General features: G+C 73.3%; 52 protein-coding genes and 3 pseudogenes (1 of these 55 running past the window's edge). 28 read left to right on the top strand and 27 right to left on the bottom strand.

What is annotated here, in order from left to right; genetic code table 11:
• The 3 genes from ACZ4W9_RS12120 to groL all read left to right on the top strand — a co-directional run.
• A protein-coding gene (locus tag ACZ4W9_RS12120; RefSeq protein WP_467935020.1) for a MoaD/ThiS family protein crosses the window boundary here: on the top strand, positions 1-36 show its 3' end. 240 nt of this gene lie to the left of the window's left edge; 36 of the gene's 276 nt are visible here — the last part of the coding sequence; its start codon lies off the left edge, out of view; it ends in the stop codon at positions 34-36.
• 431 nt (positions 37-467) lie between these two features.
• Positions 468-671, top strand: a complete 204-nt coding sequence (locus ACZ4W9_RS12115) for a cold-shock protein (protein ID WP_004986573.1) — start codon at positions 468-470, stop codon at positions 669-671.
• A gap of 332 nt (positions 672-1,003) precedes the next feature.
• Positions 1,004-2,626 (top strand): chaperonin GroEL, encoded by a 1,623-nt coding sequence (gene groL / locus ACZ4W9_RS12110; RefSeq protein WP_362189398.1) that lies wholly within the window; start codon positions 1,004-1,006, stop codon positions 2,624-2,626.
• Positions 2,627-2,771: 145 nt separating this feature from the next.
• Here the strand turns inward: groL and ACZ4W9_RS12105 are convergent, their stop codons facing one another.
• Genes ACZ4W9_RS12105 through ACZ4W9_RS12090 form a run of 4 tightly spaced genes read right to left on the bottom strand, consistent with a single transcriptional unit; the run spans position 2,772 to position 7,316 of the window.
• Positions 2,772-4,316 (bottom strand): polysaccharide deacetylase family protein, encoded by a 1,545-nt coding sequence (locus ACZ4W9_RS12105; protein ID WP_467935019.1) that lies wholly within the window; start codon positions 4,314-4,316, stop codon positions 2,772-2,774.
• Positions 4,313-4,471, bottom strand: a complete 159-nt coding sequence (locus ACZ4W9_RS12100) for a hypothetical protein (protein ID WP_467935018.1) — start codon at positions 4,469-4,471, stop codon at positions 4,313-4,315. The genes ACZ4W9_RS12105 and ACZ4W9_RS12100 overlap by 4 nt, the downstream gene beginning before the upstream one ends.
• Positions 4,468-5,946 (bottom strand): glycosyltransferase family 2 protein, encoded by a 1,479-nt coding sequence (locus ACZ4W9_RS12095; RefSeq protein WP_467935016.1) that lies wholly within the window; start codon positions 5,944-5,946, stop codon positions 4,468-4,470. Before ACZ4W9_RS12095 ends, ACZ4W9_RS12100 begins: the two co-directional genes overlap by 4 nt.
• The gene (locus ACZ4W9_RS12090) at positions 5,943-7,316 is read right to left on the bottom strand and encodes a nucleotide sugar dehydrogenase (protein WP_467935015.1); all 1,374 of its coding nucleotides are present in this window, start codon (positions 7,314-7,316) and stop codon (positions 5,943-5,945) included. The genes ACZ4W9_RS12095 and ACZ4W9_RS12090 overlap by 4 nt, the downstream gene beginning before the upstream one ends.
• Positions 7,317-7,538: 222 nt before the next feature.
• Here ACZ4W9_RS12090 and ACZ4W9_RS12085 point away from each other — a divergent pair, with 222 nt between their 5' ends.
• The gene (locus ACZ4W9_RS12085) at positions 7,539-8,666 is read left to right on the top strand and encodes an NADH:flavin oxidoreductase (protein WP_467935014.1); all 1,128 of its coding nucleotides are present in this window, start codon (positions 7,539-7,541) and stop codon (positions 8,664-8,666) included.
• A 7-nt stretch (positions 8,667-8,673) separates the two neighbouring features.
• Here ACZ4W9_RS12085 and ACZ4W9_RS12080 read toward each other — a convergent pair whose 3' ends face one another.
• Positions 8,674-9,246 (bottom strand): hypothetical protein, encoded by a 573-nt coding sequence (locus tag ACZ4W9_RS12080; protein WP_467935013.1) that lies wholly within the window; start codon positions 9,244-9,246, stop codon positions 8,674-8,676.
• 89 nt (positions 9,247-9,335) lie between these two features.
• Here ACZ4W9_RS12080 and ACZ4W9_RS12075 point away from each other — a divergent pair, with 89 nt between their 5' ends.
• The gene (locus tag ACZ4W9_RS12075; RefSeq protein WP_467935011.1) at positions 9,336-10,019 is read left to right on the top strand and encodes a class I SAM-dependent methyltransferase; all 684 of its coding nucleotides are present in this window, start codon (positions 9,336-9,338) and stop codon (positions 10,017-10,019) included.
• 44 nt (positions 10,020-10,063) lie between these two features.
• Here the strand turns inward: ACZ4W9_RS12075 and murQ are convergent, their stop codons facing one another.
• Both murQ and ACZ4W9_RS12065 read right to left on the bottom strand, forming a co-directional pair.
• Positions 10,064-10,987 (bottom strand): N-acetylmuramic acid 6-phosphate etherase, encoded by a 924-nt coding sequence (gene murQ / locus ACZ4W9_RS12070; protein WP_467935010.1) that lies wholly within the window; start codon positions 10,985-10,987, stop codon positions 10,064-10,066.
• A gap of 46 nt (positions 10,988-11,033) precedes the next feature.
• A complete protein-coding gene (locus ACZ4W9_RS12065; protein ID WP_467935009.1) occupies positions 11,034-11,939 on the bottom strand; it encodes a MurR/RpiR family transcriptional regulator in 906 nt (301 codons plus the stop codon).
• A gap of 57 nt (positions 11,940-11,996) precedes the next feature.
• On the opposite strand from ACZ4W9_RS12065, the gene ACZ4W9_RS12060 reads away from it, so the two are divergent.
• Both ACZ4W9_RS12060 and ACZ4W9_RS12055 read left to right on the top strand, forming a co-directional pair.
• Positions 11,997-12,380: a hypothetical protein gene (locus ACZ4W9_RS12060; RefSeq protein ID WP_318202803.1), complete on the top strand. Its 384-nt coding sequence runs from the start codon at positions 11,997-11,999 to the stop codon at positions 12,378-12,380.
• A complete protein-coding gene (locus ACZ4W9_RS12055; protein ID WP_467935007.1) occupies positions 12,377-12,652 on the top strand; it encodes a DUF4031 domain-containing protein in 276 nt (91 codons plus the stop codon). Before ACZ4W9_RS12060 ends, ACZ4W9_RS12055 begins: the two co-directional genes overlap by 4 nt.
• A 20-nt stretch (positions 12,653-12,672) precedes the next feature.
• Here ACZ4W9_RS12055 and ACZ4W9_RS12050 read toward each other — a convergent pair whose 3' ends face one another.
• A complete protein-coding gene (locus ACZ4W9_RS12050) occupies positions 12,673-13,776 on the bottom strand; it encodes a GNAT family N-acetyltransferase (protein WP_467935006.1) in 1,104 nt (367 codons plus the stop codon).
• Between the two features lie 26 nt (positions 13,777-13,802).
• The gene (locus ACZ4W9_RS12045; protein WP_467935005.1) at positions 13,803-14,447 is read right to left on the bottom strand and encodes an HD domain-containing protein; all 645 of its coding nucleotides are present in this window, start codon (positions 14,445-14,447) and stop codon (positions 13,803-13,805) included.
• Positions 14,448-14,591: 144 nt separating this feature from the next.
• Here ACZ4W9_RS12045 and ACZ4W9_RS12040 point away from each other — a divergent pair, with 144 nt between their 5' ends.
• Positions 14,592-15,284, top strand: a complete 693-nt coding sequence (locus ACZ4W9_RS12040; protein WP_467935004.1) for a copper homeostasis protein CutC — start codon at positions 14,592-14,594, stop codon at positions 15,282-15,284.
• On the opposite strand, the gene ACZ4W9_RS12035 is transcribed toward ACZ4W9_RS12040, so the two are convergent.
• Together ACZ4W9_RS12035 and ACZ4W9_RS12030 are read right to left on the bottom strand one after the other, a co-directional pair.
• A complete protein-coding gene (locus ACZ4W9_RS12035) occupies positions 15,281-16,003 on the bottom strand; it encodes an LppU/SCO3897 family protein (RefSeq protein ID WP_467935002.1) in 723 nt (240 codons plus the stop codon). The genes ACZ4W9_RS12040 and ACZ4W9_RS12035 overlap by 4 nt on opposite strands.
• Before the next feature lie 42 nt (positions 16,004-16,045).
• Positions 16,046-18,094: a HelD family protein gene (locus tag ACZ4W9_RS12030; protein ID WP_467935001.1), complete on the bottom strand. Its 2,049-nt coding sequence runs from the start codon at positions 18,092-18,094 to the stop codon at positions 16,046-16,048.
• A 232-nt stretch (positions 18,095-18,326) separates the two neighbouring features.
• On the opposite strand from ACZ4W9_RS12030, the gene ACZ4W9_RS12025 reads away from it, so the two are divergent.
• Positions 18,327-18,509, top strand: coding sequence for a hypothetical protein (locus ACZ4W9_RS12025; RefSeq protein WP_467935000.1), 183 nt, complete (start codon positions 18,327-18,329; stop codon positions 18,507-18,509).
• Between the two features lie 18 nt (positions 18,510-18,527).
• On the top strand, positions 18,528-19,703 hold the full coding sequence (locus ACZ4W9_RS12020; protein WP_467934998.1) for a glycosyltransferase 87 family protein: 1,176 nt from the start codon (positions 18,528-18,530) through the stop codon (positions 19,701-19,703).
• Here the strand turns inward: ACZ4W9_RS12020 and ACZ4W9_RS12015 are convergent.
• Complete coding sequence (locus tag ACZ4W9_RS12015) at positions 19,655-21,304, bottom strand: DNA repair helicase XPB (protein ID WP_467934997.1); 1,650 nt, start codon at positions 21,302-21,304, stop codon at positions 19,655-19,657. The genes ACZ4W9_RS12020 and ACZ4W9_RS12015 overlap by 49 nt on opposite strands.
• Before the next feature lie 138 nt (positions 21,305-21,442).
• Here ACZ4W9_RS12015 and ACZ4W9_RS12010 point away from each other — a divergent pair, with 138 nt between their 5' ends.
• Positions 21,443-21,982: a hypothetical protein gene (locus tag ACZ4W9_RS12010; RefSeq protein WP_467934996.1), complete on the top strand. Its 540-nt coding sequence runs from the start codon at positions 21,443-21,445 to the stop codon at positions 21,980-21,982.
• A gap of 34 nt (positions 21,983-22,016) precedes the next feature.
• On the opposite strand, the gene ACZ4W9_RS12005 is transcribed toward ACZ4W9_RS12010, so the two are convergent.
• Positions 22,017-24,626, bottom strand: a complete 2,610-nt coding sequence (locus tag ACZ4W9_RS12005) for a helicase-associated domain-containing protein (RefSeq protein ID WP_467934994.1) — start codon at positions 24,624-24,626, stop codon at positions 22,017-22,019.
• A gap of 99 nt (positions 24,627-24,725) precedes the next feature.
• On the opposite strand from ACZ4W9_RS12005, the gene ACZ4W9_RS12000 reads away from it, so the two are divergent.
• Both ACZ4W9_RS12000 and ACZ4W9_RS11995 read left to right on the top strand, forming a co-directional pair.
• On the top strand, positions 24,726-25,769 hold the full coding sequence (locus ACZ4W9_RS12000) for a hypothetical protein (RefSeq protein WP_467934993.1): 1,044 nt from the start codon (positions 24,726-24,728) through the stop codon (positions 25,767-25,769).
• A gap of 153 nt (positions 25,770-25,922) precedes the next feature.
• Positions 25,923-26,567 (top strand): HAD family hydrolase, encoded by a 645-nt coding sequence (locus tag ACZ4W9_RS11995; protein WP_467934992.1) that lies wholly within the window; start codon positions 25,923-25,925, stop codon positions 26,565-26,567.
• Here the strand turns inward: ACZ4W9_RS11995 and ACZ4W9_RS11990 are convergent.
• Positions 26,531-26,794: a hypothetical protein gene (locus ACZ4W9_RS11990; RefSeq protein WP_467934990.1), complete on the bottom strand. Its 264-nt coding sequence runs from the start codon at positions 26,792-26,794 to the stop codon at positions 26,531-26,533. The two genes, ACZ4W9_RS11995 and ACZ4W9_RS11990, sit on opposite strands and share 37 nt — an antisense overlap.
• A 164-nt stretch (positions 26,795-26,958) precedes the next feature.
• Here ACZ4W9_RS11990 and ACZ4W9_RS11985 point away from each other — a divergent pair, with 164 nt between their 5' ends.
• On the top strand, positions 26,959-27,342 hold the full coding sequence (locus tag ACZ4W9_RS11985) for a cold-shock protein (RefSeq protein WP_467934989.1): 384 nt from the start codon (positions 26,959-26,961) through the stop codon (positions 27,340-27,342).
• 41 nt (positions 27,343-27,383) lie between these two features.
• Here the strand turns inward: ACZ4W9_RS11985 and ACZ4W9_RS11980 are convergent, their stop codons facing one another.
• The 4 genes from ACZ4W9_RS11980 to ACZ4W9_RS11965 form a co-directional block, all read right to left on the bottom strand.
• Positions 27,384-28,244, bottom strand: a complete 861-nt coding sequence (locus ACZ4W9_RS11980; protein WP_467934988.1) for a 1,4-dihydroxy-6-naphthoate synthase — start codon at positions 28,242-28,244, stop codon at positions 27,384-27,386.
• On the bottom strand, positions 28,231-28,986 hold the full coding sequence (locus tag ACZ4W9_RS11975; protein WP_467934987.1) for a futalosine hydrolase: 756 nt from the start codon (positions 28,984-28,986) through the stop codon (positions 28,231-28,233). Before ACZ4W9_RS11975 ends, ACZ4W9_RS11980 begins: the two co-directional genes overlap by 14 nt.
• Positions 28,953-29,432 carry a DUF2771 domain-containing protein gene (locus tag ACZ4W9_RS11970; protein WP_467934985.1) on the bottom strand — a complete coding sequence of 160 codons (480 nt, stop codon included), beginning with the start codon at positions 29,430-29,432 and terminating at the stop codon, positions 28,953-28,955. Before ACZ4W9_RS11970 ends, ACZ4W9_RS11975 begins: the two co-directional genes overlap by 34 nt.
• Before the next feature lie 62 nt (positions 29,433-29,494).
• The gene (locus ACZ4W9_RS11965) at positions 29,495-30,883 is read right to left on the bottom strand and encodes an MFS transporter (RefSeq protein ID WP_467934984.1); all 1,389 of its coding nucleotides are present in this window, start codon (positions 30,881-30,883) and stop codon (positions 29,495-29,497) included.
• A gap of 282 nt (positions 30,884-31,165) precedes the next feature.
• Here ACZ4W9_RS11965 and ACZ4W9_RS11960 point away from each other — a divergent pair, with 282 nt between their 5' ends.
• Both ACZ4W9_RS11960 and ACZ4W9_RS11955 read left to right on the top strand, forming a co-directional pair.
• Complete coding sequence (locus ACZ4W9_RS11960; RefSeq protein WP_467934983.1) at positions 31,166-32,092, top strand: DUF3027 domain-containing protein; 927 nt, start codon at positions 31,166-31,168, stop codon at positions 32,090-32,092.
• Between the two features lie 29 nt (positions 32,093-32,121).
• Positions 32,122-32,570, top strand: a pseudogene (locus tag ACZ4W9_RS11955) (GNAT family N-acetyltransferase).
• A gap of 6 nt (positions 32,571-32,576) precedes the next feature.
• On the opposite strand, the pseudogene ACZ4W9_RS11950 reads toward ACZ4W9_RS11955, so the two are convergent.
• Positions 32,577-32,945, bottom strand: a pseudogene (locus ACZ4W9_RS11950) (ATP-binding protein); the annotation flags it as partial.
• A 255-nt stretch (positions 32,946-33,200) separates the two neighbouring features.
• On the opposite strand from ACZ4W9_RS11950, the gene ACZ4W9_RS11945 reads away from it, so the two are divergent.
• The 4 genes from ACZ4W9_RS11945 (at position 33,201) to ACZ4W9_RS11930 (ending at position 39,156) form a co-directional block, all read left to right on the top strand.
• Entirely contained in the window at positions 33,201-36,329 is a 3,129-nt protein-coding gene (locus ACZ4W9_RS11945) for a sacsin N-terminal ATP-binding-like domain-containing protein (RefSeq protein WP_467934982.1), read from the top strand.
• 146 nt (positions 36,330-36,475) lie between these two features.
• Positions 36,476-37,237 (top strand): calcium-binding protein, encoded by a 762-nt coding sequence (locus tag ACZ4W9_RS11940; protein WP_467934980.1) that lies wholly within the window; start codon positions 36,476-36,478, stop codon positions 37,235-37,237.
• 39 nt (positions 37,238-37,276) lie between these two features.
• Positions 37,277-38,158, top strand: a complete 882-nt coding sequence (locus ACZ4W9_RS11935; protein WP_467934978.1) for a hypothetical protein — start codon at positions 37,277-37,279, stop codon at positions 38,156-38,158.
• A gap of 215 nt (positions 38,159-38,373) precedes the next feature.
• A complete protein-coding gene (locus ACZ4W9_RS11930; protein WP_467934977.1) occupies positions 38,374-39,156 on the top strand; it encodes a hypothetical protein in 783 nt (260 codons plus the stop codon).
• 43 nt (positions 39,157-39,199) lie between these two features.
• Here the strand turns inward: ACZ4W9_RS11930 and ACZ4W9_RS11925 are convergent, their stop codons facing one another.
• Together ACZ4W9_RS11925 and ACZ4W9_RS11920 are read right to left on the bottom strand one after the other, a co-directional pair.
• Positions 39,200-41,596 carry an HAD-IC family P-type ATPase gene (locus tag ACZ4W9_RS11925; protein WP_467934976.1) on the bottom strand — a complete coding sequence of 799 codons (2,397 nt, stop codon included), beginning with the start codon at positions 41,594-41,596 and terminating at the stop codon, positions 39,200-39,202.
• 110 nt (positions 41,597-41,706) lie between these two features.
• Positions 41,707-41,973, bottom strand: a complete 267-nt coding sequence (locus tag ACZ4W9_RS11920; protein ID WP_467934974.1) for a DUF2530 domain-containing protein — start codon at positions 41,971-41,973, stop codon at positions 41,707-41,709.
• Between the two features lie 150 nt (positions 41,974-42,123).
• Here ACZ4W9_RS11920 and ACZ4W9_RS11915 point away from each other — a divergent pair, with 150 nt between their 5' ends.
• From ACZ4W9_RS11915 to ACZ4W9_RS11905, 3 genes are all read left to right on the top strand, one after another.
• On the top strand, positions 42,124-43,575 hold the full coding sequence (locus ACZ4W9_RS11915) for an NCS2 family permease (protein ID WP_467934973.1): 1,452 nt from the start codon (positions 42,124-42,126) through the stop codon (positions 43,573-43,575).
• A gap of 146 nt (positions 43,576-43,721) precedes the next feature.
• The gene (locus ACZ4W9_RS11910) at positions 43,722-44,159 is read left to right on the top strand and encodes a MarR family winged helix-turn-helix transcriptional regulator (RefSeq protein ID WP_362189498.1); all 438 of its coding nucleotides are present in this window, start codon (positions 43,722-43,724) and stop codon (positions 44,157-44,159) included.
• A 45-nt stretch (positions 44,160-44,204) separates the two neighbouring features.
• The gene (locus ACZ4W9_RS11905) at positions 44,205-45,554 is read left to right on the top strand and encodes an MFS transporter (RefSeq protein ID WP_467934972.1); all 1,350 of its coding nucleotides are present in this window, start codon (positions 44,205-44,207) and stop codon (positions 45,552-45,554) included.
• Positions 45,555-45,603: 49 nt separating this feature from the next.
• Here the strand turns inward: ACZ4W9_RS11905 and ACZ4W9_RS11900 are convergent.
• Positions 45,604-46,119, bottom strand: a pseudogene (locus tag ACZ4W9_RS11900) (GNAT family N-acetyltransferase); the annotation flags it as partial.
• Between the two features lie 40 nt (positions 46,120-46,159).
• On the opposite strand from ACZ4W9_RS11900, the gene thpR reads away from it, so the two are divergent.
• Positions 46,160-46,732: an RNA 2',3'-cyclic phosphodiesterase gene (gene thpR / locus ACZ4W9_RS11895; protein ID WP_467934970.1), complete on the top strand. Its 573-nt coding sequence runs from the start codon at positions 46,160-46,162 to the stop codon at positions 46,730-46,732.
• 183 nt (positions 46,733-46,915) lie between these two features.
• Here thpR and ACZ4W9_RS11890 read toward each other — a convergent pair whose 3' ends face one another.
• From ACZ4W9_RS11890 to ACZ4W9_RS11880, 3 genes are all read right to left on the bottom strand, one after another.
• The gene (locus ACZ4W9_RS11890) at positions 46,916-47,911 is read right to left on the bottom strand and encodes an aldo/keto reductase (protein ID WP_467934969.1); all 996 of its coding nucleotides are present in this window, start codon (positions 47,909-47,911) and stop codon (positions 46,916-46,918) included.
• A gap of 115 nt (positions 47,912-48,026) precedes the next feature.
• Complete coding sequence (locus ACZ4W9_RS11885) at positions 48,027-48,614, bottom strand: Uma2 family endonuclease (RefSeq protein WP_467934967.1); 588 nt, start codon at positions 48,612-48,614, stop codon at positions 48,027-48,029.
• Between the two features lie 96 nt (positions 48,615-48,710).
• Positions 48,711-49,385 carry a GDSL-type esterase/lipase family protein gene (locus ACZ4W9_RS11880; protein WP_467934966.1) on the bottom strand — a complete coding sequence of 225 codons (675 nt, stop codon included), beginning with the start codon at positions 49,383-49,385 and terminating at the stop codon, positions 48,711-48,713.
• A 99-nt stretch (positions 49,386-49,484) separates the two neighbouring features.
• Here ACZ4W9_RS11880 and ACZ4W9_RS11875 point away from each other — a divergent pair, with 99 nt between their 5' ends.
• Positions 49,485-50,462, top strand: a complete 978-nt coding sequence (locus ACZ4W9_RS11875) for a WD40 repeat domain-containing protein (RefSeq protein ID WP_467934964.1) — start codon at positions 49,485-49,487, stop codon at positions 50,460-50,462.
• A 219-nt stretch (positions 50,463-50,681) separates the two neighbouring features.
• Positions 50,682-52,211, top strand: a complete 1,530-nt coding sequence (locus ACZ4W9_RS11870) for a cellulase family glycosylhydrolase (RefSeq protein WP_467934963.1) — start codon at positions 50,682-50,684, stop codon at positions 52,209-52,211.
• 37 nt (positions 52,212-52,248) lie between these two features.
• On the opposite strand, the gene ACZ4W9_RS11865 is transcribed toward ACZ4W9_RS11870, so the two are convergent.
• Both ACZ4W9_RS11865 and ACZ4W9_RS11860 read right to left on the bottom strand, forming a co-directional pair.
• On the bottom strand, positions 52,249-52,719 hold the full coding sequence (locus ACZ4W9_RS11865) for a hypothetical protein (protein WP_467934962.1): 471 nt from the start codon (positions 52,717-52,719) through the stop codon (positions 52,249-52,251).
• 82 nt (positions 52,720-52,801) lie between these two features.
• Positions 52,802-53,035, bottom strand: a complete 234-nt coding sequence (locus tag ACZ4W9_RS11860; RefSeq protein ID WP_467934960.1) for a DUF397 domain-containing protein — start codon at positions 53,033-53,035, stop codon at positions 52,802-52,804.
• 191 nt (positions 53,036-53,226) lie between these two features.
• On the opposite strand from ACZ4W9_RS11860, the gene ACZ4W9_RS11855 reads away from it, so the two are divergent.
• Positions 53,227-53,994, top strand: a complete 768-nt coding sequence (locus tag ACZ4W9_RS11855; RefSeq protein ID WP_467934958.1) for a DUF6879 family protein — start codon at positions 53,227-53,229, stop codon at positions 53,992-53,994.
• Positions 53,995-54,012: 18 nt separating this feature from the next.
• The gene (locus ACZ4W9_RS11850; protein ID WP_467934957.1) at positions 54,013-54,861 is read left to right on the top strand and encodes a helix-turn-helix domain-containing protein; all 849 of its coding nucleotides are present in this window, start codon (positions 54,013-54,015) and stop codon (positions 54,859-54,861) included.
• The last annotated feature ends 302 nt before the right edge of the window (positions 54,862-55,163 follow it).

Raw genomic sequence — 55,163 nt, 5'->3', positions numbered from 1 at the left:
GGGATCTCGATCATCCCCGCGGTCGCCGGCGGCTGAGCCTTTCCCGCGGCGCGACCGGTCACCGACCGTCCACTCGATTGCCCCCTCCGTAAGAGAAACGGAGGGGGCAATTCTGCGTGATTGAACGCGGTAGAGTTGGGGAACACGGTCGCGGCCGGATGGTCGCGAGCCCTGGATTCATGCCGCGAGCCCGATAAGAAGTAGCCAAGTTGTGCGGGTTCTGCGCGGCTTTTGTGGCTTTTATGGGGCCCGACTTGCCCTGAAGTCGGGTGGATTCTCGCCATATTCCGGACCCCTGACGTCCAGAATTCTCGTCCGATTGACCTGTTGCAGACGGCAGTGGGACAGATACATTCAGCCGCGGTCGACGCGTTCCGGCGCACGCCCCCGACCAGTTGGGGGGTGAGGTCTGACCCGGGTCCGCGAAGTGTGGATCTGTGCAAGGGCCAGTAATAGGGGAGTTAGGCATGGCTCAGGGCACCGTCAAGTGGTTCAACGCGGAGAAGGGGTACGGCTTCATCGCGGTCGACGGTGGTGCGGACGTCTTCGTCCACTACAGCGCGATTCAGATGGACGGCTACCGCACCCTGGAAGAGGGCCAGCGGGTCGAGTTCGAGATCTCGCAGGGCCAGAAGGGTCCGCAGGCCGACATGGTTCGCGTCACCGCCTGAATGTTTTCGCGTGAAGGGCCCGCACCCCGCAGAGGGTGCGGGCCCTTCGCCGTGCCCCGCGCCCTGCCCTCGCCGCGCCGCTCGCCCGGCCCCGGTTCCCACGTTCGCGGGCGGCTGACGGACGCTTCCCACCCGGCCGGGCGCTTGCACTCGACCATGCCGAGTGCTAATCATTGCGTTAGCACTCTGAAGGTGAGAGTGACAGTGAAGGACCGGGTCGGTGAGGCCCGCAGGCCGGGTGGGGCAAGGAACCACGAGGCCGGCGAGCCGTCCGTCGCGGGCGCGGGCGCGGTCCGAAGGAATCACCCCCAGTCCTGGAGGGACCACTTCACATGGCCAAGATCATCGCGTTCGACGAGGAGGCGCGGCGCGGCCTCGAGCGCGGCATGAACCAGCTCGCGGACGCCGTGAAGGTGACGCTCGGCCCCAAGGGCCGCAACGTCGTCCTCGAGAAGAAGTGGGGCGCGCCCACGATCACCAACGATGGTGTCTCCATCGCCAAGGAGATCGAGCTCGAGGACCCGTACGAGAAGATCGGCGCCGAGCTGGTCAAGGAAGTCGCCAAGAAGACGGACGACGTCGCCGGCGACGGTACGACCACCGCGACCGTGCTCGCCCAGGCCCTGGTCAAGGAGGGCCTGCGCAACGTCGCCGCCGGTGCCAACCCGATGGCTCTGAAGCGCGGCATCGAGAAGGCCGTCGAGGCCGTCTCCGCCGCCCTGCTGGAGCAGGCGAAGGACGTCGAGACCAAGGAGCAGATCGCCTCCACCGCGTCCATCTCCGCCGCCGACACCCAGATCGGCGAGCTGATCGCCGAGGCCATGGACAAGGTCGGCAAGGAAGGCGTCATCACCGTCGAGGAGAGCAACACCTTCGGCCTGGAGCTCGAGCTCACCGAGGGCATGCGCTTCGACAAGGGCTACATCTCCGCCTACTTCGCGACCGACATGGAGCGCATGGAGGCGGTCCTCGAGGACCCGTACATCCTCATCGCCAACTCCAAGATCTCCGCGGTCAAGGACCTGCTCCCGCTGCTGGAGAAGGTCATGCAGTCGGGCAAGCCGCTGCTGATCATCGCCGAGGACGTCGAGGGCGAGGCCCTGTCGACCCTGGTCGTCAACAAGATCCGCGGCACCTTCAAGTCCGTCGCCGTCAAGGCCCCGGGCTTCGGCGACCGCCGCAAGGCCATGCTCGGCGACATCGCCATCCTCACGGGCGGCGAGGTCATCTCCGAGGAGGTCGGCCTCAAGCTGGAGAACGCGACCCTGGACCTCCTGGGCCGCGCCCGCAAGGTCGTCATCACCAAGGACGAGACCACCATCGTCGACGGTGCCGGCTCCTCCGACCAGGTCAACGGCCGGGTCAACCAGATCCGCGCCGAGATCGAGAACAGCGACTCGGACTACGACCGCGAGAAGCTCCAGGAGCGCCTGGCCAAGCTCGCGGGCGGCGTGGCCGTCATCAAGGCCGGTGCCGCCACCGAGGTGGAGCTCAAGGAGCGCAAGCACCGCATCGAGGACGCCGTCCGCAACGCGAAGGCCGCCGTCGAGGAGGGCATCGTCGCCGGTGGTGGCGTGGCCCTGCTGCAGGCCTCGCAGGTCTTCGAGAAGCTGGAGCTCGAGGGTGACGAGGCGACCGGCGCCAACGCCGTGCGCATCGCCCTGGAGGCCCCGCTGAAGCAGATCGCCGTGAACGCCGGCCTCGAGGGCGGTGTCGTGGTGGAGAAGGTGCGCAACCTGACCCCGGGCCACGGCCTGAACGCCGCGACCGGCGAGTACGTCGACCTGGTCGCCGAGGGCATCATCGACCCGGCGAAGGTGACGCGCTCCGCGCTGCAGAACGCCGCGTCGATCGCCGCGCTGTTCCTCACCACCGAGGCCGTCATCGCCGACAAGCCGGAGAAGGCCGCGGCCCCGGCCGGCGGCGGCATGCCGGGCGGTGACATGGACTTCTGATCGACCCGAGGGTTGATCACCTGTCCTACGACCGAGGGCGGTACCCCCAGCTTCTGGCCGGGGGTACCGCCCTCGGGCGTTGCCGCCGGGCGTCGCGGGAAGGCCGCCCGTCGCCGGGGCGGCCTTCCGGTGGCGAGGAGGTTGTTCAGGGGGCGATGCGGAGGGCCGTGAAGCGGGGCCAGGCCGTCCTGGCCGCCTCGTTGCGGACCGCCAGGGACACGCCTCCGCTGGTGCGGGCCGGGTCGGGGGTCTCCGTGGGCCGGGCGACCACCGTGTGGCCGCCGTCCACGGTGACGCGGACCCCGCCCGGGGAGACCTCCAGGGTCAGCCGGTGTCGCGCCGCCCGGGTGAGTTTGCCGGTGGTGACGCGTGCGGTGCCGCCGGCCGGGCGTTCGGTCACCCGCAGGCCCGCCTCCGAGACGGTGACCGAGACGGGGTCCAGGCTGTAGCGGCCGACCTCGATCGACGCGCTGGTCCCGGTGCCGCTCAGCCGGCCGACGGTGGCGGTCACCCGGTAGGTGTTCCAGTCCGCCGTGCCCAGGGGCAGGTGGACGGCCGACACATACCTGCCCTCCGCCACCCCCGCGCCGGTCAGCGCCGCGAGGCCGGTGCCGGACGGGCTGCCCGGGAACCACCACTGCCCGGGGTCGCGCAGCGGCTCGGACATCTCGGCGGGCGAGCGGGTGACCCGCTCGTTCAGCCGCTTCACGAAGGCGGCCGTGGACATCGTCCGCATCACCTCCAGGCGTTCCACCTGGCGCGCGGCGGCCGCGCGGGGCCCGGCCGGCAGGGGGCGCGGGGAGACGTTGGTCAGCGAGGCGGTGAAGCGTTCCCGCAGCAGGCGTTCCAGCACGGAGGTGTTCCGGGCGGCGAGGTTGGTCGGCCCGGACGTCTCGGAGAACGGGTAGGCGAACAGCCGGGGCGTCGGCAGGCGGTGGCCGGAGAACACCCGCAGCGACTCGTCCAGGTCGCCGCGCACCCGGGTGCGGTACTCGTTCTCCGTCTCCAGCCGCTTCTCCTTCGGCAGCCAGAGCCGGTTGGCGAGCACCGAGCCCGGGTGCCCGGCGGCGTCGATGGCCGCCCGCTCGTGGCTGAGGTGCGTGTGGTCCTGGAAGTCCCAGCGCCCGGACGCCTTCATCCGGTCGATCTCGGCCCAGGACAGGTAGTAGGGGCGGTGGGTGCCGACGGTGCCGGTGATCAGGAAGGACGCCGCGCGCATCTTGTGCCTGGCGAGGATCCGGTCGGCGTGTGTCCACAGGCCCCGGGTGCCGTCGTCGAAGGTGAGGTAGACGGTGCGCGGCGCCGGTGACGTGCCCGTGGTCAGGTAGCGGGTGAACTCCTCGGTGGTCAGGGAGCGGTAGCCCGCCGCCTCCAGCTCGGCCAGCTGGGCGTCCAGCTGCCGCGGGGTGAGGGTGTAGTCGTTGGCCGGCTCCGGGCTGATGTCGTGGTAGGCGAGCACGACCGGTGCGCCGGCGCGGGTCCTGACGATCTCCCCGCCCGCCCCGTCCGCCTCGACGACGGGCGGTTCGGCCTGGGTGGACACCGCGCGCCGGGCGCCGTCGTAGCTCCACGCGCCGACGAACGGTGTCGCCACCACGACGGCGGCGAGGGCGCTCAGGGTGCCGCGTACCGCGTGGCGGCGCAGACGGCGGCCGGTCCCGGCCGTACGGGGTCCGCCGCCCCGGGTCACAGGGAGCCTCCCCGGGTGAGGACGACGTAGTAGAGGGCGAGCACGGCGGCGGCGGAGAGTACGGCGGCGGCCAGCCGGAAGAGGTGGCCGATTCCTCTGCGGACCCGGCCTCGCCGGGGCGGGTGCGGCGTTGACGGTGTGACGGTCGTGCTCATGCGGGAGTCCTCGTCCAGATTCCACGGCGGAGGGTGAGAGCGGCGTAGGGCAGCAGCCACGCCAGGACGCAGCAGGAGAGCAGGCTCATCAGGGGCCGGTAGCGCCAGCGCCGGTCGCCCGGGTTGTCGATCCGGAAGGCCAGGCCCCAGATGCTGCCCTTGAGCAGCATCCCGGCCACGTAGAGCGCGGTGAGCCCGGCCGTCCAGCGCAGCGGGGCCCACACCAGGTGCAGGAAGACCAGGGCGGGGGCGGCCAGTACCCACAGGGCGTGGCCGTAGTACAGCAGGGCCGGGACCGGGCCCCGGCGCCACATGAAGCCGCCGGTGAAGAACAGGTTGCGGATGAAGCTCTTCTTCCAGCGGACCTGCTGGTGGAGGAAGGGGCGCCAGTGCGCGGGCACGTTGGTCCACACCCGGGCGGACCGGGTGTAGCCCACGAGCCAGCGCCGTTCGGGGTGGTCCTGCCCGGCGACGAACGGCGAGTCGGCGTGCCGTTGTTTGAGGGCGCGCCCGCGCCAGGCCTGGCCCAGCACGTACCCGGTCAGCTGCCGGTCGGTGGCGAACCGGAACGGGGCGCCCGCGAACCGGTCCTCCGCCCAGGCGGGCAGGTAGTTGTAGACGGCCTCACGGCGGAACGCGGCGAGCGGCCCGGAGACGCAGCTGACCGCGCCGTAGGCCGCCTCGGCCGCCTTGGCGATCCGGAACTGTCCCTCGTACCAGACGTCCTGGACGCGGGTCAGCGGGCTGCTGTGCGGGTTGAGGGCGCGGCAGTGGCCGCTGAGGGCGCCCAGGTCCGGGTGGCGGACCATGGCCGTCACGCAGTGCCGGACCGCGTCCGGGGCGAGGACGCAGTCGGAGTCGGTGAACATGAGGATGTCGCCGTCGGCCAGTGCGCAGGCCCGTACCAGGGCCGCCTTCTTGCCGATGTTGCGGTCGAGCCGGATGACGGTGATGCCGAGTTCGTCCGCGAGGCGGTCGAGGACCGCGCCGGTGCCGTCCCGGGAGCCGTCGTCGACGACCACGATCTGGGTGTCGGGGTAGTCGGAGGCGGCCATGGAGCGCACGCACGCCTCGACGTTGCCGACCTCGTCCTTGACCGCGAGCAGAAAGCTGACCCGGGGGCGCTCCGGCAGCGGCGGGAAGGACTCGTGGTCCGGCGCCCGGCGGCGCAGGGTGCGCACCGCCGGGTCGTCGTACTGGGTGTAGGCGAGGTAGAGCAGGCCGACGGTGCCGGTCAGCACGGCCAGGCCGTAGCAGGTGACCAGGCTCGGCTCGTACGGCAGCCGGACCGAGCGCCGGGCGATCAGCAGCAGGACCGGGACCAGCGCGAGCAGCCCGAGCAGTCGTACGAGGGCGGCCCGCTCGCGCGGGTCCATCCGCTCCAGGGCCCCGCCCAGGCGGGTCCGCAGCCGGTGGCGGAGGGGGGAACCGGCCGCGGCGGACGCCGTGGGCAGGGTGCCGGGTACGGCGCTCACCGGACCGCGGCGGGGGCGGCGGAGCGGATGCGGTGCCGGGTGTCCAGCACCCGCGGCACCGCGTCCAGCCAGCCGAGATCGGTGCCGGGGTGCACGGTGTGCACGATCACCAGGTCCCAGGCCTCCTCGTGGGGGTCCGTCACGGAGCGCAGCTCCCGGCCGTCCACGGCCAGGCACGGCACGTGGCCGTCGCTGTAGCGGGCGTCGGCGCCGCGCTCGGCGAGCAGCCCGAGCAGCCGGAGCGCGGGGCTCTCGCGGACATCGGACACGCCCGGCTTGTAGGCCGTCCCGAGAACCAGGACGCGGGCGCCGTCGAGCGGGCGGCCGTCGGCGCGCAGCAGGTCGGCGGCCTGTCCGGCGATCCGCGCGGGGCGCTCGCGCAGGGCGGTCATGGCGCAGCTCAGCACGGGGGCGGCCGGCCCGCCGGGCGGCAGCTGGTGCAGCAGGTAGTACGGGTCGCAGGGGATGCAGTGGCCGCCGGCCCCGGGGCCCGGGTAGAACGGCATGAAGCCGTACGGCTTGGTGGCGGCGGCGTCGATGACCTCGAGGGGCGCGAGGCCGAGGTGCGCGCAGGCCTCCGACAGTTCGTTGGCGAGGGCGATGTTCACCGCGCGGAAGATGTTCTCCCAGAGCTTGGCCATCTCGGCGGTCTCCGGGTCGGACACCTCGTGGACGCGCGAGGCGGTGGCCCGCAGCACGAAGGCGGCGGCCCGCGCGCCGACCGGTCCGGCGCCGCCGACGATCCGCGGGGTGGTCTGCGGGGTGTGGCGCTCGTTTCCGGGGTCGATGCGCTCGGGGGCGAAGGCGACGAGGACGTCCCGCTCGGCCGTCAGACCGCGCTCGGCGAGCGGGGTCAGCAGCAGTTCCCGGGTGGTGCCGACGTGGCTGGTGGAGGTCAGCACGATCAGCTGGCCCGGTACGGCCCGCTCGACCACGGTGGCGCAGGCGGCGCGCAGGGCGCGCAGGTCGGGCCGGTGGTCCTCGGTGACCGGGGTGGGGACGCACACGATCACGGCGTCCGCGCGGGGGAGGGTGCCGGCGTCCGCGGTGAGCAGGAAGTCCCCGGTGTCCTGGGCGCAGGCCAGGGCGGCGTGCTGGGCCGGGAGCAGGTCCACGTCGCCGCTGCGGATGTCGGCCAGCCGCTGTGCGCTGATGTCGACGCCGAGGACGGTGGCGCCGGAGTCCAGCAGGCCGAGGGCGGTGGGCAGGCCGACGTAGCCGAGGCCGACGACCGCGACGGTGAGTCCTTGGAGGGGGGCGGGGTCGTTCTCGCCGGCCGCGTCGAGGCGGTCGGTCCAGCGCGTGACCCCGGGTCCGGCGACGGGCGCCCAGGTCACTCCGCTGCTCGTGTTGTGTTGCGTGATAGTCACGCTGTGTTATTTAAGGCTCGCGGCTCGGACTTCCGGGCGGCGCGACAGGGGAGCGGAGGCATTTCACCCGGTTGCCGGTGGGGGCGGCGGGTGTGGCCGGGCTCACAGGCCCGTGCGGGCCGGACGGGGAATGAGGCGCCGGGGTACCGACATTGCTTAAGGTGCTGCAACAATGCGCACGCACATACCAGCCGGTAAGCCCGTCATCTGCCAGGAGCCCCCATGACCGCAACCACGCCCGCCGTCTCCCGTGCGGCCCGCGTCCTGTCCCGCCCCGTCCGGCTGAACGGCCTCACCGTCCCCAACCGGATCGTGATGGCGCCGATGACCCGGATGTTCTCCCCGGGCGGCGTCCCCGGCGACGACGTGCGCTCGTACTACGCCCGCCGCGCCGCCGCCGGCGTCGGCCTCATCGTCACCGAGGGCACCTACGTGGGCCACGAGTCGGCCGGCGAGAGCGACCGCGTCCCGCGGTTCCACGGCGAGGAGCAGCTCGCGGGCTGGGCGAAGGTCGCCGCGGACGTGCACGCGGCGGGCGGCACCATCGTCCCGCAGCTGTGGCACATCGGCATGGTCCGCAAGCAGGGCCAGGCGCCCTACCCGGACGCCCCCGCCCTCGGCCCCTCCGGCCTGGCCGCCGCGGGCGCCGAGCCCACCGGTACGGCGATGACGCAGAAGGACATCGACGACGTCGTCGGCGCCTTCGCCCGGGCCGCGGCCGACGCCGAGCGCATCGGCTTCGACGGCGTGGAGATCCACGGCGCCCACGGCTACCTGCTGGACCAGTTCCTGTGGGCGGGCACCAACCGGCGCACCGACGCCTACGGCGGCGACCCGGTCGCCCGCACCCGGTTCGCGGCGGAGATCGTCGCCGCGGTCCGCGAGGCGGTCTCGCCCGGGTTCCCGGTCGTCTTCCGCTACTCGCAGTGGAAGCAGCAGGACTACACCGCCCGCCTCGCCGAGACCCCCGGCGAGCTGGAGGCCGTCCTCACCCCGCTCGCCGAGGCCGGTGTCGACGTCTTCCACGCCTCCACCCGCCGCTACTGGCAGCCCGAGTTCGACGGCTCCGACCTGAACCTGGCCGGCTGGACCAAGAAGATCACCGGCAAGCAGGTCATCACGGTCGGCTCGGTCGGCCTCGACGGCGACTTCATCAACGCCTTCCAGGGCGAGGGCTCCCCGGTCAAGGGCATCGACAACCTCCTCGACCGGCTGGAGGCCGACGAGTTCGACCTCGTCGCCGTCGGCCGCGCGCTGCTCCAGGACCCCGAGTGGGCGGCCAAGGTCCTCGCCGACCGCTTCGACGAGCTGAAGCCGTACGACGCCTCGGCGGCCAGGACCCTCAGCTGAGGCGCCGCTAGAGATTGCCCATCGGCTCGATGTCGACCCGCAGCGGGGTGCCCCACACCCGGAGCACCTCGTAATCGGTGAACTCGTGCACGAGCCGGTACGCCATGGCGGGCCGGGAACCGCGCCGCTGAGCCGCGAGATAGGCCTCCGCCTCGTGCCGGTCCCGGCGGGGCGTGCCGCACAGCTGCCACTCCTGGCCGTTCCACAGCTCCGGCAGCCACCGCTGCTGGGGCTGCGGCCGGTCCCCGCGCACGCCGTACCGGGAGGGCGCGGTGGGGGCGGGTTCCGCCGGGCGGTGGCGGGCGCCCTGGTACTCCGAGCGGCGGGCGGCCCGGCGCCGGGTCTCGCACAGCAGGCACAGGTCGGGGGCGCTCTCGTCGACGGGCCCCTGCGGGTGCTCCGGACACCGGGTGGCGGGCGCGCCCGTGGCGACGCTGTCCTCCAGCAGGTCCAGGGCGCGCCGCAGGTCGTCCTTGATCTCGTGCAGCCGGGCGTCCGGGGTGTCGGCGGTCAGGGCCTCGCCGTGCTCCCCGAGCAGCCTGAGAGCCCGTCCGAGGGCGGTGAGCTGGGCGTGGTTCATATCGGTCGGTCGCCTCCTCCCCTCCATGGTGCCCCGGCCCGCCCCGCACCGTCCCCGGGCCCGGCGGACGCGTGGTGGAGTGGGGAGCCATGACGACGCCCCGTACGGCCCGCCTCCTCGGTGCCCTGCACCGCTTCAACGCGGCCCACCCCTGGGACCACAACGCCCGCTACCACCCCTGGCTGCTGCGGCGGTTGCCGCGCCGCTTCGGCACCGCGCTGGACGTCGGCTGCGGCAGCGGGGAGCTGGCGCGGCTGCTCGCCGGGCGTGCCCGCACGGTGCACGCCCTCGACGCCGACGCCGAAATCCTGGCCCGGGCCCGGGAGTCGACACCCGGTACGGCACCCGTCATCTACCTCCTCGCCGACGCCTCCCGCCAACTGCCCGACGGGCCCTACGACGTGATCACCTGCGTCGCCGTGCTCCACCACCTCCCGCTCGCCGAGACCCTCACCCGCCTGAAGGACCGGCTCGCGCCCGGCGGCACGCTGGTCGTCGTCGGCTGCGCGCGGGCGTCCGGCCCCCTGGACCACGCGCTCGGACTGGCCGCCACGGCGCTCAACCCGCTCATCGGCTGGGCGAAGAACCACGGCCGCCCGGCCCCGCGACGGCCCGACCCGATGACGGCCCCCACCCGGGACCCACGGGAGACGTACGCCGAGGTCACCCGCGCCGCCCGCCGCCTCCTGCCCGGCGCCCGCCCGCGCCGCCGCCTGTTCTGGCGCTACACGCTGGTGTGGCGGGCCCCGGCGCCAGGGGCACGGCGGGGCTGACCGGAGGCGCCGGTGGGACGGGGAGGCGGCAGGCTGGGGGGCGGTCAGGTCGGGGTGTGGGTCAGGGCGGCTCGCAGGTGGCCGCCCGACTCCTCCAGCAGGCGGGCGGCCGTGGGGCCGTCGACGCCGGCCAGGAGGGCCAGGATCGCGTGCTTCACCTCGCCGCCGGTCTCCGTGAGGGCCTTGTCGATCTCGGCGTCGCCCGCGCCCGTGGCCAGTGCGACGATCCGGTGCGAGCGGGCCCGCAGCTTGGCGTTGGAGGCGCGCACGTCGACCATCAGGTTCCCGTACGTCTTGCCGAGCCGGATCATCGTGATCGTCGACAGCATGTTCAGCACCAGCTTCTGGGCCGTGCCCGCCTTCAGCCGGGTGGAGCCGGTGATCAGCTCGGGACCCACGACCACCTCGATACGGTGCTCGGCGGCGGCACCCAGCGCGCTGTGCTCGTTGCAGGCCAGGCCGATGGTCAGCGCGCCGGCCGCGCGGGCGTGCTCCACGGCGCCGATGGCGTACGGGGTGCGGCCGGAGGCGGAGACCCCGACCACGCTGTCCTCCGGGGTGATCTTCAGCGCGTCCAGGTCCCGGCGGGCCAGCTCCCCGGAGTCCTCCGCGCCCTCCACGGAGGTGACCATCGCCGCGGGGCCGCCCGCGATCAGCCCCACGACCCGGTCCGGGTCGGTGTTGAAGGTGGGCGGGCACTCGGAGGCGTCCAGCACCCCCAGCCGTCCGGCGGTGCCGGCCCCGGCGTAGACGAGCCGGCCGCCGCGGGCCATCCGCTCGGCCACGGCGTCGACGGCGGCGGCGATCCGCGGCAACTGCCCCGCCACGGCGCCGGGCACGCCCGCGTCCTCGCCGTTCATCAGCCGGGCGATCTCCAGGGTGGGCAACTGGTCGATGCCGGCCAGCTCGGGCCGGAAGGCCTCGGTGGTCAGGGAGGCCAGCTGACTGCGCAGGTCGTGAGAGGTCATAAGGGGGGTGGCTCTCTCCGGTAGGGGGACGTGCTGTCCCTACGGTCTATCGCGAAGCGCTCCGGTGCCGGTGCGCCAGCGCCTCGTAGGACGCGGCCAGCGCCGGTGCCGCCGTCTCGTACGCCCGCTGCGCCACCCCGACGAACAGGCAGTCCACCACCAGCAACTGGCTCGTCCGGGAGGACATCGCGGCGGGCCTCAGCTCCGTCTCCCGCGAGGTCGACGTGGTCAGCACGAGGTCGGCGTACTGGGTGACCGGCGAGTCCGGCCGCCCGGTGACGGCCACCGTCGTCGCCCCGTGCTCGAAGGCGGCCCGCAGCGGCTCGATGACGTCCCCCGTCGACCCGGAGTGCGTGATCGCGATCGCCACATCACCCGAACGAAGCTGCACGGCGTTGGTCACCGCCAGATGCGGGTCGCTGTGCGCGTGGGCTATGAGGCCTATGCGCAGCAGCTTCTGGGTGAGGTCCTGGGCGACCAGCCCGGACGCCCCCACGCCGTACACATCCGTGCGCCGGGCCGCGACCAGCGCGGTGACGGCCGCGCCGAGCTGCCCGGTGTCGAGTCCGGCGGCCGTGTCGGCGAGGGTCTGCTGCTCCTCGTAGGCCAGCTTGGCCACGACGTCGTCCAGGGAGTCGTCCACCGCGATGTCGGTGGTGATCGCGGGCGCGCGGCCGGACTGCTGCTGGGCGGCGAGTCCGGCGAGCGCGAGCCGCAGGTCCCGGTAGCCGGGGTAGCCCAGCAGCCGGGCGGTGCGCACGACGGTGGCCTCGCTGGTGCCGGTCAGTTCGGCGAGGCCGGTGACCGTCAGGGCGGCGCAGCCGGCCGGGTCGTTCGCGACGGCCTCGGCGACCCGCTGCATGGACCGGGTCATGGAGGGGGCGAGGGTGCGCACCTTCGCGGCGAGCGAGCCGCCCGGGCTCCCGAAAATTTCCTTCACGTCCTGGGTCACGCATTGAAAGATATTTTCGGTTCGGTGTCCCGGTCAAGAGTGCGCACAATGGGGTGCATGGACCCCATCAGCCCCCTGGAACAGGCGTTGCACGCGGCCCGCGCCCTGGTACTCGCGGACCTGGTCGCGCGCGACGTCGCGGAGGCGGACGTGGTCTCCCTGGTCGAGGAGTCCATCGCCCAGCGGCGCTGGTGGGTCGAGCAGTGGCCGGACGGCGCCGCCTTCGTCGCCGGTCTGGTCGCCCAGGACGTGCAGGACGCGCTGCTGGAGCGGTACGGCCGCTGGCCGCTGTGCCCGGTGTGCGGCTCCGGCGACCCGCACGCGCTGGACGTGGAACCGGAACTGGGTCCCGACCCGCACTGGGTGTGCCACAAGGCGGGCGTGCGGGTCGCGTCGGTGGGTTCGCTCGGCACGGCCGCCGGCGGAACGGTCTCCTCGTGACCCTGTACGTCGACCCGCCCGACTGGCCCGGCCACGGCCGCATGTGGTCGCACCTGGTCAGCGACGTGTCGTACGACGAACTGCACACCTTCGCCGCCCGGCTGAGCCTGCCGCGGCGGGCCTTCGACGGCGACCACTACGACCTGCCGGCGAACCGGTACGCGGACGCGGTGGCCGCCGGGGCGGTGGAGGTCGGCAGCCGGGAAGTGGTCCGGCTGCTGCGGGAGTCGGGCCTGCGCCGGCCCAAGGGGCCGCGGGCGCGGCGCGGTTAGCGCCGCGCCCGCGGGGACGTTCAGGCGCGGCGCAGGTACAGCCCGAGCCCGGTCTCCATGCCGTGTTCGTCGTGGGCCGCGCGTTCCTCCTCCACGGCCGCCCGGGTGAAGCCCGCGCGGGTCGCGACCTGCCGGGAGGCGGTGTTGCCGTGCTCGATGGTCAGCAGCACCAGGCCGACGTCCTCGCGGGCCAGCGCCCACTCGGTCAGCGCGCGCAGCGCTTCCGTCGCGTAACCCTGGCCGCGGGCCTCCTCGACGAGGTCGTAGCCGATCTCCACCCGGCCCTCCTCGTCCGGGGCGCCGTGGAAGCCGATGCCGCCGAGCGCACGCCCGTCCTCGTCCCGGACGAGGGCGAAGACCCCGAACTCGGGGCGGTGCACGCCCGCTTCGTACGCCTTCACCAGATAGCCGGCGGCCTCCCGGGTGCCCGCGTACGGCTCGCCGCCGAGCCAGTCGAAGCCGCCGTCGCCGCCGAGGCGCAGATCGTGGGCGACGGCCGGGCGGAGGCCGGTCAGGGTGATCCGCTCGGCGGGGACGACCAGATTGTTGCGCCAGCGCCACCCGGTGACCGGGGCGCGGCCGGACAGCTCGCCGCGGCCGGTGGCCCACAGCAGGGTCGGCCAGGGCGCGGTGCCCGGCTGGACGTGAGGGAACAGCCAGGTCAGGACGGACTCGGCGAGGTCCGCGGGGGGCTCGTAGGGCAGGCCGAGGCCCTGGGTCATGTCATGGGTGTGCAGCAGCGTCTCGGCGATGCCCATGGCCGCGAAGCCCTCGCGGTCGGCGCTGCCGTACGGGTAGGAGTGGTAGGCGCGCACCCCGGGCGGTGCGGTGCGGACGGCCGCCGTCAGCAGGCCGCCGGTCGCCTCGATGATCTGGAGCAGGTCCGCGTTGCCGGTGCCCTCGTCGGGCTTCAGCTCGTAGGGGACGTAGGCGTCCCGGGCGCGGGCGACCAGGTTGGAGGCGTAGGCGACGAGGTCGTCGGCGAGGTGCACGGCGGTGGTGCGGCAGTCCCACTCCAGCCGACCGGCCGTGACGGCCGTCCAGTCGCGGTCCACCGCCGGGCGCAGGGCCGCGAGGCAGCCCGCGACGGCCTCGGTCACGTCGTCGCCGTTTATCGTTCGCATGGCCGCACCCTAGGCGGCCGTCCCCCTCAGGTCGACAGCATTTCCAGCTCGCCGGCGAGGTTGTGGCGGGCGGTCGCCTCCCAGTGCTCCCGGCCGTACGGGGTGCGGAACAGGGCGGGCAGGGCGAGGAGTTGGCGCAGGACCGCCGAGCGTCCGGCGCGGAAGGCGTCGTTCGGGACGAAGTGGTACTCCTCGCGGATCCGGGCGGTGTAGACGGAGTACGCCGACGGGGGCGCGGCCAGGATCGCGAGGTCGGCGTCGCACAGCACCTGGCCGTCGGGGTCGTCGTCGGCCGGGTCGTGGCCGACGGTGAGCCGGACCAGCCGGGCCACCTCGGAGGTCTTCGGCCCGGGCAGACCGGCCTCCGGCAGGGCGCGCTCGGCCAGCCGCGCGGACCGTTCCTCGTTCTCGGACCGCTCGGGGAGGTAGACGGCGTCGTGGAACCAGGCGGCGAGCCGGACCACGTCCGGGTCGGCGGCGTACCGCTCCAGGACGTCGACGTGGTCGAGTACGGCGGTGAGGTGCGCCACGGTGTGGTACCGGCGCTGCGGCTCCTGCCAGCGGCCGAGCAGGTTGTCGGCGTACGGGGCGGGGTCGGGGCCGCCGCCGGGGGCGCGGGCTGCCTCCAGGGCGCGGGCGAAGCGGAGACGCAGGGCGTCGAGGTCGGCCATGCCCCCATTGTCCCGTGCCGGGCCTCCCCGGCCCCCCCGTTCGCACGGCCGTCCCCGTTCTTACGGCTGGCGCTCGGGGACCGGCATACTCTTGAATTGGACTAGACCTGTAGTCGCCCGACGAATGCCGATGAATGGGGTGCCATGAGCAAGCGTGCAGTCCTGGAGGTGATCGCCCTCGACGTCGAGGACGCGGTCGCCGCCCAGGCCGGAGGCGCGGACCGGCTGGAGCTGGTCACCGATATGGCGGCCGACGGGCTCACCCCCGCGCCCGCCACCGTCGCCGCGATCCGCGCCGCCGTCGACATCGACCTGCGCGTGATGCTCCGCGTCGCGGACGGGTTCGCGGCCGGGGACGTGGACCGGCTGACCGGCCTGGCCGGCGAGCTGCGGGAGGCCGGCGCCGACCAGTTCGTGCTCGGTTTCCTCGACGGGGACGGCGGCGCCGACCTCGCCGCCGTGGAGCGGGTCGTGGACGCGCTCGACGGCTGCCCGTGGACCTTCCACCGGGCGATCGACCGGGCCGCCGACCGGGACGCCCTGCGCAAGCAGCTCGCCGACCTGCCAGGCCTGGACACCTACCTCACCGCGGGCGCCGCCTCCGGCGTGGACGACGGCCTGCCCACCCTGCTCGCCGAGGCCGCGCGGGGCGGCGGCCCCGGCTACGAGCAGCGGATCATGGTCGGCGGCGGGCTGCGCCTCGACCATGTGTCCCGGCTCCGCGAGGGCGGGATCGAGGCGTTCCACATCGGCGGCGCGGCCCGCCCGGCCGGCTGGGACGGCCCGGTCTCGGCGGACGTGGTCGGCCGGTGGCGCACCGCGCTGGACAGACCCTAGCCCCGCGCCCGCACCGGGTGCAGGCACAGCGGGGTCGCGCCGTCCGCGCTGTACTGGAGGTGGGCGTAGTAGTCGCCGTCCGCGCAGTACCCGTTGTGCTGGTCGGTGATCAGGTACTGGGCGTCCGGCGAGTCGCAGGGCACGTTCCTGAGGTCCTGGTGGGGCCACTCCCGGTCGTTGTGCGCGCACGCCCCGACCGACAGCGGCTCGGTGTTCTTCCGGGGCTGGAAGCGCACCCCGGACGGCTCGTCGGAGCCACCGGTCGCGATCAGGACGGGTACGGCGATCACCAGCGCCGCCAGGACGGCGAGCGGGAGCAGCCCGGCCGGCCGCCGCAGCAGCGGGCGGCCGGGGTCCAGCGGCGGGCGCCAGGCGGCCGTGGCCGGCGCCGGCAGCCGCCGGATCCGGGCCAGCGCACCGAGGTTGAGCAGCAGGGTGACCGGCGTGACGAGCACCGACAGCGGCCCCCACCAGCCCCGCACCAGGGTGTCCCGCTGCGTCTGCCGGAACACCGCCAGCGCGCAGGGGCGGCACAGCGTCCCCCGCCACCGCGTGAACCGCATCACCACCACCAGGCCCTGGTGCCCGCGCACCGTCACCGGCGCGGCGGGCAGCGCCCCGCACACCTCGCACCCCGGCCCGGAGGCGGGCGGATACGGCGCCCCGGGCTGCTGGTACGGGTACGCGGGATACGGCGAGTGCGGATGCGGCGTGCTCAACGGGGGCCTCTCCAGGGGGACATGCCGGAACGGCTCAGCACCCTACTCGGCGAGCTGCGCGGGCAGCGGCGCGGCGTGGGTCACGATCAGGCCCGACACCGCCCGGGTCAGCGCCACGTACAGCCGCCGCAGGCCGGTTCGTTCGTCCGGCTCGCCGTCCACCACGGCCCGCGGCTCGTCCAGCACCACGTAGTCGTACTCCAGGCCCTTGGCGAGCGAGGCCGCGACGAGGGTCAGCCGTCTCTCGCGGGTGGTCTCCTCGCCGGGCGCCAGGTACGGGATGCCGGCCGCCTGAAGGGCCTCGGCGGCGATCAGGCCCGTCGAACCCTCGTTGCGCAGCAGCCGCTCGCAGGCGTCGACCACATCGGCCGTCCCGGTGGCCGGACGGACCTCGAAGAACCCGGGGTTCTCCCGGACCGAGGCGACCGGGGCGAGGCCGGGCGCGATGTGCGGCAGCAGCCGGGAGGCGTACGCGATGACGTCCGTCGGGACGCGGAAACCGGCCGTCAGCTCCTCCACCACCCCCTCCGGCTTGCCCAGGTGCTCCAGCGCCTGCGCCCAGCCGCGGGTCGCCCACGGGGTCGTGCCCTGCGCCAGGTCGCCCAGCACGGTGGCGCTGCCGGTGGTGCAGCGGCGGCCGACGGCCCGGTACTGCATGGGGGACAGGTCCTGCGCCTCGTCCAGCACGACGTGCCCCAGCGAGTGGGTGCGCTGGACCAGATCGGCCGCCTCGTCGATCAGCACGGCGTCCGCCGCCGACCACCTGGCCGTCTTCACGCTCCGCGCGGGCCTCGCCCACAGGATCGTCTTCTGCTCGTCCTCGTCCAGGATCCCCGCCGCGTGCTCGGCGAGGAAGGCCGCGTCCGACAGCAGCCGCAGCACCAGCTTCGCCGGGTCCACGGCCGGCCAGATCGCCTTCACGGCCGCCTTCACCGCGCTGCTGCGGGCCACCGCGTCCTGCACCCGGTCGTCCGGGGCCTCCCCGGCCTGTTCCATCCGCACCAGCACGGCGTGCGCGATCCGCTGCGGCAGTGCCTCCCTGGCCGCGCCGTAGCGGATGTCCCGGGCCAGCAACTCGGCGGTGATCTCCTCCAGTTCGTACGCCGGCACCCGCCAGCGCCGCGAGCCGCGCACGACCACCACCGGCTCGGCGGGCGTGGTCACGTGCGCGTACAGGGCCCGTCGCAGCACCCGCGCCATCCGGGCGTCGCCCTTGACGATCGCGGCGGCGGCCTCGTCCGTGCCGCGCACCTCGACGTGGGCGACCAGGTCGTCCACCGTCGCCTGCCGCACGGACAGCTCGCCGAGCGCGGGCAGCACCTGCTCGATGTAGTGCAGGAAGGACCGGTTCGGCCCGATGACCAGGGTGCCGGTGCGGGCCAGCCGCTCCCGGTGGGCGTACAGCAGATACGCCACCCGGTGCAGGCCGACGGCCGTCTTCCCGGTGCCCGGGCCGCCCTGCACGCAGACCGTGCCGGACAGCCCGGACCGGACGATCTCGTCCTGCTCCGGCTGGATGGTGGCGACGATGTCCCGCATCGGACCCACGCGCGGCCGCTCGATCTCCCGCTGGAGCAGCTTGCTGGTGGTGGCGGCCTCCGCCGGGTCGGACAGGTGTTCGTCCTCGTACGCGGTCAGCTCGCCGCCGGTGTAGCCGAAGCGCCGGCGCAGCCCGACGTCCATGGGGCTCTTCCTGGACGCCCGGTAGAACGGCTGCGACACCGGGGCACGCCAGTCGATGACCATGGGGTCGCCGTCGGCGTCGTGCACGTGCCGCCGCCCGATGTAGAACCGCTCGCCCCGCGCGCCCTCGGCCTGCTCGGCGCCCGGGGCGCGCAGGTAGTCCAGGCGTCCGAAGAACAGCGGGGTGCCGCTGAGGTCGGCCAGCGCCTTGACGCGCTCGTCGATCTGGTGGGCGAGGACCTCGGCGTTGACCCAGTTCGCGGTGACGTCGCGGATGTCGAGGGCCTCCACGTCCTCGCGCATGGCGCGCAGGGCGGCACGGGACGCGGCGAGGTGGGCGCGCTCCCGGGCCAGCGGATCGTCGAGCGGATGGTGCGGGGCGTGCGGGTCGTGGGCGGGCGTGGACAAGGGGGTGCCTCCGGTGGGCCTGCTGCGTGGGCGTGGGCTACGACGATGCCGTCCGGTTTCCGGCCGGACGACGGCTCTCCGAGGGGAGGCGGGCAAGGGCGGAGATTTTAGGGGAGGGGCCGGTGTGGGGGCCAATGATTTTCCGTCTCCACCCGGGGGTGGACGCGTCGCCTTCCCGGACCGGCTCCGCGGACCGATGCGGGCGAGGGGTGCGGAGTTCCACCATGGAGACATGAGCGCAGCATTCATCCACCCGGTTCCCGCCCGGCCCCCGTCGGGCGCCACGGCCCTCGACGGCATCCACCACCACCGGCTGGGCAACGCCCTCCGCGCGGTGAGGGTGTTCCTGGAGGCGGCCTTCGGCGTCGTCATCCTCGGTGAGTACGGCGAGGAAGCGGGCATAAGCCGCAAATAGCAACATAAGGTCGCGTCCGTGTGCAAACGGACGGTGATGCCCCGCCTGCCCCTCCTCCCTGCCCTGCTCCTCCTCGCCCTCTCCCTCGCCTCGTTCGCCACGCTGTGCGCCCTGCGCGGCGCACCCATGGCCGACCTCCTCGTCTACCGCGCGGAGGGCGCGGCCGTGGCCCGCGGCACCGATCTGTACGGCTTCACCGTCACCGAGTGGCGGCTCCCCGCGACGTATCCGCCCTTCGCGGCGATCCTGTTCGTCCCGGCGGCCTGGCTGCCCGTCCCCGTCCTGAAGGCGGCCTTCCTCGCGGGCAACGTGCTCCTGCTCGCGGCCCTCGTCGTCCTGTCCGCCCGCCTGGCCCGGCGCGCCCCGGCCCCGCCCCTGGTGTGCGCCGCCACCGCCCTCGCCCTCTGGCTCGAACCGGTCTTCCAGACGCTGCTGTTCGGCCAGGTCAACCTGGCCGTCGCCTGCCTGACCCTGTGGGACCTGACCCGGCCCCCGGGCGCCCGCTGGGCGGGAGCGGCCCTCGGGGTCGCGGCCGGTATCAAGCTCACCCCGGCCGTGTTCCTGGTCTGGCTGGTGCTGCGCGGCCGGATCCGGGAGGCGGCGACGGCCCTCGCGGCCTTCGCGGGGACGGTGGCGCTCGGCGCCGTCCTGCTGCCCTCGGCGACCGTCCCCTTCTGGGGCCGGCGGCTGTGGCAGACCGGCCGGGTCGGCAAGGCGTGGATCGTGGACAACCAGTCCCTCCAGGGACTGATCGCGCGGCTGCTCGGCGAACCCGCGCCCGGCCCCGGCTGGGTGCTGCCGGCGCTGGTCACCGGCGGCGTGGGCCTGTGGCTGGCGGGCCGCGCCCGCCACGAGCGGCACGGGATCCTGCTCACCGGGCTCACGGCCCTGCTGGTCTGCCCGATCAGCTGGTCCCACCATTGGGTGTGGTGCGTGCCGCTGCTCGCGGTCCTGCTCGGTGACGGCCGCCGCCGGGCGGCGGCCGTCACCGCGGCGGTCTTCACCGCCCGCACCCTGTGGCTCGTCCCGCACGCGGGCGACCGGGACCTGCACCTGCCGTGGTGGCAGCAGCCGGCGGCGTCGCCGTACCCGCTGCTGGCGCTCGTCCTGCTGGCGGCGGCGGTGGCGGTGCGCCGCCGGGCGCGTCAGGCCGCGCCCTCCGCCAGGATCTCGTCGGCGTCCACGATCCGGTAGGCGTAGCCCTGCTCGGCCAGGAACCGCTGCCGGTGCGCGGCGAAGTCCTGGTCGATGGTGTCGCGGGCGACCACCGAGTAGAAGTGCGCCTGGTGGCCGTCGGCCTTGGGGCGCAGCACCCGGCCGAGCCGCTGGGCCTCCTCCTGCCGGGAGCCGAAGGTCCCCGACACCTGGATGGCGACCGTGGCCTCCGGCAGGTCGATGGAGAAGTTCGCGACCTTCGAGACCACCAGCACGCTGATCTCGCCCTCGCGGAAGGCGTCGAAGAGCTTCTCGCGCTGGGCGTTGGAGGTCTCCCCCTTGATGACGGGAGCGTTCAGGTGCTCACCCAGCTCGTCCAGCTGGTCGATGTACTGGCCGATGACCAGGATCTGCTGCCCCGCGAACCGGCGGACGATCGCCTCGGTGACCTTCCGCTTGGTCGCGGTGGTCGCGCAGAAGCGGTACTTCTCCTCCGCCTCGGCCGTCGCGTACGCCAGCCGCTCGGAGTCCGTCAGGTTCACCCGGACCTCGACACAGTCGGCGGGCGCGATGTAGCCCTGCGCCTCGATCTCCTTCCACGGCGCGTCGAACCGCTTCGGCCCGATGAGCGAGAAGACGTCCGACTCCCGGCCGTCCTCGCGCACGAGGGTGGCCGTCAGCCCCAGCCGGCGCCGCGCCTGGAGGTCGGCGGTGAACTTGAAGACCGGGGCGGGCAGCAGGTGCACCTCGTCGTAGAGGATCAGCCCCCAGTCCCGGGAGTCGAACAGCTCCAGGTGCGGATAGACGCCCTTCCGCTTGGTCGTCAGCACCTGGTAGGTGGCGATGGTGACCGGCCGGATCTCCTTCTTGGTGCCGCTGTACTCGCCGATCTCCTCCTCGGTCAGCGAGGTCCGCTTCACCAGCTCGTGCTTCCACTGCCGGGCGGAGACGGTGTTGGTGACGAGGATCAGCGTGGTCGACTTCGCCTGCGCCATCGAACCGGCGCCGACCAGCGTCTTGCCCGCGCCGCAGGGCAGCACGACGACGCCGCTGCCGCCGTGCCAGAAGTTCTCCACGGCCTGCCGCTGGTACGGCCGCAGCGCCCAGCCGTCCTCCAGCAGCTCGATCGGGTGCGCCTCGCCGTCCACGTACCCGGCGAGGTCCTCGGCCGGCCAGCCCAGCTTCAGCAGCGTCTGCTTGATCTGGCCCCGCTCCGAGGGGTGCACGGCCACCGTGTCCGGGTCGATCCGGGCGCCGACCAGCGGGGCGATCCGCTTGGACTTCAGCACCTCCTCCAGCACCGGCCGGTCGGTGGTGGTCAGGACGAGTCCGTGCGCGGGGTGCTTGCCGAGGGTGAGCCGGCCGTAGCGGTCCATCGTCTCGGCGATGTCGACGAGCAGCGCGTGCGGCACCGGGTAGCGGCTGTACTGCACCAGGGCGTCCACGACCTGCTCGGCGTCGTGTCCGGCGGCGCGCGCGTTCCACAGGCCGAGCGGGGTGACCCGGTAGGTGTGGATGTGCTCGGGCGCCCGCTCCAGCTCGGCGAAGGGCGCGATGGCCCGCCGGCAGTCGTCGGCCCGCTCGTGGTCGACTTCCAGCAGCAGGGTCTTGTCGGACTGGACGATCAGTGGACCATTCACGCGCGGCACACCCTTTCCACAACGGCCAAACGTCCAGTGTGCCTCATCGAACGGTTTGTCCGGGGGCCGTGCGCCGTGCAACCCCGCCCCGGGTCCGCGGGTCTACACCCGCGACGGGGATCGAGGGGAGGGCGCGGGATGACGGCGGTCAGATGGGCGACCGGGGCGGGGGCGGTGGTGGTGCTGGTGGGCACCGGCGTGTGGGCCATGCGGCCGGGACAGGTCGACGCCCGGCTGTGGGAGGAGGTCCGGCCGGTGATCGAGGCCCGCCTTGCGGCCGAGCAGCGGGGCACCGGGTACGGCGAGGAGGTGTCCGGGCTGGACGCGCACTGGTTCTGCCGGGCCGAGCCGGTCGGCCTGGAGCGGCACGGGGACGAGGTGCGGGCGGGTGTCGACACGCTGTGCGTCGAGTACGGCGTGCGCGACGGCGGCCTGGTGGAGTGCGGCGGCGGACACGTCCCGCGGGTCCTGCGGCTGGCCCGGGCCGCCGACGGCCGCTACCGGGTGGTCTCCCACGAGCAGGCCCCCGACGGCGCGGGCAACGCGAGCTGGACCAGGTCCCGCTTCGGCCGCCCCGGCACGGCCGCCCCGCGCGACGGGATGTCGTCCGCCCCCCTGGAGAGCGCGGCCCGCGCCCGCTACGGCCTGCGGGAGGACACACCGGTCGGGGACTGCTGAGGGGGTGGGGCGGTTCCGGGGCCGCCGGGCCGGGTCAGTCGTCCGCCAGCTCCGCGACCCCCGTGATCCGGTGCAGGGGGTAGGTGCGGACCTCGTCCGCGGTGTGGTCGTAGGCCGTGACGAAGCCGCCCTCCACGCGGATGGGGGAGATGACCCGCTGGCTGGCGGCGCCCTCGGCGTTCACGTAGCCGATCCACAGCGAGTCGCCGGTCAGGACGGCGGCCTGCACGGTGGCCAGGGTCTCGGCCGAGGAGGTGCGGGGCGGCTCGCCGCCCGCCAGGGGCTCGCCGACGGGCTTGCGCGGCGCGGTGGCGGCCAGGTCACCCGCCCGGATCGCGCGGACCGCCGCCGTGAGCAGCGTGGCGTCGGGCGGCGGCGGACCGTCCGGCACCGGCTCGGGCGCGGTGCGCGGCGGGGTGCGGTGCGCGTGGGCCCGGGTGATCAGCACATCGCCCTCGGCGGACTCGGCGGCGGGCGCGAACCCCATCGCGCGCAGCCCCTCCAGCAGCGTCGCCGGATCGGTCTGCGCCGCCAGCACGGTCGCCGCGAGGCGGCGCAGGCGCAGGGCGGCGGCGCGCTTGTCGGCGAGGATCTCGTTCAGCAGGGCGTCGTCGTCGCAGCGGACGTACGCCGAGGCCGCGCCGACCCGCAGGTGCCCGTGTCTGCGGGCCACGTCGTCGATCAGGTAGGCGAGCGGCTGGGGGACCGGGGTGCGGGAGTGCTCGGCGAGGAAGGCGTGCAAATCGGCGGCGGTCCGGCCGGCGTCCAGGGCCCGGCGGACGGACGCCGGGGTGAACCGGTACACGGTCGCCCCGCCCTTGGACTCCACGTCCGCGAGCACGCCTAGCATGTCCGCGAGCGGGCGCCGCAGCGGGCCGGGGGCGACCGCCGTCAGGTCGGCCTGGAGCAGCACGTGGTCCAGGGGCTCGGGCAGCAGCGGCGCGAGCAGCCGCGCCGCGGCGGACCCCGCGGCGGCCTGCCCGGGCCCGGAGAGCGGCACGGGCCGGTCGGGGGCGGTGCGGTGGCGGTGCACGGGGAGCTTGTCCCCGGGGCCGGGCCCGGGACCGTCGGAGGGAGGGCCGCCGGACACGGCCGCCCCGGGCCGCGGGGCGCCGCTCCCGGGCCCGTCGGCCGCCGGGGCACCGGAGTCGTCGGCCGCGGGCGCCCCCAGCAGTGCGCGGCCGTGGGCCGACAGCGCGCCCCGGCCGGTCAGGCCCAGCAGCTCGGCCTCCGACAGGGTCCAGCGGGCCAGCCGGGACCGCAGGTCCTCCTCGTCGTCCCGCCGGCCGCCCCGCAGCGGGCGCTCCCAGCGCAGCCGGGCCAGCACCGACCCGGCGTCGGGGGCCGCGCCCGGACCCAGCCCGGCCAGCAGGGACAGCACCCGGTGCCGCACCTCGGGCGCGGCGGACCGGTCGAGCCCGGGGCCGAGCGCCGACAGGGTCCGGTCCTTGGCGTCCCGGCCGCCGACCAGCCCCGGGGTCCGGGTGGCGGCCAGCCACGCCTGGGCGAGCCGGACCCAGCGCTCGGCCGGCGGCCGCTCCAGCCACTCGTCGTAGGCGGGGGTGGCCGCGTACCGCTCGTCGGCCTCGCCGTCGGAGGCGATCAGCCCCGCCGCGTACGCCAGTTCCACCCAGAAGGCGGCGACCGGTTCGGAGACGTCCAGGGCCACGGCCGTCCGCTTCAGGTCGCGGACGCTCAGCCCGCCGGCCCGCAGCACGGCCGGACCGCCCTCGTCCCAGTCCTTCAGCAGCTCCTCCACGGTGGCCAGCGCGGTGTACGCCTGCCCGGCCGCGGTGGCGTCCACCACCCGCGGACCGTGCGTCGCGGCCGGCGCCACGGCGGGCGGCAGCGGCTCGGGGGCCCGGTGGGCGCGGCCGGCGCGCAGGTGCAGGGCGACCTCGCGGGGGAGCACGACCGTGCCGGGGGCGGTGGGCAGCAGCAGGCCCCGGTCCAGCAGCCAGCGCAGGTGCGCCGCCGGATCCGCCGTGACCTGCCCGTACGGAGGCCCCCACACCAGCCGGTCCAGCACCTCGCGGGCGGCCTCGGGGGCCTGGGCGAGCAGCCTGGCCAGCTTCCTGCGGTGGGTGAACAGGGCGGTCAGCGCGGTCACGGCGGACACCGAGTCGTGCGTGGACGGCAGCCCGGCCGTCGTCACGATCTCCTGGATCCGCCCCGGCGACATGCCCGAGGTGGCCTCCCGCACGGTCGGTCCGAGCCCGGTCGGGGACGGGTGCTGCGGCGAGGGCGCCAGCACCTCGCGGGCGGTGCGCACCAGCCGCAGCCGGTCGTCCCCGCCCCACACCAGGGCCTGTTCGCGCAGGGTGCCCAGGGCCGACGGCAGCGCGCCGGCCACGGCCGCGTCGCCCGCGTCCCCGGCCATCAGCCCGAGCAGGGTGTCGTACGGCGCCGGGTCCGGGGCCACGGCCAGTGCCTCGGCCGTCTGCAGCGCGAACCGGTCCAGCCGCTCCAGGGCGCGCAGCACCGAGGCACGGGTGCCGGCGCGCGTGGCGAGCTGGGTGAGGTCGCCGGGCACGGGGGTGACGAGGTCCGGGCGGCTGCGCAGCAGCGCGGCGAGGGAGGAGTCGTCCCGTGCGCGGAGTGCCTCCGCGAGGGACCGAGGGGCTGAGTGGGCCTCGGGGCTCATCCGGTCAACGTTAGCGGACAACCCATGGGCCGAGGGCATCCGGCGGGAAGCGGTACCGTCCCTCCCGGGGTTTCAGTCGGCGCACCCCGGAGGGGTTCCGTGGGGATCGAGAGCGACCAGGTCGTCTACGAGTATCTGAGCCGCGTCGGTGACATCGCCCAGCAGCGCCAGCTGCCGTCGGCGACGCGCATGCGGCTCGTGTCCGGGCTGCGCAACGAGATCGACCGGCACCGGGCGAAGGCGACGGTGGACTCGCCCGCCGCCGTCCGCCGCATCCTGGACCGCCTGGGCAGCCCGGACGAGGTGGTCACGGCGGCGGACGCCACCGGCGGCGCCCCGCAGCCGCCCGCCACCGCCGTCCCCGCGCAGCCCTCCGCCGAGGAGCGGGCGCCGGAGCGGGAGCGGCCGAAGAGGCTGCGCCGGGCCGTGCCGCGCCCGCGCCCCGCCGAGCCCCGGCCGCCCGCCGCACCGGACGCCCCGGCCCCGCCGCACCTCGCCCCCGCGCACGAACTCGGGGACGGCGCGGCGCCGCCCGACTGGTGGCGGGTGCGCGGCCCGCAGGCCGACGTCGACCCGGTGCCGGGGTTCGTCGGCGGCGTGGAGATCCCGGACCTGCTCAAGCGCCCCCCGCGGGAGGCGGACCCGGCCCCCGCCGGCCCGGCCCCCGCCGAGGCGGCGGCCGGGGCACCGGCCGGGGCACCGGCCGGGACCGAGCCGGCGCCCGCCGCGCGCCGCCGGCTGCGCGGACTGCTCCCGGCCCGCGGGAAGGCCGCCCCGTCCGGCACTCCCGCCCGCGGGCCGCTGTCCGGCTGGTCCAACCCCCTGCTGCTGCTGGCCGCCGCCGCGCTGGCCGCCGGCGCGGTGCTCGGCAACTGGTTCGCGCTGCTCGCCGGCTGGGCCATCGCCTACGGCTCCCGCCGGCTGACCCCCGCGGAGACCAAGTGGGCCGTCATGGTCCTGCCCGGCGCGGCGGTCGCGGCCGGCCTGCTCTGGCTGTGGGGCCGCACCGACGGCCGCTGGGGCGCCCCGATCCCCCAGGGCCACATGGGCGACGCGATCGGCGAGACCTGGCCGTGGGTGGTCCGGGGCGCGGCGGTGGCCTCGGCGCTGTACCTGGTGTGGCGCTCACAGCGGAAGAGGTAGCGGCGGGGCGGCGGCGACCAGGCCGCGCCGTGTCCGCCCGAGGGTGCGGGCGGCCGCGCGGCCGAACCGCCCCGCGCCCGCACCCGGCGGCCGGCGGCCGTTCCCCCGGCGCGGACCGCCCGGCCCCCTTCGCTCCCGGCCGCACCCGGCAGAATGTCCCCCATGGCCTCCACCTTGACCGTCGGTTTCGACCTGGACATGACCCTCATCGACTCGCGTCCGGGCATCCGCGCCTGTTACCGCGCCCTGGCGGAGCGGACCGGGGCGTTCATCGACGCCGATCTCGCGGTGACCCGGCTCGGTCCGCCGCTCGTGGAGGAGCTGGCCCACTGGTTCCCGCCCGCGCGGGTGCCCGAGATGGCCGATCTCTACCGGGAGATGTACCCCTCCATAGCCATTGCCGCGTCGCCCGCGATGACCGGCGCCCGGGAGGCGGTCGACGCGGTGCGCGCGGCCGGCGGACGGACGATGGTGGTGACGGCGAAGTACGAGCCCAACGCCAAGCTGCACCTGACCCACCTCGGCATCGAACCGGACGTGGTGGTCGGCGACCTGTGGGCCGAGCAGAAGGCGCGGGCGCTGCGCGAGCACGGCGCGGCCGTGTACGTCGGCGATCACGTCGGGGACGTCCGCGGGGCGCACGCCGCAGGTGCGTTTTCGGTCGCCGTCGCGACCGGACCGTGCCCGGCCGAAGAGCTGGGCGCGGCCGGCGCGGACGTCGTGCTGACCGATCTGTCCGCCTTCCCGGCGTGGCTGAAGGGCTACCGCGAGGCCCCCGGGGCGGCCCCCCGCGCCTGACGCCGTCCGGCGGCCACCGACCGCAGCACACCGGCACCGGCCATGAGGAATCCGACGGCCATGAGCATGCTCAGACCGAACATGTAGGTCGGAAAAGGCTTCGCCCCGAGGAAGAGCGGGGCCACCGTGACGAGGGTGGCCACGGCCCCGAGGAAGAAGACGACGGCACCGGCGCGGATCAGTCGGTCACCGGGCGCGGCGGAATTCGGTTGGGTTTTGTCACGCACCGGACCAGGGTAGTTCCCTGCGCGAGAGAACAACCGGGGGACGTCTTGTCACCCGCCCGAAGACCATTAGCCTTGGTATCGGCGGGTCGTGGTCGACCCGCTCTAGTGCTATCAAGAGCCGTTTCCGAAGTAGTTTTCCAACGAGTACGAGGACGAGGACAGACGTGCCTACCGGCAAGGTCAAGTGGTTCAACAGCGAGAAGGGCTTCGGCTTTCTCTCCCGCGACGACGGCGGTGACGTCTTCGTCCATTCCTCGGTTCTCCCCGCCGGAGTCGACTCCCTCAAGCCGGGACAGCGCGTGGAGTTCGGGGTCGTCGCCGGTCAGCGCGGTGACCAGGCGCTGTCGGTGAACGTGCTCGACCCGACGCCCTCGGTCGCCGCCGCCCAGCGCAAGAAGCCGGACGAGCTGGCGTCGATCGTGCAGGATTTGACGACCCTTCTCGAGAACATCACCCCGATGCTGGAGAAGGGCCGTTACCCGGAGAAGACCTCCGGCAAGAAGATCGCCGGTCTGCTCCGCGCGGTCGCCGACCAACTGGACGTCTGAGCCGACCCGGAACAGCCGGCCGGCCCCGGACTTCCCCGTCCTCAGGGGAAGTCCAGGGCCTTCGGTCCGAGAGGCGGCAGCAGTCCCTCGGCCGCCGCGCGGGTGAGCAGCCCGCGCACCGCCGCGTAACCGTCCTCGCCGAGGTCGGCCGTGAACTCGTTGACGTACAGCCCGATGTGCTGGTCGGCGACGGCCGGATCCATCTCCTGGGCGTGTGCCATGACGTACGGCCGGGAGGCCTCGGGGTCGTCCCAGGCCATGCGCACGGACGTACGGATGGACTCGGCCAGCCGGGTGAGCGTGTCCGCACCCAGCGAGCGCCGGGCGATGATCGCGCCGAGCGGGATCGGCAGCCCGGTGGTCCGCTCCCAGTGCTCGCCCATGTCGGCGAGCTTGTGCAGCCCGTAGTCCCGATAGGTGAAGCGGGCCTCGTGGATGACCAGACCCGCGTCCACCTTGCCGTCCCGCACGGCCGGCATGATCTCGTGGAACGGCATGACCACGATCTCGCCGACCCCGCCGGGCACCGCGTCCGCCGCCCACAGCCGGAACAGCAGATAGGCGGTCGACCGCTCGCTGGGCACCGCGACCGTACGGCCGCCGATGTCGGCCCCCGCCTCCCGGGCCAGCACCAGCGGCCCGCAGCCCCGCCCCAGCGCGCCGCCGCACGGCAGCAGCGCGTACTCGTCGAGGACGTACGGCAGCACGGCGTACGACACCTTCAGCACGTCCAGCTCGCCGCGCTCGGCCATGCCGTTGGTGACGTCGATGTCGGCGAACGTCACGTCCAGCGCGGGCGCGCCGGGCACCCGGCCGTGGGCGAGGGCGTCGAAGACGAAGGTGTCGTTCGGGCAGGGGGAGTACGCGATCGGCAGGGACCGCTGCTGCTCACTGGTGGTCATGTGGGTTCCAACTCTCCAAAGCGGGCGCGAGCTTCCCGAAGCCCCCGGTGAGGGCGGCGAGCGCGTCGCCGATGCGCCAGGCGGCCCGGTCCCGGGGCCCGACCGGGTTCGAGACGGCGCGGATCTCCAGTACGGGCACCCCGTGCGCGGCGGCGGCCTCCGCCACTCCGAACCCCTCCATGCCCTCGGCGAGCGCGCCGGGGTGGCGGGCCCGCAGGGCGGCGGCGCGGGCGGCGGTGCCGGTCACCGTGGAGACGGTCAGGACCGTGCCGGTACGGGCGCCGAGGGCCTCGGCGGCGACTCGTACGGCTGATTCCGGCGGGCGGTGGGTGACGGTCCCGAAGCCGAGTTCGGTGACCGCCAGGAAGCCGTCGGCGGTCTCGGCGCCCAGGTCGGCCGCGGTGATCGCGTCGGCGACGACGAGCGAGCCGAGCGGCGCCCCGGGCTGGAAGCCGCCGCCGATCCCGGCCGAGACGACCAGGCCGTAGGGCCGGCCGGCCAGCGCGGCGGCGGTCAGGGCGGCGGCGGTGGAGGCGGCGGCGAGCGCCGGTCCGACACCGGCGGCGAGCAGGTCCCAGCCCGTGCCCGTGCGGCGCAGGGCCGCGCCGGGCAGCCGGACCTCCTCGGCCGGCGCGGGCAGCGCCCCCGCCACCGCGTCCCGCTCGACGGGGACCGCGGTGGCGACGAGGACCGGGAGGGGGGACGTGGTCAGTCCTTGTGGTGCTTCAGCTTGAAGGACCACATGCCCTTGTTCTCCTTTTCGCCCGCCTGGATCGCGAGCGTGTTGGTCTCGCCCTGCGTGCCGTACTGGGCGTTGAAGAAGGCGCTGCTCGGGATCGTGCGGTACGTCTTCTTGCTGACGTCGGTGAACTGGCGGCCGTTCACCAGCACGACCCAGCCCTCGTCCGCGATCTTCGGATCGACGCCGATGCGGACGGTGTCGTCCTGGCCGACCTCGATCGACTTCACGTCGTCGGAGTTCTTGACGCAGTCCTTCAGCGAGTCGGCGGTCAGCTTGTCGCCGTCGTTGTAGCAAAGGGCCTCGGTGTTGACCGAGTTCCCGCCGACGGTGATCGTCGCGACGGGGGTCGGCTTGTCACAGGCCGACAGGACGAGCAGTCCGGCGGAAACGGCGCCGGCAACGGCGACGGCGCGGCGGCGTCGCACAGCGGATTGCAGCGTGGTCATGGCCGAAGGCTATCGGGCGCCCGGAGCCGTCCGCCCACGTGGGGTACGGCGTGCCCGGTTCGTTACGCCACGCGGGCCCGGCAGCCGCCGCCCCGGGCCGAGGCGAGCAGCCCGCGCAGGGTGGTCAGCCAGCCGGCCGCCACGAACACGGCGCCGACCAGCAGCCCCACCGTGCCGTCCAGCGGCATCACGATGCCGACCGCGCCGCCGAACACCCACGCCATCTGCAACAGCGTCTCCGAACGGGCGAACGCCGAGGTGCGCACCGCCTCCGGCACGTCCCGCTGGATCAGCGCGTCCAGGGCCAGCTTGCCCAGCGCCTGCGCGCACCCGGCGACCGCCGCGAGAGCGGCCACCAGGACCGTCCCGAAGAACAGTCCGGCGACCACCGCCGCGCCGAGCACCACCGCGACGACGGTCACGATGATGATCTCCGGGGCGCGGGACCTGAGCCAGGCGCCCACGGCCGTCCCCAGCGCGTTGCCCGCGCCCGCCGCGACCCCCACGATGCCCAGCGAGACGGCCGCGCTCTGCCCGGCCAGCGGGTGCTCGCGCAGCAGGAACGCCAGGAAGAAGATCAGGAAACCGGACAGACAGCGCAGGGACGCGTTCGCGCCCAGCGCGTAGGTGACGGCGGGCCCGACCGAGCGCAGCCCCGGCCGCCTGCCCTGCCCGTCGCGCCGGCGCCGCGCGTCGGACGCGAGCAGCGCCACGTCCTCGCCCTTGGCGGAGTCCACCTTGGGCGGCAGGGAGAACGACAGGAACGTCCCGGCGGCGAAGATCACGAAGGCGCCGTACAGCGGCCACGGATCGCCGAGCGCGTGCAGCCCGGCCGCCACCGGCGCGGCGGCCCCGGTCGCCAGCAGCCCCGCGAGGGTGACCCGGGAGTTGGCCTTCACCAGTGAGAAGTCCGGCGGCAGCAGCCGTGGCACGACGGCGCTGCGCACCACGCCGTACGCCTTCGACGCCACCAGCACGCCCAGCGCGGCCGGATACAGCTCCAGCCCGCCGCTCGCCACCGCCCCGGACACGACCAGCGCGAGCAGCGCCCGCGCCAGCATCGCGCCCGCCATCGCGGCCCGCCGGCCGTGCGGCAGCCGGTCCAGCAGCGGCCCGATGACGGGCGCGAGGACCGTGAACGGGGCCATGGTGATGGCGAGATACAGCGCGACCCGGCCGCGCGCCTCGTCGGTGGGCACGGAGAAGAACACGGTCGACGCGAGCGCCACGGTGACCATGACGTCCCCGGCGCCGTTCACCGCGTGCAGTTCGATCAGCTTGCCGAGGCCCGACTCGCCCGCGCCGTGCGCGTGCGTGACCCTGCGGATGCCGCGCGCCGCGCCGGTGACCGGGAAGCGCAGGGCACGGCCGACCGCGCGGACGGCGCCGCGCACCCGGCCCGAACCGCCGTCCCGCCCACTTGCCTTGTCCGCGGCTGCCACGACGTTCATAGTGCCCCGGGATCCGGCCGGATAGTGCGCTACGGCACGGATGGCGGCCCGCGACGTGAGGGACCGGTGGACGGCGTGGGGGCGGCGTACGGCCCGGGTGGGAAAATCCACGAATCCCGCCCGGTGTAGCGTGCCTGTCTCAGCCATAACGCAGAATGGATGGCAGAGGTGCGCCCGGGCGCGCGGATGCAGACGTCGATGCGGTCCCCAGGTCCGCTCCGTAGGCGAAACCGCCGGAGGCAGCCGCACTCGACGAGACGGCGTAGGAGAGAAGCGATACCTGTGAGCGCAGCGACAACGCGAAGCCGCACCCCCGACCGCCTGTGCGCCGAGGCCGTCGACCTCGCCCGTGCCGCCGCCGAGGAGGCCGCCGCACCCGGGGTGATCGGCGAGCACGCGGGACTGGTGTCGGAGGGTGACCGCGTTGTCACGCACTTCTTCGAGTGCGAGGAGCTGGGCTACCGGGGCTGGCGCTGGGCCGTGACGGTCGCCCGCGCCTCCCGCGCCAAGGTCGTCACGCTCGACGAGGTGGTCCTCCTCCCCGGCCCCGACGCCCTCCTCGCCCCCGAGTGGGTCCCGTGGAGCGAGCGCCTGCGCCCCGGCGACCTCGGACCCGGCGACCTGCTCCCCACCGACCAGGACGACCTGCGCCTGGAGCCCGGCTACACGGGTGAGGAGGAGCCGCCGCCCAACTCGGTCGTCTCCGACGAGATGCGGGAACTGGCCGAGGCGGAGGACGCCGACGTCACCCCGGGCACCCCCGCCGCCCTGCCGGCGACGCCCTCCCGGGGCACGATCGCGTCCGTCGCCGAGGAACTGGGCCTGCGCCGCGCCCGGGTGCTCTCCCGCTACGGCCTGCACATCGCGGCCGACCGCTGGGAGGAGGCGTACGGCCCGCAGACCCCGATGGCCCAGGCCGCCCCCGCGACCTGTGTGAGCTGCGGCTTCCTCGCCCGCATCGGCGGCTCCCTGGGCCAGGCCTTCGGGGTCTGCGCCAACGAGTTCTCGCCGGCGGACGGCCGGGTGGTCTCCCTGGCCTACGGCTGTGGCGGCCACTCGGAGGCGGCGGTCATGCCGAAGGCCCCGCAGCCCGCCCCGCCGGTCATCGACGAGACCCGCGTCGACCCCTTCCCGCTGCGCCCGGCCCGCGACTCCGGCTCGGTCCCGGAGACCGCCGACGACGAGACGGCGGAACTGGGCCACTCCTGAACGCCGGCCTCCGCTGCCGGACTGCCCCGGTGATCACCAGAGCGGCGCGGGAGCGGGACCTTCCCGGGTTCCTCGGGCCGGCGGCCCCGGTGGAGCACTGGTTCGGGCCGATGGTGGCCGGCCCCGGCTTCACCCGGGCCGTACGGCGGAGCATCGGCACGTCCACGGCACTGGTCGCGGAGGACTCCTCGGAGCTGCTCGGCGGGCTCCTCTCCGGGCCCGCCCCGCCGGTCCACCCCGTGCACTGGCTGGTGGTCCCGGACGGGGCGCGGGGGCGGGGCGTCGGGCGGGCGCCTTCCGCGGATGGGTCCACGGCCCGGCCACCGACGAGGTCGTCACCTTCGGCGCGGACCACCCCGGCGCGGTGGCCGGCGGAGCGCGCGTGTTCTGCGAGCGCCCCGGCTTCACCCCGGCCGAGCCGGCGGACCCCGGCCCGGAGGGCGGCTCCCGGCAGGTCTGCCGCCGCCACGTCCGCTGAGCCGACCCGCACCTCGGCCCACACGGTCTTGCGCGGCGGGGGTCCCGGCGCCGTGCCCCAGCGGTCCGCGAACGCCTCCACGAGCAGCAGCCCGCGCCCGGCGTCCGCGTCCGGGGCGGGGCGGACGCGCTCCGGCAGCCGGTCGCCGCGCGTGTCGGTCACCTCGATCCGCAGCACGTCCCCGACGGCGCACATCGTCAGCCGGAAGTCCCGCCCGGCGGCCCGGCCGTGCACGACGGCGTTGACGGCCAGCTCCGCGACGATCAGCGCCGCCGGGTCCATGGGCAGTCCCCAGGAGCGCAGTTGCTCCGTGGCGAGCAGCCGCGCCAGCCGGGCCCCGCGCGGGGTGGTGGACAACTGCACCGAGAAGTTCACACCCTCAGCGTGTCCGCCTCCACCGCGTTCCGAACGTGACGGAGCGGTTGCGTAGAGTCACTGTCCGCGCGCGTCCGGTGGTGTCCGCGAGCGGGAGCCCGGGCGCGACCCGGCGCGGAGCGGAGCGAGCGGGCCGGCGGCCGCGTCCCGCGCCCCCGCTCCGGCCGCCCCGGGCACTCCGCCCCGCCTCTCCCCTTCGGCCGTCGCCCCCCCGGCGCTGTACCTTCGTCCTCACGCGGAGGATGGAGAGTGATCGTGAGCAAGTTCGTGCGGCCGGCGGGTGAGGGGGCCGATCCGTTCGGGACGGCCCGGCTGCGGCGCGGGGTCCTCGACGCCTGGGCGACCAGTCCCGCCCGGTTCCGGGAGGACGCCAACGCCGAGGAGGACCTCGTCCTCGGCGGGTACCGGGACCGGCTCGTCGTGGAGTTGGCGCAGAACGCCGCCGACGCCGCCGCGCGGGCGGGAACGGCCGGCCGGCTGCGGCTCACCCTCCGCGACGGCGTGCTCGTGGCCGCGAACACCGGCGCCCCCCTGGACGCGACCGGCGTCGAGTCGCTGTCCACGCTGCGCGCCTCCGCGAAACGGGACTCCGGGGCCACGCACGGCGCCGTCGGCCGGTTCGGCGTCGGGTTCGCCGCCGTACTCGCCGTGACCGACGAACCGGCGATCGTCGGGCGGCACGGGGGTGTGCGCTGGTCCCTCGCCGAGGCCCGGGAGCTGGCCGGCGAGGTCGCCCGGCACAGCCCCGGCCTGGGCGACGAGGTACGGCGCCGGGAGGGCCACGTACCCCTGCTGCGGCTGCCCTTCGCCGCCGAGGGCACCGCTCCCGACCTCTACGACACCGCCGTGATCCTGCCCCTGCGCGACGCCGCCGCCGCCGATCTCGCCGCGCGGCTGCTCGCCGGGGTGGACGACGCCCTGCTGCTCGCCCTGCCGGGGCTGACCGAGGTCGTCGTCGAGATCGAGGGGCAGGAGCCGCGTACCCTCGGCCGCCGTGCCGACGGGCCCTTCACGGTCGTGGAGGACTCCCGGGACGGCGTCACCCACTGGCGTACCGCGTCCGCGCACGGCGGGCTGACCCCCGACCTGCTCGCCGACCGGCCCGTGGAGGAACGGCTGCGCCCCCACTGGTCGGTGACCTGGGCCGTACCGGTCGACGCCTACGGCGCCCCGGCCCGGCCCCGTACCAGCCCGGTCGTGCACGCGCCCACCCCGAGCGACGAGCCGCTGGGCGTGCCGGCGCTGCTCATCGCCTCGTTCCCGCTGGACACCACCCGCCGGCACGCGGCGCCCGGCCCGCTCACCGACTTCCTGGTGCGGCGCGCGGCCGACGCCTACACCGAACTGCTCGCCGGGTGGCGGCCGGTGGGCGAGGGGATCATCGACCTCGTGCCCGGGCCGCTCGGCACGGGCGCGCTGGACGGGGCGCTGCGGCAGGCCGTGCTGGAGCGGCTGCCGCGCACCGCCTTCCTGCCGCCGGCCGTCGCGCCGAAGGCCGAGGACGAGCTGCCGCAGGCGCTGCGGCCCCGGGACGCCGAGGTCGTGGAGGGCGCCGGCGCCGACACCGTACGGGTGCTGGCCCAGGTGCTGCCCACCCTGCTGCCGGCGGGGCTGGAGCGCCGCTCGGAGCTGCGCACCCTCGGTGTCGCCCGGCTGCCGCTCGCCGACGCCGTCGACCGGCTCGCCGGGCTGGAGAAGGAGCCGCGCTGGTGGTGGCGGCTGTACGACAGCCTCGCCGGGGTCGACCCGGAGCGGCTGTCCGGGCTGCCGGTGCCGCTGGCCGACGGCAGGACCGCCATCGGGCCCCGGCAGGTGCTGCTGCCCACCCCGGACGCCGCGCGGATCGATCCGGACGTGCTGGGGCGGCTCGGGCTGAAGGTCGCCCACCCGGACGCCGTCCATCCGCTGCTGGAGAAGCTGGGCGCGCTGCCCGCGACCCCCCGCGCGGTGCTCACCACCCCGCAGGTGCGGGCCGCCGTCGCCGGTTCCCTGGAGGACGACGGCGCGCCGGCCTGGGAGGAGGACGTGCCGGACGCCGAGGAGCTGGCGGACACCGTGCTCGCCCTGGTCCGGGACGCGGGGCTGGAGCCGGGTGACGAGCCCTGGCTGGGCGCGCTCGCGCTGCCCGACGAGGACGGCGAACCGACGCCCGCCGGCGAGCTGGTGTTTCCCGGCAGCCCCTTCGCCCGGGTGGTCCGCGAGGGCGAACTGCCCGTCGTCGACGCCGCGCTGGCCGAACGGTGGGGCGAACAGCCGCTCACCGCGTGCGGGGTGCTGGCCGACTTCGCGCTGGTCCGCGCCACCGACGTCGTCCTGGACCCGGACGAACTGGAGCCCCGGGAGGGCGACTTCGCCGAGCCCGACGACGCGGGCCTGCTGGACGCCGTGGACGTGTGGTGCGAGGACGTCCTCGACCGCTTCCCGGACAGCCCGGTGCCGCCCGTGGCCACCGAACTCGTCGCCGTGCGCGACCTGGAGCTGGTGGACGACGACCACTGGCCCGAGGCACTCGCCCTGCTGGCCCGCCCGCCGCTGCGGGACGCCCTGACCCAGCCCGTGCGCATCCTGCTGCCCGACGGCACCCACGAGGCCGTACGGCCGTACACCGCGTGGTGGCTGCGCGGGCACCCGGTGCTCGACGGGCGGCGCCCGGCCGGTCTGCTCGCGGCCGGCGGCGACCCGCTGCTGCGCGGGCTGTACGACGAGGCCGACGCGACCGGGTTCGAGGACGAGCAGGTGCTGCGGGCGCTCGGGGTGCGCACCTCCGTCGGCGCGCTGCTGGACGAGCCCGGTGGCGCCGCCGAGCTGCTGGACCGGCTCGCCGACCCGGAGCGCACCGTCACGCCCGCACAACTGCACGGCCTGTACGGCGCGTTGGCGGAGCTGGACCCCGAGCGGGTGACCCTGCCGGACGAGCTGCGGGCCGTGGTCGACGGGCGGGTGGAGGTGGTGGACGCCGCCTCGGCCGTCGTGGTCGACTCCCCGGATCTGCTGCCCTTCGCCTCCGGGGTGCCGCTGCTGCCGGTGCGGCCCGCGCGCGCCGCCGAGCTGGCCGAGCTGTTCCAGGTGCGCCGGCTGAGCGAGTCCGTCACCGGCGAGGTGCACTCCGAGGGGACCGAGCACGAGGTGCCGGACCCGGTGCGGGTGCTGCTCGGCCCGCGGACGCCCCGGACCTACGTCGAGCACGAGGAACTCGTCGTGGACGGCGTGGAGATCGACTGGCGGCTGACCGGCGACGGTGTGCTGCACGCGGCCACCCTGGAGGGGGTCGCGGCGGGCCTGGCGTGGGCGGCGGCGCAGTGGCCGCGCCGGTTCGAGGTGGCCGCGCTGCTGGAGGACCCCTCGCGGACGGAGGAGCTGGCGCGGGACCGGTGGTTCGACTGACGGCGGTGGCACAACTGACGCCGCGCGTAAGGCCATAGAAAAAGTCCGCACGAAATTTCCACCACTGGTACAACCTTTCACTCCGGCCCCGGGTCAGATCAGCGGAGTCACCACTCGACTCCCTGATCTGAACGTGGGGACAACACATGCGCATCCGTGCCTCTGTCGCCGTCGTGGGCGGCGCTCTGGCTCTGTCCGCTCTCGCCGTGCCGGCCGCCCAGGCCGACGGCAGCCAGGGCGACACCAGGATCACCAAGGTGGTCGTGGACGGCGACAACAAGGTGCAGATCGGTACCTCCGGCGCGGTGACCGTCAAGGTCAGCGTGACCGCTACGGACAAGTCCGGCATCAAGGGCGCCGAGGACGAGTTCGAGATCTACGGCCCGGACGGCGGGTACGCGACGACCGGCAAGCCCACCTGCACCAAGGTCAACGCGACCACGTCCACCTGCACCGCCTCGGTGAAGATCGACCCGAGGACGGACTACCTCACGAACAAGAGCGCCGGCACCTGGTACGTGGACGCGTGGATCAACGCGAACGACGAGGACTACCTCTGGAAGGAGAAGGCCGGTTCCTTCTCCTTCCAGCGGGCCGCCAAGCTGACCGCCGACGCCGCCCCGGAGCCGGTGAAGAAGGGCAAGACGATCACCGTCACCGGTGCCCTCTCCCGCGCCGACTGGCAGTCGCTGAAGTACGGCGGCTACGGCTCGCAGTCCGTGAAGCTCCAGTTCCGCAAGAAGGGCGCCACCGGCTACACCACCGTCAAGACCGTCAAGGCCGACGCCAAGGGCAAGCTGAAGACGACGGTCAAGGCCTCGGCCGACGGCTACTACCGCTACTCCTTCGCGGGCAACTCCGGCACCGCCGCGGTGAACTCCGCGGGCGACTTCATCGACGTGAAGTAACCGGCCCCACCCGCCATCACGACCATTCGAGGACAACACATGAAGCTTCGCGCCACCGTGGCCGCCGTCTCCGGCGCCCTGGCCCTCTCCGCCCTCGCCCTGCCGGCCGCGCACGCGGCGGACGGCGGCCCGTCCTACCGCGCCGACGTGGCCCGCGCCATCGCGCAGCACACCCCGGGCAAGGCGGGCTTCGCCCTGCGCTCGGCGCCGATCGGCGACCTGGACGTGTCCTTCTCCAACTTCAAGATCGCCAAGGCGATCAAGGTGGGCACGACCAACACGGTCTCCGCCACGGTCACCTACACGCTGACCCACGGCACCGACGTGGACGTCAACAGCGACGAGTTCGTCACCATCCCGGTGATCTACCGCGGCTCCGTCGAGGAGATGGAGAACGCGTGGGGCGGCGACTACCCGGCCACCTGCGTCGAGAAGTCGGCCACCACGGCCTCCTGCAAGGGCTCGATCCAGATCGACCCGCGCGAGTCCGACCCCGAGTTCAAGCTGTACAACTCGCAGGCCGGCACCTGGCACGGCGCGGCCGTCGCGCTGGACGAGGAGAAGTCCTCCGTCCAGTTCGACCTGGGCACCACCCTGCTCCAGCGCAACTCCCAGCTGACGGTCAACGCCGCCCCGGAGCCGGTGAAGAAGGGCAAGACCCTCACCGTCACGGGCAAGCTCTCCCGCGCCAACTGGGAGGACCACAAGTACCACGGCTACACCGGCCAGCCCGTCAAGCTCCAGTTCCGCAAGAAGGGCTCCAGCACCTACACCACGCTGAAGACCGTCAAGTCGGACTCCACGGGCAACCTGAAGACGACCGTCAAGGCGTCGGCGGACGGCTACTACCGCTACTCCTTCGCGGGCACCTCGACCACCCCGGCGGTCACCGCCGCGGGTGACTTCGTCGACGTGAAGTAAGCCCCCGGCCGGCCGGACCGCGGCGCATCGCCCCGCGGTCCGGCCGTCGCCGTTCCCGGGCCCGCCCCGTTTCCCCCGTTCGGGTCACGTGAGGGTAATCGGCAGGCCAAATCGGGCCGGGAAGCGTCTTGCCGTACAACCAATGAGGTGCTCCACGGATCTGATCGCGTGAGTCGACCGACTCCACGATCCACTTCTCCCTCCAGGGGAAACACATGCGCATCCGTGCCACCGTGGCCGCCGTCTCCGGCGCCCTGGCCCTCTCCGCCTTCGCCGTGCCCGCCGCCCACGCGGCCCCCGCGGCGCCGAACGTCACCTTCTCGAACGTGAAGGTCAACGGCGGCAAGGCGATCACCCTCGGTGCCACCTCCACGGTCAAGGTCAAGGCGACCTACACCGTGACGCACCCCACCACCGTCGCGATGTCCACCCTCATGACCGGTCCGGTGCTCTACCTCGGCACCTCGGCCAAGGATGCCGACACCCAGGTCGTCAGCGACGACCCCGGCACCTGCACCACGGTGAACTCCACCACCGTGAACTGCTCGGCCACGATCACCCTCCCCGCCGAGGAGCTGTACAACTCCGACGCCGGGACCTGGAAGCAGGGCGGGGTCGCGGTGGACAAGAAGACCGGCGCCGAGAAGTGGCAGAGCGACCTCGGCACCCTCCCGGTCCGCCGCGCCGCCAAGCTCACCGCCGACGCCACCCCGGAGCCGGTGCGGAAGGGCAAGACCCTCACCGTCACGGGCAAGCTGTCCCGCGCCAACTGGGAGGACGGCAAGTACCACGGCTACACCGGCCAGTCCGTCAAGCTCCAGTTCCGCAAGGCGGGCTCCAGCACCTACACCACGCTGAAGACCGTCAAGTCGGACTCCACGGGCAACCTGAGGACGACGGTCACGGCCGGCTCCGACGGCTACTACCGCTACAGCTTCGCCGGTACGTCCACCACCTCGGCCGTCAGCGCCGCGGGCGACTACGTCGACGTGCGGTAGGCGCAAGCACCCCTCCCACCCGGCCGGCGAACCGGTCGTTCCCCTAGTCCGTAAAGCGCCGGCCGACCCACTTCCACAGGTACTCCAGCATCCCGCAGGCCACCGCCGCCACGCCGACCGCCGCCCACGGCATGGTCACGCCGACCAGTCTCAGCGCGAAGAAGTCCTGGAGCGCGGGGACGGCGAGGACGAGCAGGAAGGCCGCGCCCATCGCGGCCACCAGGGCCACCCGCCACCAGGTGTAGGGGCGGGCGACGATCGCCAGGACCCACATGGAGATCAGGAACAGGGTCAGGGTGGCCGCGCTGGTCTCCGCGTCCAGCGCGCCGGCGCCGGAGTAGTGGTGCCGGGCGAGCAGGTACGTCAGGAAGGTCGCCGCCCCCGCCACCACCCCGCCGGGGACGGCGTACCGCATCACCCGGCGCACGAAGTGCGGTCTCGCGCGTTCGGCGTTGGGGGCGAGGGCCAGGAAGAAGGCCGGGACGCCGATGGTGAGCGTGGACAGCAGGGTCAGGTGCCGGGGCAGGAAGGGGTACTCCACCTGCCGGCACACCACCAGCACCGCCAGCAGCACCGAGTAGACGGTCTTCACCAGGAACAGCGTCGCCACCCGCGTGATGTTCCCGATCACCCGGCGGCCCTCGGCGACCACCGAGGGCAGGCTCGTGAAGCTGTTGTCCAGCAGGACGATCTGCGCCACCGCCCGGGTGGCCTCGGAACCGGAGCCCATGGCGACCCCGATGTCGGCGCTCTTGAGCGCCAGCACGTCGTTCACGCCGTCCCCGGTCATCGCGACCGTACGGCCACGGGACTGCAACGCGTCCACCATGTCCCGCTTCTGCTGCGGGGTGACCCGCCCGAACACCGTGCCCGAGTCCAGGGCCTCGGCCATCGCCGGCAGGTCGGCGGGCAGCCGCCGCGCGTCCACCGCCGTGCCCTCCAGGCCGAGCTTCGCGGCGACGGCCCCCACCGACACCGCGTTGTCCCCGGAGAGGACCTTGGCGCGCACGTTCTGCTCGGCGAAGTAGCGCAGGGTGTCGGAGGCGTCCGGCCGCAGCCGCTGTTCGAGGACGACCAGGGCGGTGGGCCGGGCGCCCCGGGCGGGCTCGGCGTCGTCCAGGTCCCGGTGCGCGCGGGCCAGCAGCAGCACCCGCAGCCCCTGCTCGTTGAGCCGCTCGGTCTCGGCCAGGGCGGGGTCGCCGGGGGCGAGCAGCACGTCCGGGGCGCCCAGCAGCCAGGTGCTGGTCTCGCCGTCGCCCTCGCTGAACGCGGCCCCGCTGTACTTGCGGGCGGAGGAGAAGGGCAGCGACTCCACGCAGCGCCACTCCTCGCTGTCCGGAAAGGCGTCGATGACCGCCCGGAGGGAGGCGTTGGGGCGCGGGTCGGACTCGCCGAGCGCGCCGAGCACCTTGCGCACGTACCCCTCGTCCGCCCCGTCCAGCGGCCGCAGCCCGGTGACGTCCATGCCGCCCTCGGTGAGGGTGCCGGTCTTGTCCAGGCACACGGTGTCGACGCGGGCCAGGCCCTCGATCGCCGGCAGCTCCTGCACCAGGCACTGTCTGCGGCCCAGCCGGATGACACCGATCGCGAAGGCCACGGAGGTGAGCAGCACCAGCCCCTCGGGGACCATCGGCACGATCCCGCCGACCGTGCGGGCCACGGCGTCCTTGAGTTCGTCGTTCTTGACGACGAGCTGGGTGACGACCAGTCCGGCGGCGGCCGGGACCATCATCCAGGTGACGTACTTGAGGATGGTGGAGATGCCGGAGCGCAGCTCGGAGTGGACGAGCGTGAAGCGGGAGGCCTCCTCGGCGAGCTGGGCGGCGTAGGCCTCGCGGCCGACCTTGGTGGCCTGGAAGGCGCCGCCGCCCGCGACCACGAAGCTGCCGGACATGACCTGGTCGCCGGGGCGTTTGACGACGGGGTCGGCCTCGCCGGTGAGCAGCGACTCGTCGATCTCCAGGCCGTCCGCCTCCGCGCACACCCCGTCGACCACGATCTTGTCGCCGGGGCCGATCTCCAAGAGGTCGTCCAGGACGATCTCATCGGTGGCCACCGCGGTCGCCACGCCGTCCCGCCGCACCGTCGGCCGGGACTCCCCGATCACCGCGAGCGAGTCCAGGGTCTGCTTGGCCCGCCACTCCTGGATGATGCCGATGGCGGTGTTGGCGAGGATCACGAAGCCGAAGAGGCTGTCCTGGACCGGCGCGACGACCAGCATGATCAGCCAGAGCACGCCGATGATCGCGTTGAACCGGGTGAGGACGTTCGCCCGGACGATCTCCCCCAGCGAGCGGCTGCTGCGCACCGGCACGTCGTTGACCTGCCCGCGCGCGACGCGCTCCGCCACCTCGGCGGGGCCGAGCCCGGCCGGCCGGGTGGTCGGCGACGGCACCGGACGCACCGGATCGACTTCCGCGCCCGCGCGTATGTGGCTCATGCATTCGACGGTACGTGCGGACCCGCCCGCCCGCCCACCGGCGCACCCTCGGACGGCGTCGACGGCGATTTCCGGCCGCCCCGGCCCGGCCCCTGCGGGCCGCCCGCCGGCTAGCGCCCGACGGCCGTCTCCGGTGCGGCGGCCCGCTTGATCGCCGCGTCCCGCTTGCGGACGTACCAGACGCCGATCAGCCCGAGGCCGCCCCCGGCCAGGCAGGTCCACAGCCACCAGGTGTGGCCGTGGTCGTCGAACCAGCCGTAGAACGGCAGCTGGACCAGGAAGAGGACGAACCACACGATCGTGCCGCCGGTGATGGTGGCGACCACGGGCCCCTCCAGGGGCTCCGGCGCCTCGTGCTTGGGGGTCCACTTAGCCATGCGCACAGCTTATGCGCCGCCCCGGTCTACGCGCGGAGATAGCGATCTATGACTCATACGTTCATACTGAAGCCGTTTGTCTTTGACCGCTTCCGCTCGTATGAAACTCCAACGGGGCTCGGGGGAACCCCGCTGGTGATGAGGTCCCGCATGTCCACCTCGGCACCCGCCAAGGTCCCCACCCCCGAGAGGCCGGGCGGCGCTCCCGCCTTCGGCTTCCTCGACCGCTACTTCAAGATCTCCGAGCGCGGCAGCTCCGTCGCCCGCGAGGTCCGGGGCGGTCTCGCCACCTTCTTCGCGATGGCGTACATCATCGTGCTGAACCCGATCATCCTCGGCAGCGCGAAGGACATGTACGGGCACCACCTGGACAACGGCCAGCTGGTGACGGCGACGACGCTGTCGGCCGCGTTCAGCACGCTGCTGATGGGCGTCATCGGCAACGTGCCGATCGCGCTCGCCGCCGGCCTCGGCGTGAACTCGGTCGTCGCGCTCCAGCTCGCCCCGCGCATGTCCTGGCCGGACGCCATGGGCATGGTCGTCCTGGCCGGCTTCGTGGTCATGCTGCTGGTCGCCACAGGTCTGCGCGAGCGCGTGATGAACGCCGTGCCGTACGGCCTGCGCAAGGCGATCTCCATCGGTATCGGCCTGTTCATCATGCTGATCGGCCTGGTGGACTCCGGGTTCGTCACCCGGATGCCGGACGCCGCCCAGACCACCGTCCCGCTCCAGCTGGGCGTCGGCGGTCACCTCACCGGCTGGCCGGTGCTGGTCTTCGTGCTGGGCGCGCTGCTCACCTTCGCGCTGATCGTCCGCAAGGTCCCGGGCGCGATCCTGCTCTCCATCGTCGGCATGACCGTGGTGGCGATGATCATCAACGCCGTGGCCACGGTGCCGTCCTGGGGCCTGACGGTCCCGAAGTGGCCGGGCAACCCGGTCTCCACCCCCGATCTCGGGCTGGTCGGCCAGGTCAGCCTGTTCGGCGGCTTCCACAAGGTCGGCATCCTCACCGGCGTCCTGTTCGTCTTCACGGTCCTGCTGTCGTGCTTCTTCGACGCGATGGGCACGATCATGGGCATCAGTGACGAGGCGAAGCTGACCGACGCCCAGGGCTACATGCCGGGCATCAACAAGGTCCTCTTCGTGGACGGCGTCGCGGTCGCGGCGGGCGGCGCCAGCTCCGCGTCGGCCACCACCGCCTTCGTGGAGTCCACGGCGGGCGTCGGCGAGGGCGCCCGCACCGGCCTGGCGAACGTCGTCACGGGCGGCCTCTTCGCCGTCGCGCTCTTCCTCACGCCGATCGCCACGATGGTCCCGTCCCAGGCGGCCACGCCGGCGCTGCTCGCGGTGGGCTTCCTGATCCTGTCCAACTCCATCAAGGAGATCGACTGGGCGGACTACACCATCGCCATGCCGGCGTTCGTGACGATGCTGATGATGCCGTTCACCTACTCGATCACCAACGGCATCGGCATGGGCTTCATCACCTTCACGGTGCTGCGCCTGGTCGCCGGGCGGGCCCGGGAGATCCCGGTGGCGATGTACATCGTCTCGGCCGTCTTCGCCTTCTACTACCTGATGCCGGCCCTGGGTCTCACGTGATCCCGTAGCAAGCCACCCCGAAGGGGCGTCCGGACGACACGGTCCGGGCGCCCCTTCCCGTTTCACCGCGCCGCGTGGCGGGCGTCACGGGCGGTGCGGACCGCTCCGGTGGTCTTTAGTCAGAGTAATGAGTTACGCTAAAGAACATGCCGGACCTTACCCATGGCGACGACGCTGCCGCCGTGAACTCCCTCCGTTCCGCCGTGATGCGGCTGTCCCGTCGGCTCAAGCACCAGCGGGTGGACGAGTCGCTGAGCCCCACCGAGATGTCGGTGCTCGGCACCCTCGCCCGCTGCGGCTCCGCCACCCCGGGCGAACTGGCCCGCAAGGAGCACGTCCAGCCGCCGTCGATGACCCGCATCGTCGCGCTGCTCGAGGCCAAGGGACTGGTCCGGCTGGAGCCGCACCCCGAGGACCGGCGCCAGAAGGTCGTCACCCAGACCGAGCAGGCCGAGGCGATGCTCGAGGAGAGCCGCCGCAAGCGCAACGCCTTCCTGGCCGGCCTGGCCGAGGGCCTGGACGAGGACGAGTGGGCCGCCCTGCGCGCCGCCGCCCCCGTGCTGGAGAAACTCGCACACCTGTAAGCGCCCCGTGGGCGAACGCACCGAAGAAGGAGGAGGCGAACTCCTTTGAGTACGGGATCCGGAACACCTTCCGCCCCCGCACCGTCCCCTACCACCACCACGCCCGTCTCGCGCACGTCCTCGATGTTCAGCTCGCTGAGGATCCGGAACTACCGCCTCTTCTTCTCCGGCCAGGTCGTGTCCAACACGGGCACGTGGATGCAGCGCATCGCCCAGGACTGGCTGGTCCTCAGCCTCACCGGATCCTCGGCCGCCGTCGGCATCACCACCGCCCTGCAGTTCCTGCCAATGCTGCTGTTCGGCCTGTACGGCGGGGTCCTCGTGGACCGCCTGCCCAAGCGGCCCACCCTGCTGGTCACCCAGTCCGCGATGGCCGTCACCGGGCTCGCGCTCGCCGCGCTCACCCTCTCCGGGCAGGTCCAGGTCTGGCACGTCTACGTCGCCGCCTTCGCCGTCGGCCTCGCCACGGTGGTGGACAACCCGGCCCGCCAGTCCTTCGTCTCCGAGATGGTCGGCCCCGACCAGCTGCAGAACGCGGTCAGCCTGAACTCGGCGAACTTCCAGTCCGCCCGGCTCGTCGGCCCCGCCGTGGCCGGTCTGATGATCACCGGCGTGGGCACCGGATGGGCGTTCCTCGCCAACGGCCTGTCCTTCGCCGCGCCGATCGCCGGTCTGCTGCTGATGCGCGCCCGCGAACTGCACGTGGTCGAACGCACACCGCGCGGCAAGGGCCAGCTGCGCGAGGGCCTGAACTACGTGGCCAAGCGGCCGGAGCTGATCTGGCCCATCGTCCTGGTCGGCTTCATCGGCACCTTCGGCTTCAACTTCCCGGTGTGGCTGACCGCCTACGCGGACGACGTCTTCCACGCCGGTGCCGGCGCCTACAGCCTCTTCAACACCCTGATGGCCGTCGGCTCCCTGGTCGGCGCCCTGCTGGCCGCCCGGCGCGGCACGGCCCGGCTGCGCGTGCTGATCGCCGCCGCGCTGGCCTTCGGCACGCTGGAGATCGTCGCCGCGGTCGCGCCGTCGTACTGGCTGTTCGCGCTGCTCATGGTGCCGATCGGCGTGTTCGGCCTGACGGTGAACGTCACCGCGAACACGGCCGTGCAGATGGCCACCGACCCGGCCATGCGCGGCCGGGTGATGGCCCTGTTCATGATGGTGTTCATGGGCGGTACGCCGCTCGGCGCGCCGGTGGTCGGCTGGATCACCGACACCTACGGCCCCCGGGTCGGCTTCGCGGCCGGCGGTGTGGTGTCGGCCGTCGCGGCCGGCGCGATCGGCCTGGTCCTGGCCCGCATCGGCGGCCTGCGGCTGGCGGTGGGCTGGCACCACGGTCACCCGAGCGTCCGCTTCGTCCCGCGCGAGCGGGAGCGACTGGCCACAGCCGCCTGACCACCCGGCCCGCGGCCCCGGAGGGCCTGGCCGACCCTCCGGGCCAGCCGACCCTCCGGGCCAGCACCTGGCCGGGCCAGGCGTCCGGGCCGTGGGTGTAGGCGTGCGTCGGGGTGAAGCCGTTGGCCTCGTAGTAGGCGACCAGCTTGCGGTCGTCACCGGCGTAGCAGTCCACCCGCAGCAGGCCCACGCCCGCCCGCCGGGTCGCCTCGGCGGCGTGCGCGAGCAGTGCGCTGCCCGCGCCCCGGCCCTTGAAGCGGCGGTCGGAGGCGAGCCAGTGGATGTACCGCTCGGGCTCGCCGGGCGCCGGCAGGTGGGACAGATAGGCGCCGGGCCCGTCGGTGAGGGTGAGGGTGGCCGCCGGCACTCCGTCGATCTCGGCGAGGTACGTGGTGCCCTCGGCCATGGCCCGCTCGACGGCCCGGGCGGTCCTGGTCCCCGACAGCGGCTCGGTGCCCCACTGACGGGTGCGGCCCTGTGAGACCAGCCACTCCACGCTGCTGTCGAGCATGCGGAGGATCGCGGGCAGGTCGCCGGGGCCGCCTTCGCGGATGGTGATCGTCACCGCCCCATCATGCCCGCCGGGGTCTGGGATCGTGAGTGCCATGAGACTCTTCGCCGCCGTACTGCTCCCGGAGGACATCGCGGACGAACTCGCCGCCGAGGTGGCCCGGCTGCGGCAGCTGCCGGGCGCCGGGCGGCTGCGCTGGACGGGCCGCCCCGGCTGGCACTTCACGCTCGCCTTCTACGGCGAGGTCGCCGACGACGTCGTACCGGCGCTGTCGGACCGGCTGGCCGGCGCGGCCCGGCGGACGGCGCCCCTCACCCTCGCCCTCGCGGGCGGCGGCCACTTCGGTCAGGGCCGCACGCTGTGGGCGGGCGCCCGGGGGGACGTGGCGGACCTGCGGCTGCTGGCCGGGCGGACGGAGGCGGCGGCGCGGAAGGCGGGGCTGCCGGGCGGGGAGCACCGGAGGTACCAGGCCCACCTCACGCTGGCCCGCAGCCGGCACGCGCTGGACGTCCGGCCGTACGTCGACGCGCTCGCTCGGTTCGCCGGCGCGAGCTGGACCGTGGCCGACCTGGCGCTGATGCGCAGCAGCCTGCCGACGTCCGGGGTGCCGGGGGAGCAGCCGCGCTACGCGGTGGTCGGGCGCTGGGCGCTGGGCGGCGGCGGTTAGTCTCGACTACGTGGACCCGAAAACCCGGAACCGGATCATGGCCGGTGCGCTTGTGTTGATGTTCGTGGTGGTGGCCGTGGCGTCGGCCGTGCGGTAGGAGAGGGCGCCGGGGAACCGCTCGCCGTTCTCCGGCCGCGCGTCGCGTGCGGCCGGCCGCGCGGTTCCCCGCGCCCCCTTCGGCACCTACCAGGCGAAGGCCTCCGGGGACGGGCCCGGGCCCGGGAAGATCTCGTCGAGGCCGGTCAGGAGTTCCTCGCTCAGGTCCAGCTCGACGGCTCGCAGCGCGGACTCCAGCTGCTGCGCGGTGCGCGGGCCGACGATCGGGCCGGTGACGCCGGGGCGGCTGAGCAGCCAGGCCAGGGCCACCTCGCCGGGCTCCAGCCCGTGCTTGTCGAGCAGGTCCTCGTACGCCTGGATCTGCGCGCGGGCCGCCGGGTCCTTGAGCGTGTCGGCGGCCCGGCCGGAGGCGCGGCGACCGCCCTGGACCTCCTTCTTGATGACCCCGCCGAGCAGACCGCCGTGCAGCGGCGACCACGGGATGACCCCGAGGCCGTAGTCCTGCGCGGCCGGGATGACCTCCATCTCGGCGCGTCGCTCGGCCAGGTTGTACAGGCACTGCTCGCTGACCAGCCCGATGGTGCCGGCACGGCGGGCGGCGGCCTCGTTGGCCTGGGCGATCTTGTAGCCGGGGAAGTTGCTGGAGCCGACGTAGAGGATCTTGCCCTGCTGGACGAGGACGTCGATCGCCTGCCAGATCTCCTCGAACGGCGTGCTGCGATCGATGTGGTGGAACTGGTAGAGGTCGATGTGGTCGGTCTGGAGCCGCTTCAGGCTGGCGTCCACCGCGCGCCGGATGTTCAGCGCGGAGAGCTTGTCGTGGTTGGGCCACACCGGGGCCCCGTCCGGGTCCATGTTGCCGTAGACCTTGGTGGCGATGACGGTCTTCTCGCGCCGTCCGCCGCCCTTGGCGAACCAGTTGCCGATGATGGACTCGGTGCGGCCCTTGTTCTCGCCCCAGCCGTACACGTTGGCGGTGTCGAAGAAGTTGATGCCCGCGTCCAGCGCCGCGTCCATGATCGCGTGGCTGTCCGCTTCGTCCGTCTGCGGGCCGAAGTTCATCGTCCCGAGGACGAGCCGGCTGACCTTGAGTCCCGTGCGTCCGAGCTGCGTGTACTCCATGGTCCACTAGCCAACGTCCTGGAGTGCGCTCTAGGCAAGGGCCCGCCGTCGTGGCGAGGTGGCGGCAAGCGAGGGGGAGAGGGGGGAGAAGGGGGGTACGTGTCCGGGGGCGGGGTCAGCCGCGGGGGAAGCCGTCGGTCTTGAGGACGAGGTCGACCACCGTGCCGGTCAGGTCGACGTCCTCGCCGAAGGCGACCTTCGTCCGCGTGATGTAGTCGCCCTCCTTGGGCTGGCTGTAGGCGTAGCACATGCCCTTGTAGGGATCGGCGATGAGGTACAGGGGGACTTCGGCGGTGGCGTAGGCGGCCTTCTTCGGGCCGTAGTCGTTCGCCGCGGTGCCCTGGGAGATGACCTCGGCGACGAATTCGACGTCCTGGTACTGCCAGTGGTCCGTGTCGTCCGTGCGTGCCGAATCCTTGAGCAGGGCGACGTCCGGGCAGAAACCGTTCCCGTGACCTGGGAAATCGATGCGGACGTCGGAGAACACCCGGATGTCCATGCCGAACCTGTCCTCCAGCGCCCGCACCATCCGGCGGATGATGATCCAGTGCGTGCCCCGCTGCGGCGTCATGTGGACGTTGCCCCCGACGATCTCGACCCTGTATCCCTCGGGGACGGGCATGCGCTCGAGCCGCTCGAACCACTCGTCGAGACTCTCGGTGTTGGCGTCGGCCATCTCGATCCTGTCTTCCAGGACGGTCACTTGGCGCTCCTGCCCGGCCGCTCCACGAACAGGCCCGGCCGCGCAGTGCAACGATAGGCACCGCGCCCGGGACACGCCGGATTTCAGTCGTCCTGATCATTCCTCGTACGGCTGTCCGACCTCCCACGCCTCCCACATGGCCCCCGCGAACGCCCCCGCGATCCGGTGCTCCCCGTTCGCGTTGGGATGCGTGCCGTCGTAGGTGTCGGTGTGGATGTCCCACCCCTCGGGCCGCGAGGCCAGCAGCAGCGGCGAGCGGGGCTCGTCCAGGTCGGCGACCGTCTTGGCGAGCAGGTGGTTGAACCGGTCCACCTGGCCGGCGAAGAGCGCGTCCGACGCGGCCCGGACGTTGGGTATGACGGGCAGCAGCACCATCCCGATGCGGGAGTCGGCCTCGCGCGCTCCCGCGACGAACGCCCGTACGTTCTCCGCCGTCTGCTCGGCGTCGGTGTAGAAGCCCAGGTCGATCAGGCCGAGGGAGACCAGCAGCACGTCGGCCCGGTGGGCGCGCACCGCCTCGCCGATCAGCGGCGCCATGTGCAGCCAGCCCTCGCCCCAGCCCGCCAGGTGCCCGCGGGGGAAGGCGGGTTCGGCGTAGGCGAGGGACGTCGGGGCGCCGGCCTGCTGGTCGTAGAGGGTCTCGCGCGGGCCGACGAAGGTGAACGGGCCGCCGTACGTCTCGCACAGGTGCCGCCACAGCCGGTAACGCCATGTGTGGTCGCCCGCGCTCCCGATCGTCATGGAGTCGCCCACGGGCATGAACCTAAGCATCGGCTCATCATGGACGATGACCGGATCCGGTGGGATCGCCGGGGCCTGTGAGGCGGACCACGTCCACCGGACCCCCTCGGGGAATGGCAGGCTTGGGTCATGCGTCGACCGTTCGCCGTACTCGCCGGTGTCCTGCTCGCCGGTGCCTGCGCGCTGCCCGCCTCCGCCACCGGGACCGCCGAGGGCGCGGGGGACAAGGGGTTCACCATCAAGGACCCCCGGATAACCGAGTCCAGCGGGCTCGCCGCCTCCCGGCAGCACCCCGGCGTCTACTGGACGCACAACGACAGCGACGACGGGCCGTACCTGTACGCCGTCGACAGCGCCACCGGCCGGACCGTCGCCCGGATCACCCTGCGCGGCATCGGCTCCCCGCGCGACGTCGAGGCCGTCTCCATCGGGCCGGACAACCAGATCTACGTCGGCGACATCGGCGACAACTTCGGCGGGAAGTGGCCGTACGTGTGGATCTACCGGCTGCCCGAGCCGAAGCGGCTGACGGACCAGACGATCACGGCCACGCAGTACGTGGTGAAGTACGCGGACGGCCCGCGCGACGCCGAGTCGCTGCTCGTCCACCCGAAGACCGGGCGCGTCTACATCATCGACAAGAACGAGGAGGGCGGGCACCTGTACGAGGGCCCGGCGACCCTCTCCACGTCCGGGGCGAACGTCTTCCGCCAGGTCGCGCCGGTCGACCTGTGGGCCACCGACGCCGCCTTCTCCCCGGACGGCCGGCAACTCGCCGTGCGCGGCTACTTCGGGGGCGTCTACTACGACTGGAACAACGGCCGGATCAAGCGCCGGGGCCGCCTGGACGTGCCGTTCCAGGGGCAGGGCGAGTCCATGTCCTACTCCGCCGACGGCACCAGGCTGATGTACGGCAGCGAGGGGGCGGACAGCTCGGTCCAGGCGGCCGAGGCGCCCGAACGCCCGGCCGCGAACTCTCCTTCGGCGAGCGGTGGCCCGCGGGCCGCCGACGACAAGGACGGCACCCCGAGCCTGAAGGTGGGCATCGTGATCCTGGCCGTCGGGGCGGCGGCCTTCCTGGGCCTGCGCCGGCTGCGGCGCAGCTGACCGAGGGGCGGCCGGCCGGACCGGCGGCGGGCCGGGCGATCGACGGGGGCCGGGCGATCGGGCGGGGGCCGAGCGACCGGCGGCCGGGGGCGGTGTGTACCGAGGTGTGCCGCAAGTATTGACGTGCTCATGTTGATCTGGGTTACCTGTGCGGTGCGCGGCGCTTGGGAGCGCTCCCATTCAGGTTCGGCTGCCGCGCCTCCCGAGAGGAACCGACACATGTTCCGCACCCTCCGAAGAGCGCTGTGCACCGCTGCGGCGGCGCTCCTCCTGCCTCTGACCGGGGCCTACGCGGCACAGGCGGCCGACGCGCCCACGGCCGCCGCCCCCGGCGCCGGGTACTGGCACACCAGCGGCCGGCAGATCCTGGACGCGGCCGGCCAGCCGGTGCGCATCGCCGGGATCAACTGGTTCGGCTTCGAGACCAGCAACCTGGTGGTCCACGGTCTGTGGTCCCGCGACTACAAGAGCATGATCGACCAGGTGAGGTCGCTCGGCTACAACACCCTCCGGATCCCCTACAGCGACGACATCTTCAAGGCCGGCGCGACGCCCAGCGGCATCGACGTCTCCGCCGGCAAGAACGCCGACCTCCAGGGCCTGACCTCGCTCCAGGTGCTGGACCGGATCGTCGCGTACGCCGGCCAGGACGGGCTGAAGGTCATCCTGGACCGGCACCGCCCCGACTCCGCCGGGCAGTCGGCGCTCTGGTACACCGCGTCCGTCCCGGAATCGACGTGGATCGCCAACCTCAAGTCGCTGGCCGCCCGTTACCGGGGCCAGGACACGGTGATCGGCATCGACCTGCACAACGAGCCGCACGACCCGGCGTGCTGGGGCTGCGGCGACCAGGCCACCGACTGGCGGCTGGCGGCCCAGCGCGCCGGGAACGCGGTGCTGTCGGTCAACCCGGACCTGCTCGTCTTCGTCGAGGGCGTGCAGACGTACAACGGCGTGTCCGGCTGGTGGGGCGGCAACCTGATGGGCGTCGGCCAGTACCCCGTGCAGCTCAGCGTGCCGGGCCGGGTGGTCTACTCCGCCCACGACTACGCCACGAGCGTGGCCCAGCAGAGCTGGTTCAGCGACCCGTCCTTCCCGGCCAACATGCCGGGTGTCTGGGACAAGTACTGGGGCTACATCTTCAAGCAGAACATCGCCCCGGTGTGGGTGGGCGAGTTCGGTACGACGCTCCAGTCGGCCGTCGACCAGAAGTGGCTGGCCGCGCTGGCGGACTACCTGAGGCCGACGTCCACGTACGGGGCCGACTCCTTCCACTGGACGTACTGGTCCCTGAACCCCAACTCCGGTGACACCGGCGGCATCCTGAAGGACGACTGGACGACCGTCGACACGGTGAAGGACGGGTACCTGGCGGGCATCAAGGCGCCGCTGTTCCCGGGCGGCGGAAGCGGTGGCGGCGGTGACAACGGCGGTGGCGGAGGCGGCGGCCCCGCGTGCGGCGCGGCCTACACCGTCGGCAGCGACTGGGGCGGCGGCTTCAACGCCGAGGTGAAGGTCACCAACACCGGCACGGTCGCCCTCAAGTCCTGGAAGGTCACGTGGACGTGGGGCGGGGCGCAGAAGATCTCGTCCATGTGGAACGCGAGTTACACCCAGAGCGGAGCGAGCGTGACGGCTGTGAACGCGGCTCACAACGGGACGCTGGCGGCCGGGGGCTCGGCGGGCTTCGGCTTCGGCGCGACGCCGGGTGGGGCGGCGACGCCCACCCTGACCTGCACGGCAGCGTGAAAAAAGGGGGCGCCCGGTGCGACACCGGGCGCCCCCGTCACGCACTGAGCGGGCAGGGCAGGTCCGGGCGGGCGCGATGGGGGGCGCATCCCACCAGCGCCACGGACAGGAACGCGGGCTGTTCGAGATAGAACCCGAGCGAGACGTCACCGCCCGACGCCAGCCGCTCGCCGGCGGAGGCGAGGAGGGCGGCGAGGCGGCCGGGGTCGCGGTACGCGCCGGCGGCGAACCGGGGCGCGTACTCGGCCAGCCGCTCCCCGAGCCAGACGGCGGCGGCCGAGGGTTCGGACCAGGTCCCCTTGACGATCGAACGGGGCTTGACCAGCCAGTAGGCGGTCTCCAGCGGGGGCAGGTCGGAGGTGGGGAACTCGACGGTGGCCAGCCGGTAGCGCTGGATCAGTTCCGGACCGCCGGTGGGCGGGGGCGGTTCGGGGTGGGGCGGTCGCCGGAGGGCTTCCTCGTCGAAACGGGGCTTGGGACCGGTCCAGAGGTAGGCGTGGTGGTGCACCCGGGTCCTCTTTCGTGCGGTGAGGGCCGGTTCCGCCCGTGTGCCGACGGCCCGGAACCGGCTGGATCTCTCGGGGTGAGGCTCAGAGAGCCAGGCCGAAGCGGGCCGGGTCGATACCGGCGGCGCTCAGCTCGGTGGTGCTGAACCGCAGGGGCTCCTTGTCGGGCCGCTTGCTGTCACCGAGCGCCCAGGCGTCCTCGCCGATGCGGGCGAGGGTCACGCAGGACTCGCCGTCCGGGTGGGTGTTCCCGCCGCACGCCCTGAGGAACGAGGCGCCGCCGAGGTCGAGCGCGTACAGGTCGCTTCCGTTCACCATCGCTGTACCTTCCTGCTCCGCTGTCACGGCCGTGTCCGACCGCGGGGACGACCGTAGGGGGCGGGTGTGGAGCAAGGTGGCGAATATTCTTCGTTATTCTCGTACGGTCACTCTGGATGCATGGACTTTCACTCAGAGGTACCGAGATGCTTGGCGCACCGACATCGTCGACACTCAGGGGGTGGTTGCGCGTGGCGCGCAGGTTGCGGTTCAACGGGACGGGGAGTGGTGTCACAGGATGCCCGTCAGTGCATGAGGACTTGGACAGCGGGGAGGTGATCGTCCATGGCCCTCCACTCACTGATCCGGAGGACGTCGCACAGCTTCAGCACCTCTCTGAAGGAGAAGTCGCCGTCGTGGTGCCACGGGACCTGCTGGTTGACTGGACACCTAAGGAGCGGACACGGCAGGTGCGGACGATCGATTTGGACGAGTTCAACAGCTTGTTCGAGAAGTTCGAGCACACGGCGTGGCGGTTGGAGACGCGCCGTCGGTACGCGAGCGACGAAGCGGGCGACCGGTGGAACCGGTTCATCAAGAACGGAACGATTGGCGAGGGCGAGGATTCGGACTCGCTCTACGGCTGGTGGACCGACACGATTCGCGCACACACCGCACAGGGTAGGCGGGTTGAGCGGGTACGCATCGTGGACCAGCCCGCCACCACCGGTCAGCGGTACCTCCTCGACAGTGCTAGATGGAACATCGGCCTTGGCGAGAACATCCGGAACATGTGGCGCACCGACGCGGACCGACTCCGTTTGCCCGCCGAGGATTTCTGGCTCTTCGACAGCCGCCTCATCGCGCTGCTGCGGTTCGATGACGATGACCAACTCACGCACGTGGACCTGATCACCGAGCCCGCAGAGGTGGTGCGCTGCTGCATGGTGCGGGATGCTGCTTGGCACCACGCCGTACCGTGGAAGCAGTTCACGGCTGAGATGCAGAGCGACGCATAGGGGCAAGAGCGGATACCGGTGAGCACGGACTATCAGAGGGCACGTGAGGAACTTGGGCGCAGGCTCAGGGAACTGCGTATCGAAAGCCCTGATGGCCGGCTCACCGGCAGCCAGCTCGCTCAGCGGCTGGGGTGGCCTCAGTCGAAAGTCAGCAAGTTGGAGAACGGCAGGCAGACCCCCACGGACGATGACCTGCGGGCATGGGCTGATGCCGTACGGCAGTCGGCTGCTTTCGCCGAACTCCGAGCCCGGCTCAGGGGCTTCGAGAGTCATATCCGCTCCTGGCGGCGCCAGCTAGTGGCAGGGCATCGCCCTGTGCAGGAAACCTGGAACGCGCTCGTTGCGGAGTCCCGCGTATTGCACATGTGGGAGAACTGTTTGGTCAGTGGCATGCTTCAGACGGCCGACTACGCCCGGTATGTTTTCGAGCGCTATACGGACCTCCGGTCCTCTCCCCGGGATGTGGAAGAGGCCGTGCGGGCCCGCATGAAACGGCAGGAGTGGCTGTATCGACCCAGTAAACGGCTGAACCTGATCATGTGGGAAGGCGCCCTGTGGACGCGCGTGTGTCCGGCTGACGTGCTGGTCGCTCAACTGGACCGTCTGTTGGGCGTGGTGGGTATGGACACGGTGCGCCTCGGCATACTGCCGTTGGACGCGGAACTGCGCATACCGCCGGGCAACCCCTTCTCCATGCTCGATGATCGTCTGGTCGTGGTCGAGGACTGGCACGCCGAACTCTGGCTGGACGATGCCGAAACGATCGCTCTGTACCGCCGCGTGTGGGACACCTTCGCGGAGTCGGCGGTGTTCGGCGCGGAGGCGCAGCAGGTGATCGCCCGGGTGCGGCGGAGCATCAAGGTCTGAGGACGTACGGCCGTACGACGGAACGGGAGCCGGTGGCCGGCGGCGCGGAAACGCTGGGCGCGGAGCTGCCCCGGCCCTGTTGTGTTACGGGTGGTCCAAAACATGGGGGGTCACCGAGGGCGGGAGGGTGAAACGGGCCCAGACGGTCTTGGTGTACGGCCCTGGCCGGTGCCCCCAAGAGCAACGCGGCGGACACGCGAAGGGCGCCCGGTGAGCACCGGGCGCCCTTCGCGTCGTACCCGAGAGGTCAGAGCTTCTCGATCACGTAGTCGACGCACTGCGTCAGCGCCTCGACGTCCGCC

The organism is Streptomyces sp. NPDC029296 (assembly GCF_055569255.1).
The sequence above is the reverse complement of the archived record's forward strand: the minus strand, read 5'-3'. Positions and strand labels throughout refer to the sequence as shown.

What these genes read in the sequence shown, in the direction of transcription:
- ACZ4W9_RS12115 (WP_004986573.1), top strand. Translation starts at nt 468, where the DNA reads ATGGCTCAGGGCACCGTCAAGTGGTTCAACGCGGAGAAGGGGTACGGC.
- groL (WP_362189398.1), top strand. Translation starts at nt 1,004, where the DNA reads ATGGCCAAGATCATCGCGTTCGACGAGGAGGCGCGGCGCGGCCTCGAG.
- ACZ4W9_RS12100 (WP_467935018.1), bottom strand. Translation starts at nt 4,471, where the DNA reads ATGAGCACGACCGTCACACCGTCAACGCCGCACCCGCCCCGGCGAGGC.
- ACZ4W9_RS12085 (WP_467935014.1), top strand. Translation starts at nt 7,539, where the DNA reads ATGACCGCAACCACGCCCGCCGTCTCCCGTGCGGCCCGCGTCCTGTCC.
- ACZ4W9_RS12080 (WP_467935013.1), bottom strand. Translation starts at nt 9,246, where the DNA reads ATGAACCACGCCCAGCTCACCGCCCTCGGACGGGCTCTCAGGCTGCTC.
- ACZ4W9_RS12075 (WP_467935011.1), top strand. Translation starts at nt 9,336, where the DNA reads ATGACGACGCCCCGTACGGCCCGCCTCCTCGGTGCCCTGCACCGCTTC.
- murQ (WP_467935010.1), bottom strand. Translation starts at nt 10,987, where the DNA reads ATGACCTCTCACGACCTGCGCAGTCAGCTGGCCTCCCTGACCACCGAG.
- ACZ4W9_RS12060 (WP_318202803.1), top strand. Translation starts at nt 11,997, where the DNA reads ATGGACCCCATCAGCCCCCTGGAACAGGCGTTGCACGCGGCCCGCGCC.
- ACZ4W9_RS12050 (WP_467935006.1), bottom strand. Translation starts at nt 13,776, where the DNA reads ATGCGAACGATAAACGGCGACGACGTGACCGAGGCCGTCGCGGGCTGC.
- ACZ4W9_RS12045 (WP_467935005.1), bottom strand. Translation starts at nt 14,447, where the DNA reads ATGGCCGACCTCGACGCCCTGCGTCTCCGCTTCGCCCGCGCCCTGGAG.
- ACZ4W9_RS12040 (WP_467935004.1), top strand. Translation starts at nt 14,592, where the DNA reads ATGAGCAAGCGTGCAGTCCTGGAGGTGATCGCCCTCGACGTCGAGGAC.
- ACZ4W9_RS12025 (WP_467935000.1), top strand. Translation starts at nt 18,327, where the DNA reads ATGAGCGCAGCATTCATCCACCCGGTTCCCGCCCGGCCCCCGTCGGGC.
- ACZ4W9_RS12010 (WP_467934996.1), top strand. Translation starts at nt 21,443, where the DNA reads ATGACGGCGGTCAGATGGGCGACCGGGGCGGGGGCGGTGGTGGTGCTG.
- ACZ4W9_RS12005 (WP_467934994.1), bottom strand. Translation starts at nt 24,626, where the DNA reads ATGAGCCCCGAGGCCCACTCAGCCCCTCGGTCCCTCGCGGAGGCACTC.
- ACZ4W9_RS11995 (WP_467934992.1), top strand. Translation starts at nt 25,923, where the DNA reads ATGTCCCCCATGGCCTCCACCTTGACCGTCGGTTTCGACCTGGACATG.
- ACZ4W9_RS11980 (WP_467934988.1), bottom strand. Translation starts at nt 28,244, where the DNA reads ATGACCACCAGTGAGCAGCAGCGGTCCCTGCCGATCGCGTACTCCCCC.
- ACZ4W9_RS11970 (WP_467934985.1), bottom strand. Translation starts at nt 29,432, where the DNA reads ATGACCACGCTGCAATCCGCTGTGCGACGCCGCCGCGCCGTCGCCGTT.
- ACZ4W9_RS11965 (WP_467934984.1), bottom strand. Translation starts at nt 30,883, where the DNA reads ATGAACGTCGTGGCAGCCGCGGACAAGGCAAGTGGGCGGGACGGCGGT.
- ACZ4W9_RS11940 (WP_467934980.1), top strand. Translation starts at nt 36,476, where the DNA reads ATGCGCATCCGTGCCTCTGTCGCCGTCGTGGGCGGCGCTCTGGCTCTG.
- ACZ4W9_RS11935 (WP_467934978.1), top strand. Translation starts at nt 37,277, where the DNA reads ATGAAGCTTCGCGCCACCGTGGCCGCCGTCTCCGGCGCCCTGGCCCTC.
- ACZ4W9_RS11930 (WP_467934977.1), top strand. Translation starts at nt 38,374, where the DNA reads ATGCGCATCCGTGCCACCGTGGCCGCCGTCTCCGGCGCCCTGGCCCTC.
- ACZ4W9_RS11925 (WP_467934976.1), bottom strand. Translation starts at nt 41,596, where the DNA reads ATGAGCCACATACGCGCGGGCGCGGAAGTCGATCCGGTGCGTCCGGTG.
- ACZ4W9_RS11920 (WP_467934974.1), bottom strand. Translation starts at nt 41,973, where the DNA reads ATGGCTAAGTGGACCCCCAAGCACGAGGCGCCGGAGCCCCTGGAGGGG.
- ACZ4W9_RS11915 (WP_467934973.1), top strand. Translation starts at nt 42,124, where the DNA reads ATGTCCACCTCGGCACCCGCCAAGGTCCCCACCCCCGAGAGGCCGGGC.
- ACZ4W9_RS11910 (WP_362189498.1), top strand. Translation starts at nt 43,722, where the DNA reads ATGCCGGACCTTACCCATGGCGACGACGCTGCCGCCGTGAACTCCCTC.
- thpR (WP_467934970.1), top strand. Translation starts at nt 46,160, where the DNA reads ATGAGACTCTTCGCCGCCGTACTGCTCCCGGAGGACATCGCGGACGAA.
- ACZ4W9_RS11890 (WP_467934969.1), bottom strand. Translation starts at nt 47,911, where the DNA reads ATGGAGTACACGCAGCTCGGACGCACGGGACTCAAGGTCAGCCGGCTC.
- ACZ4W9_RS11880 (WP_467934966.1), bottom strand. Translation starts at nt 49,385, where the DNA reads ATGCTTAGGTTCATGCCCGTGGGCGACTCCATGACGATCGGGAGCGCG.
- ACZ4W9_RS11875 (WP_467934964.1), top strand. Translation starts at nt 49,485, where the DNA reads ATGCGTCGACCGTTCGCCGTACTCGCCGGTGTCCTGCTCGCCGGTGCC.
- ACZ4W9_RS11870 (WP_467934963.1), top strand. Translation starts at nt 50,682, where the DNA reads ATGTTCCGCACCCTCCGAAGAGCGCTGTGCACCGCTGCGGCGGCGCTC.
- ACZ4W9_RS11860 (WP_467934960.1), bottom strand. Translation starts at nt 53,035, where the DNA reads ATGGTGAACGGAAGCGACCTGTACGCGCTCGACCTCGGCGGCGCCTCG.